Below are 57671 nucleotides of genomic sequence, written 5' to 3'. Positions count from 1 at the left end.
TTGGCCTGCTTCGGTTGGTGTCACGCTGCGCGTTGTGCGGTTTAGAAGGCGGACGCCTAACTGGGTTTCCAAGCGGCGGATTGCATCGCTTAGAGATGAGGCGGATACGCTGCGGAGATAGGCGGCTTGCCGGAAGCCGCGGGAATGGGCCACGGCGAGGAAGGCGTGGAGGTCGGAGAGGTCGGGGGTGGGCATTGTGCTGTTTGGCGCACAGTGGGGGCGCATTTTGGGGGATTATTGCATGGGGGCGTGGCTTGCGTGATGTGGTTTATGTGGTGCTCTCTTGTTGTTGTTTCGTGCGTGCAATGGGCTTCGCTTGTTTGTGCTTTTATTGCAGTAGCCGCCTCCCCGGCGGGGGGGTAACTTTCTTTGCTGCTGCAAAGAAAGTCACCAAAGAAAGCAGCTTTTTACCCCATGCACGATGGCTGGAGAGGGTTGGTCTGGATTAACGACGCAGTGGCCGCAATAGGACTTTTCACGCATAACAAGTCGCTTAGGCAACCTGGCGATTGCGCGCTTGAATCTTCTTAGTTCTGTGGTCCGCATTCATTCCTTCGGCCATGCGCTGCGCGCGCCGAGAACGTAAGAACGGAATCCCGCAGCCTATTAGCGCCCAGCCACATCACGCTTCCCCGCAAGATTGCTATTCGGTCCTACCTTGGTTAGTGCTCCGACTAACAGATAACTTGCGTTTGTGTGCACGCTTTGCCCAGAAGCGCTAACCAAGGTAGGGCCAAATAACGACACAGCGGTGAGGCGTGCTGTGGCTGGGCGCTGATACGCTGCGGGATTCCGTTCTAAAGCTCTCGGCGCGCGAAGCGCATGGCCGAAGGAATGAATGCGGACCACTAAGACCAAAGGATTCGATCGCGAAATCGCGAGGTTGCCCACGCGCTTAACGAAACGTGGGACGTCCTAACGCGGCCACTGTATCGTTAATCCAGACCAACACTTTCCAGCCAGCGTGCATGGGGTAAAAAGCTGCTTTCTTTGGTGACTTTCTTTGCAGCAGCAAAGAAAGTTACCCCCCCGCCGGGGAGGCGGCTACTGCAATAAAAGCCCAAACAAGAGCAGCCTTTTGCACGACAGAACAACAGAATCAACTCAGCAACGCAAGTAATACAAACACTACATCTTATTCAATAGCCACCTCCCCGGCCAAGGGGAAACTTTCTTCGCTGCCGCCGCCAATCGATCCTACGTTAGTTAGTGCTCCGACTGAACCTCCCGCCTCCCCGCCAAAACCCACCCATTAAACCCCGCCCCCACAAACATCAACACACTCGTCATCAGAAACACCGATCTCATGCCCACATGCGCCGCGATAAACCCACCCGCCAGCGGCCCGGTAACCTGCCCGATGTACTGCGCCGAAGTCGCATACCCAAGGATGTACCCCGCCGCATGATCCGGCACGTTGTGTCTCACCACGCTAGTGATCGCAGGCAGTAACCCGCCCAACGCCAGCCCCATCAAAAACCGCAACACGACCAACTGCGTCCCCGATGTCACGAACGCCTGCGGAATCAACAGCACGCCGCACAACGCAAGACATACCACGATCACCTTCAGATGCCCGACACGATCCGCCAGCCGCCCCACACGCGGCGCCGCGAGCACGCTGCCCAACGCCGCCGCCGACATCACCACGCCCGCCACCAGCGTCACATGCTTCGGATCGTGCACGAGCTGCGAGACATACACGGTGATGATCGGCTCGATCGACATATTCGCGAACATGAGCAGCATCGCGCTGGCGAGCATGCCGATGACAGGCGCGAGCGAAGGCACATCACTCCAGCCGCCGCTTTTTCGTCGCGCGTGATGCGGCGGGCGTCGCTCCTCCTTGACGAACAGCGTCGTCATGATGAACGAGCAGAAGATCAACCCGCCCGCCAGAAAAAACGTCGAACGAATGCCGATCAGACCGGGCAGCAAGCCGCCGACGAGCGGTCCGACGAGGTTGCCCGCCATCATGCCCGCCGCGTGCGTGCCGAGCGCCCACGCGGTGCGATGCTTCGGCGTCTGCGTGGCGATCATCACGATGGCGCCGCTCGCATAGCCGCCGACGAGTCCCGCAAGAAAGCGAATGGCGACGAGCTGCCAGACGGTCTGCACGAGGCCGAGCAACGACATGGTGATCGCCATGCCGAGGCTCGCGCGAATCAATATGGGCTTGCGGCCGAAACGGTCCGCCATGCGGCCCCACAGCGGCGCGACGAGGCCCGCTGCAAGAAACGTCGCGCCGAATGCGACGCCGGACCATTGCACGGCAGCGCTCACCGATGTCGCGCCGAGTTCCTGCACGTAGAGCGGAAGGAAGGGCAGGAGCAACGTCATCGCTACGACGGTGGTGAACGAGCCGAATACGCACACGTAGAGATTGCGTTGCCAGTGGACGGAGCCTTCGTCGGATGCGGGCATGTAAAAAGGGAGAGGAGCGTGAATTAAGCGTCTGCATGACTGTCGCAGAAAATCGCGCATCGCGCTCGGGGTTTTCAAAACGCCACGGCACGCAAACTGCGTCGCGCGTACGATCGACCTCACTTAGAGCGGAGAAAAAACCGGTGAAGATCGCGACCTTCAACATCAACGGGATTCGTTCGCGGATCGATGCCTTGCTCACATGGCTCGAACGCGAAGCGCCGGATATCGTCTGCTTGCAGGAACTCAAGGCAACGGATGCGCAGTTTCCCGCCGATGCCATCGAACAAGCCGGTTATGGCGCGCTCTGGCAAGGTCAGGCGTCGTGGAACGGCGTGGCGATTCTCGCGAAGGACACGCAGCCGGTGCTGAGCCGTCGCGGCCTGCCCGGCGGCGAGAAAGATACGCACAGCCGCTATATCGAAGCGGCGGTGAATGGTTTGCTGATCGGCTGTCTCTATCTACCCAACGGCAATCCGCAGCCGGGACCGAAGTTCGACTACAAGCTCGAATGGTTCGAGCGCTTCAACGCGCACGCGGCACGTTTGCTCGAAAGCGGTCATCCCGTCGTGCTCGCGGGCGACTTCAACGTCATACCGACCGATGACGACATCTACAACACACGCTCATGGCTCAAGGACGCGTTGCTTCAGCCCGAAAGCCGCGCAGCGTACGCCAAGCTGCTCGAACAAGGCTGGACCGATTCATTGCGCAAGAAGCATCCGAAAGAGCGCATCTATACGTTCTGGGATTATTTTCGGCAGCACTGGCAGACGAATTCGGGCCTGCGCATCGATCATATTTTGCTGAGTCCCGATCTCGCGCCGAAGTTGAAGGACGCGGGCGTCGACACATGGGTGCGCGGCGAGCCGCATGCAAGCGATCACGCGCCGACTTGGATCACGCTCAAGACCACGCGCACGCGAAAGAAATCTGCGTGAGCGCTGCATGCGCCCACGCAGCAACACATCACGCGGGACGCTTCGTTGCATTGCGCGCGGTCTTCGCTACTTCGCCGCTCGCATCGAGCACCACGCCGGTCGTTTCGCGCGCGGCTTCGCTCGTGGTATCCGCGAGATCCGTGACGAGCGCACCCGACGATTGCGCGGCTTCCTGCACATCGTTTGCGGCGGTGTTCATGATGTCCTTGAACTTGATGCCGTTGTTCTCGTACTGACTGCGCACTTCGCCGATCACATCCGCCTCCGTGGACGTGATGATCGACAGAAAATGCTGGCTATACGATGCCGCCTTCTGCGGAAACTGCGCGAGCATCACGGATTGCCAGCCGAGCACATCGCCCGCGCTCGACTCATCGCCAGCGGATAGCAACGCGTTGCTTTCCTCGACCATCTTTTTCATGGTCTGCACGTTGAGTTCGGCAAGCGCCTGCCAACTGCTGGCCATGCGCGAACTGATGTTAAGCATGGCCTGAAGATTCGCGCGCGCGAGCGTGGGCATCTGATAGGCGAGCTGGTTCGGATACTGGAACATGTCGAGTCCTTTTTTGAAGGGGTTTCAATGCGATAGTAAAGAAGGGTGACGCGAACGATTAGCGCACCACGAGATGACAGCGGCGTGCATGCACGATGACAAATCGGCGATACCCGCTAATTGGCAAGCCACGATGAATGCAGCACGTCGCATTCCACCCGCGATGCTTTATTCAGGCACGGTCGGGCGTTTTTTCGCGGAGCGCGGCGAGAAAGGACATGACGTGATGGCGGCCGCCCATCGTCCATGCGTCGAGATGGTCTGCGTCTTCGATCAGCGCGAGATGCTTGTCGCCTTTCGCGACATCGAAAAGATGCTGGAAATGCAGGGGTGGAATCACGCCGTCGTTCGTTCCGCCATAGATGAGGATGCGCGCATCGACGGCGGCGATCTTCGAGAGATTGTCGTAACGGTCACGCGCCAGCGTTCTCACCGGAAATAGCGGAAAGCGTTTCGCCGCGACTTCCACGATGCTCGTGAACGGAGCTTCGAGAATGAGCGCATTGATGCGGGCTTCGATGGCGAGTTGCGTCGCCACGCCCGAGCCTAGCGAATAACCGTGCAGTACGATGCATCGCGCATGATCGGCAATGAAGGCATGCGCGGCGCGTGCATCGGCATAAAGACCCGCTTCGGTCGGCTTGCCCGGATTGCCCGCGTATCCGCGATATTCCGCGAGCAGCACGCCATAACCCGCTTCGATCATGTCCAGCGAGATATGCGCGCGCTGCATGATGTCTTCGCCGTTGCCGTGAAAGAGGATGACGGTGGGCGCATCGTCATCGCGTGGCGCGCGGTATCGCGCCATCAGATCGAGACCGTCCTGCGTGCGAATGGTGATGCGTTCCGTCTGCGCATCCAATGACGGATTCACGAGCGATTGAATCTGTTCGAGCGGATAGACGAGCCGCCCTTGCAGCCAATAAAGCGCGGCAAGCGCGATTGCATAGATCAGCGCCAGCGCCGCGACAACGATAAGAACCAGTTCGCTCATGCGCCCATATTAAGGGGCTTCGCGCGTGACGGCATCCGCTTCGCCTTGCCTTAAGCTCAAAGGCATTTCAGCCGCAAGCTCACGTTCCACTTCCTCACCCGAACGACCGCGATTGAACAACGCATTGAGCAGAATCGAAAACGCCGCCGCCAGCGTGATGCCGCTATGCGTGAGCGGCCCGGCCCACTTCGGCATGTGCTCGAAGAACGTCGGCGCGACGAGCGGTATCACGCCCACGCCCAGACTGATCGCGATGATGAGCAAGTTGTTCTTGTTCTCGTAATCGACCTTGCTGAGTATCTTCACGCCGGTCGCCGCGACCATGCCGAACATGGCGATGCCCGCACCGCCCAGCACCACGACCGGAATCGACGCAATGAGGTTGGAGAGCTTCGGCAACAGCCCGAGCAAGATCAGGATGACACCCGACACCGCGACCACCCAGCGGCTCTTGACGCCCGTGATACCCACCAGCCCGATGTTCTGCGAAAACGACGAATGCGGAAACGTATTGAAGATGCCGCCGATCAGCGTGCCGAGCCCGTCCGTGCGCAGTCCGCGCGTGGCGGCTTCACGGTCGACGGGACGTCCCGCGAGATCGCCGAGCGCCAGAAACATGCCGAGCGATTCCACCATGATGACGACCATCACGAGGCACAGCGAAAGAATCGCCGCGATATTGAACACCGGCATGCCGAACGCGAACGGATGCACCGGCGCGAAATAGTCCGCGCGCCCGATGCCCGAGAAATCCACCATGCCCAGCACCAGCGTGATGACAAAGCCCAGCGCCATGCCGAGCAGCACCGAGATATTCGCGAGAAAGCCGCGCAGATACTTGTTGATGAGCAAGATCGCCAGCAGCACGATGCACGCAATCGCGATGTTCCTCGGTTCACCGAAATTCGGTGCGCCGCGTCCGCCGCCCGCCCAGTTGATCGCAACCGGAAACAGCGTCATGCCGATGGTCAGAATGATCGTGCCCGTGACGATGGGCGGAAAGAAGCGCATCAGCCGTCCGAAGAATGGCGCGATCAGAATGGCGAACACGCCCGCGGCAATCGTCGCGCCGAAGATCGTGGTGATGCCCGCGCCCGAGGCGGCCATCGCGGCCATCGGCCCGACCGGCGCGAAACTCACGCCCATGATGACCGGCAGCCGAATGCCGAACTTCCACACGCCGATGCACTGCACCAGCGTGACCAGTCCGCACGCGAACAGATCGGAGCTGATGAGAAACGCCACCTGTTCCTTCGGCAGCTTGAGCGCCGCGCCCATGATGAGCGGCACGGCGATCGCGCCCGCGTACATCACCAGGACGTGCTGGATGCCGACCGCGAGCATCGGGCCGGCAGGCAGGACTTCATCGACGGGATGAATCGTTTGGGCCATGTTCGCTCCGGCAACCGATGCGTGTTTTGTGCTCTGAGTATTGCATTGGTGCGCGCCGAAAAAATATTCGCGTGGCTATGGCGGGGATGCAATGTAACTCTAGGGAATGACGGCCAAACACCCGTCCGCAGCGGACGAAGCCGCGAACGCGCGTGCGCCCGGCCTTACACTCCAAGACGCGCGCTCGTCGTCGGCTCAGGCCCACGTCGCACGCGCGCGGAGCGTGGTCCGAACCGGAGTCAGTCCCGATGAACCTGCTGTTCGTTGACGACAACCGTGCCTGCGTCGAAACGCTCGTCGATATCGCGGCGAGCCTCGGCCACACCACGGCCATCGCGCATGACGGGGCGGCTTGCCTCGCGATCGCATCGGATACGCCGTTCGACCGCATCTTTCTCGACATCTCGCTGCCGGATGCCGATGGCCGCGAAATCTGCGCGAAACTGCGCCACGCCGGACCGAACCGCGAGGCGCGCATCATCGCGATGACGGGTCATACGGATCTCGTCGAACAAAGCGGCGAGAGCGCCTTCGACGGTTATCTGCTCAAACCCATCAGCCTCCAGGCGCTCGAACTTTTCCTTCTTACGCGCTGAATTCGGCCCGGATTTTTGACCGATCTTTGTCCACGCCTTTCTGGACGATCGGCAGCATTTGCCGATTGCTTCGACCGAACTCGATGCGAGCCCCGATCCCTTCTGCGACAAGGCCGTCCCGACTGTTGAAATTTGTGACGGCGTGCTAAAGTCCGTTCGCCTTTGCGCAAAGCGCAACCTATGTGGCAATCGTTGCTGCGGCGCGGAATACCGCCATCGCGGGGATGATCCGGACAAACACTATTCGTAGAAGGGATCACGGCATGGAATCGGTCGGCGGAGCGCGGCTCGCACAATTGTTCAACAGCAATCAGGCAGAGTTGCTCGCGGAGTGGATCGTGCAGCAGCACGCCATCGCATCGCGGCGCGGACTGGTGGGCGAAGCCGAGTTGCGCAATCAGTTCGCGCAGTTCGTGTCGTTGCTGGTCGGCGCGCTCGGGGCATCCGAGAAGGTCGATTTCAAGAGCGGCGCGTGGCAGGAAGTGCGCGCGTTTCTCGCGGATGTCTCCTCGCAGCGCGCGCGTCAGGGTTTCTCGCCGGTCGAGACCGCCATGTTCGTGTTCTCGCTCAAGCAGCCGCTGTTCACGCGTCTGCGCGAAAGCCTCAAGAACGATCCGGCCACGCTCGCCGATCTCACCTGGCTCATCAGCACACTGTTCGACGAACTCGGCCTGTACACCACCGAAGTGTTCCAGGCGAGCCGTGAGCAAGTGATCGTGCGTCAGCAACAGGAATTGCTCGAACTGTCCACGCCTGTCGTGCAACTGTGGGACGGCATTCTCGCGCTGCCGCTGATCGGCACGCTGGATTCGGCGCGCACGCAGGTCGTGATGGAAAACCTGCTGCAGAAGATCGTGGAGACGGGCGCGGCCATCGCGATCATCGACATTACGGGCGTGCCGACGGTCGATACGCTCGTGGCGCAACATCTGCTCAAGACGGTCGCGGCGGCGCGGCTGATGGGCGCGGATTGCATCATCAGCGGCATTCGTCCGCAGATCGCGCAGACCATCGTGCATCTGGGCGTGAATCTCTCCAACGTCATCACCAAGGCGACGCTGGCGTCGGCCTTCATCGTCGCGTTGCAGCGCACTGGCAAATCGCTGCTGGGCGCGGGCGGACACGATCCGCGCGGATCGCGGCCGCGCGAGGCGAACGGCTCGCTGCAACCCGAATAAAGCCACCACACGCACAACACGCAAGGGACGGCGAAGGCGATGGAACGCATTCCGATTCTCAGGATGGGCAAGACCTTGCTCGTCACCATTCAGGTGGACATGCACGACCGGCTCGCGATCGCGCTGCAGGACGATCTGACCAGCCGCATCGTGAAGGACGGCGCGCATGGCGTGCTGATCGACATTTCCTCGCTCGACGTGGTGGATTCGTTCATCGGCCGGATGATCGGTAACACGGCGGCGATGGCGCGCGTGCTGGATGCGGAAACGGTCGTGGTCGGCATGCAGCCGTCGGTTGCGATCACGCTGGTCGAACTGGGTCTGACGCTCACGGGCGTGCGCACGGCGCTGGATGTCGAAAAGGGCATGGCCTTGCTCGCGGACGGCGGCCGCGCCTGACGGTCACGCGCGAACGAATCCATGAACACTTTCGATCACGCCGCTTCCTCGAACGCCCCGGCCAGCACGTCCACGCCGGACACGCTGCCGATTCGCTCGGACGAACAGATCGTGCGGCTGCGGCAGTTCGTGCGTGAGAAAGCGGTCGCGCAGGGTCTGTCGCTCATCGATCAGACCAAGTTCGTGACGGCGGCCAGCGAGCTGGCACGGAACACGCTCATCTACGGCGGCGGCGGCGACGTGCATTGCACCTACGTCGAGCGCAACGGACGCCGTGGCCTCAAACTGGAATTCATCGACAACGGGCCGGGGATTGCCGATATCGCTCGCGCGTTGTCGGACGGCTTCACCTCGGGCAACGGTCTGGGCCTGGGTCTGGGTGGCGCGAAACGTCTGTGCGACGAGTTCGAGATACGCTCCGCGCCCGGCGAGGGCACGCACGTTTCGATCACCAAATGGAAACCGTTCTGAAAGAATCGATGGCCGCGCAACAGCGCTTCGAAGTCGTCGAGGCGACCCAGATCGCGTTTGCGCGGCGTGCGGCGGGCGAACTCGCGCGCGGTTTGGGTTTCGATGAAACGGTGGCGGGCAAGCTCGCGATCATCCTGACCGAACTGGGCACCAATCTACTCAAACATGCGCAGCGCGGCGAACTGCTGATCCGGCCGCTCGTCGATGCCACCGCGACCGGCTCGGCGCGTTATGGCATCGAAGTGCTGAGCATCGACAGCGGGCCGGGCATCGACAATCTGCATCGCTGTTTCGAGGATGGCTACACGACCGCGGGCAGTCCCGGTAACGGCATGGGCGCGATCGAGCGTCTCTCCGACGAACTCGATCTCTGGAGCGCGCCGGGCGCGGGCACCGTTCTGCGCGCAGTCTGTTGGAACAAGCCCGCGCCATTCGATAAGCCACCGCGCATCGTTTATGGCGTGGTGAATCTGCCGCTGCAAACCGAAACCGTTTCCGGCGATGCCTGGTCCTGCCACACCGGCGCGGACGATTTCACCGTGCTCGTCGCCGATGGCCTCGGCCACGGTCCGCAAGCCAATGTCGCCGCGATCGAAGCCGCCAGGATTCTGCCGACGAACGGCGATGCGCCGCTCGAACGCATCATGGAACTGGCCAACGAGGCGTTGCGGGCCACGCGCGGCGCGGCGGTCGGCATCGCGCGCATGCCGGTTTCGCCTGCATCTGATGGAAAGGTCACCTTTGCCGGCATCGGCAATATTTCGGCGAGCGTGTGGACGGATGAGTCGCACCGGCATCTGGTGTCGCACAGCGGCATCGTCGGGCAGACGGCGGCGCGCCGCACGCAAATTTTCGATGTGCCGTGTGCGCCGGGCGCGCTCATCGTGCTGCATTCGGACGGGCTCGGCTCGCGCTGGGATCTCGCGCGTTATCCCGGCTTGCCGATGCGTCATCCCGCGTTGATCGCCGCCGTCCTGTACCGCGATTTCACGCGCGGCCGTGACGACGTGACCGTGTTCGTCGCACGCGCGCCGTGGGGCAGCGCATGAAGCGCCTTTACGCGATGCTCGTCGAAGGCGAACACGATGTCGTCGCGGTTTGCGTGAAGGCGCGCGAGGCGAGCGCGGCGCTCGGGTTTTCCGCGCAGGATCAGACGCGCATCGCCACCTGCGTGCTCGAAGCGGCGCGGGCGGTGGTCGCGACCGGGGCGCATGCGCGCGCCGAACTTTATATCGCGGACAGCAATCGCCCGTGGTGCTTCGTGGTGCGCTTTCTCGCCGACAAAGAGGCAGGCGACAAACTCCGCGCTTTGCAAAATGACACCGAACAGGCCACGCTCGGCCTGCTCGCCGCGCAACGATTGATGGACCGCTGCGAGATCGTGGGCGATGCCGGTGGCGAGACCAGCATCGTGCTCGGCAAGACGCTGCCGGACAGCGCGACATTCGACCTCGGCACCGTGACCACCGCACTCGCGCGTTCTGCCGACGAAGGCTCGTTCTCCGAACTAAAGCGCCAGAACCGCGAACTGATCGGCGTGCTCGCCGACTTGCGCGAACGGCAGGAAGAACTCACGCGCCTCACGCGCGAACTCGAAGATACGAATCGCGGCGTGGTCGCGCTGTACGCGGAACTCGACGCGCGCGCCGACCATCTGCGTCGCGCGGACGAATCGAAATCGCGCTTTCTGTCGAACATGAGCCACGAGTTCCGCACGCCGCTTTCGTCCATTCGCGCGTTGTCGAAACTGCTGCTCGAACGGATCGATGGCGAACTGACCGAAGAACAGGAAAAGCAGGTGCGCTTCATCCGCAAGGCGGCGGAAGACCTGTCGGAAACCGTGGACGATCTGCTCGATCTCGCGAAGATCGAAGCGGGCAAGATCGAAGTGCGCGCGGCGGATTTCGAAGTCGGCGTGCTGTTTTCCGCGCTGCGCGGCATGCTGCGGCCGTTGTCGTCGAGCAATGCGGTCGAACTCGTTTTCGATGCCTGCGAGGGCATTCCCGTCATTCGCACCGACGAGGCGAAGGTCGCGCAGATTCTGCGTAATTTCGTCTCGAACGCGCTCAAGTTCACCGAGCGCGGCGAAGTGCGCGTGAGCGCGAGTTTCGACCATGCACGCGGCCTCGTCACGTTCTCGGTGACGGATACGGGTATCGGTATCGCGCCGGAACATCAGCAAGTCGTGTTCGAGGAATTTGGGCAAGTGGAGAACCGCTTGCAGCGCTTCGTGAAGGGCACGGGGCTCGGGCTGCCGCTGTGCCGCAAGCTCTGCAAGTTGCTCGGCGGCGATGTCTCGCTGACAAGCGAAGTCGGGCGCGGTTCGACCTTTAGCGCGACGATTCCCGCGCGTTACGGCGAGGACGCGGGCGCGCATACGCACATCAGCGACGACGCGCGCCCCGCTGTGCTGCTGGTCGCGAGCAGTCCCGTCGAACGGCTCGATTGCGAGGCGGCGTTGCGGCACGGGCCGTATCGCGCGGTGTCGGCGGCGTCGCTGGACGAAGCGGGGCGCGCGCTCAATCACACGTCGCTCGCCGCATTATTGCTGGCCGCGCGGCCCGTGCCTTCCGAGGCGTGGATCTGGCTTGCGGCGCTGCGTGCGCAGGCGGCGGCGCGCAGCATTCCGATCATCGTGATCGGCGAGACGGAAGACCGCGACGAGGCGGCTTCGCTCGGCGCGGCGGCGTTCATCGCGAGACCGGTGACAGGCGGCGAACTGACGAGCGTGCTCAACATGGTGGCGGGCGCGGGTTCTGCTGCATCGTCCGTTTCATCATTGGCTCCGGACGAAGGATATCGACCATGACAAGCGACTGGAGCAGCGTGCTGATCCTCAACGTCGACGACAACGACGGCGCGCGCTACGCGAAGACTCGCATCCTGTCGCGCGCGGGGTTCAATGTGATCGAAGCGGCCACCGGTACCGATGCGCTCGAACGCGTGCGCGCCGAAGCGCCCGATCTCGTGCTGCTGGATGTGAAGCTGCCGGACATCAACGGACTCGAAGTGTGCCGGCAGATCAAGGCATCGGCGCAGACGTCGGGCACATTGGTGTTGCAGACATCGGCGGCGGCGGTGCATAGCCTCGATCGCATTCGCGGGCTGGAAGGCGGCGCGGACAGCTATCTGACCGAGCCAGTCGAGCCTGCCGAACTCATCGCGCATGTGCGGGCATTGTTGCGCGTGCGGCTGGCCGAAAGCGCGCTGCGCGACAGCGAGGAGCGCTTCCGGCAACTCGCCGACAATATCGACGATGTGTTCTGGATGCTCGATCCCGCGTCTGGCCAGACGCCTTACGTCAGCCCCGCCTACGCGCGTCTTTGGGATGCGAGCGGCCGAGCGCCCGAGTCGAATGCCGATCACTGGTCAGGCGGCGGCGAGATTCATCCGCTCGACCGCGAATCGGTTGCGGATGCTTATCGAAAGCTCGTGAGCGAAGGCGTGGCGTACAGCATCGAATTCCGTTTGATGCGCGCGCATGGCGGGCCGCGCTGGATGGTGGAGCGTGCCTTTCCCGTGCGCGATGTCGCGGGACGGCCTGATCGCATCGCGGGCATCGTCAACGATATTTCCGAGCGCAAGGCCGCCGAAATGCTGCTGCGCGAAGCCGATCGCCGCAAGGACGAATTCCTCGCGATGCTCGCGCACGAGTTGCGCAATCCGCTCGCGCCGATTCGCAATGCGGTGGAATTGCTCGACCCGCATCGCGCATCGTCGGGCGAACACTTTTCGACCGTGCGCGCGATCATCGACCGGCAAGTGCGGCATCTGAGCCGCCTGGTGGACGATCTGCTCGATGTCGCGCGCATCACGCAGGGCAAGATCACGCTGCGGCAGGAGACAGTGAATCTGGCCGTGGCGATCGAGGCGGCGATAGAGACGACGCAACCGCTGATCGACCGTCGCCGTCATACGCTGGTGACGAAGCTGGACGATCAGCCTTTGCATATCGTCGGCGACAGCATTCGCATTGCGCAGGTGTTTGGGAATCTGCTCTCCAATGCCGCGAAATACAGCGCGGACGAAGGGTTGATCGAGATCGAGACTTCGCAACTCGGCGATGAAGTGCGCATTGTCGTGCGGGATCGCGGCATGGGCATCGCGCCGGAAATACTGCCGCATATCTTCGATTTGTTCGTGCAGTCGGAGACGTCGCTGGAGCGTTCGGAGGGCGGATTGGGGATTGGCTTGCCGCTGGCGCGCACGTTGGTTGAGTTGCAGGGCGGGCGTATCGAGGCGTATTCCGAAGGGGCGCACACGGGGAGTGAGTTCGTCGTGTGGCTGCCGCTTGCGCAGACACCGCCCGCTGTGGCGCAACCTGTTTCGGACGTCGCATCTGTGTCGGAGACGGGCGGCAAACGCGTCTTGCTCGTCGATGACAGCGTGGATGCCGCCACCGCCATGTCGATGCTGCTCGAAGCCGATGGTTTCGAAGTGCGCACCGCGCATGATGGCGTGGAAGCGCTTGCCTTGTCGGATGCCTTTGCGCCGGAAATCGTGCTGCTCGATATTGGTTTGCCGGGGATGGATGGGTATCGTCTGGCGCATGAGTTGCGCTTGCGTCCTGCGACGGCGAATGCGTTGCTGATCGCGGTGACGGGGTATGGGCAGGCGCATGATCGACAGCGCTCGAAGGATGCGGGGTTTGATCACCATTTGGTGAAACCGGTGGCGTTCGAGGAGATTCAGAAGGCGGTGAAGGGGAGGTTTGAGGAGATTTAGTTTCGTGATTTGGAGTCGCCGTTGGCGGGTTGGATTTTGTTGCTCTGTCTTGTGTGCAAAAGGCTTCTTCTGTTTGTGTTGTTTATTCAGTAGCCGCCTCCCCGGCGGGGGGTAACTTTCTTTGCTGCTGCAAAGAAAGTCACCAAAGAAAGCAGCTTTTTACCCCATGCACGATGGCTGGAGAGGGTTGGTCTGGATTAACCGATACAGTGGCCGCAATAGGCCTTGCCACGCATAACGAGTCGCTTAGGCAACCTCGCGATTTCGCGCTCGCATAATCAACGCCTAGTGGACCGCATTCATTCAATCGGCCATGCGCTGCGCGCGCCGAGAACGTAAGAACGGAATCCCGCAGCGTATCGGCGCCGAGCCAACTCACGCCACATCGCACCTCTCCCATTAGGCCCTACCTTGGTAAGCGCTTCTGCGCAAAGCACGCACACCAACGCAAGTCACCTTTTAGTCGGAGCACTAACCAAGGTAGGACCGAATAGCAATCTTGCGGGGACGTGTGAGGTGGCTGGGCGCTTATAGGCTGCGGGATTCCGTTCTCAAGCTCTCGGCGCGCGCAGCGCATGGCCGAAAGTATGAATGCGGTCCACTGAGCGTTGATTACTCAAGCGCGCAATCGCGAGGTTGCCTAAGCGGCAGTTATGCGTGGATAGTCCTATTGCGGCCACTGCATCGTTAAACCAGACCAACCCTGTCCAGCCAGCGAGCATGGGAGTAAAAGCTGCTTTCTTTGGTGACTTTCTTTGCAGCAGCAAAGAAAGTTACCCCCCGCCGGGGAGGCGGCTACTGAATAAACAGCACAAACAAGAGCAGCCCCCTTGCATGAAAGAACAACAAAAAACACCCAGCCAAAATCCCCACATCAAAAACCCAACCCGACGGCATTGGCAAAAACTCGCGTTATCCCCTAGCCCTCCCTCATTGACTCCCCACCCCCACTCCCCGAAACTTGACGCTCCAGTGTGATCACACATCACACGCCCGGAGCGCCGAATGCCGTCACATTCATCCGCAGCGTTGGTCACGCTTGAACTCGTCTCGCGCGAAACCATGGCCTCGCGCGTCTACGCGCAATTGCGCGAAGCCATCATGACGGGCCGCTTCGCACCGGGCCAGTTATTGAGTCTGCGCGGTGTAGCAGAAGCAGTTGGTTCTTCCACCATGCCGGTCCGCGCCGCGCTCACGCGTTTGCAGGCCGAAGGCGCATTGATCGACGGGCCGGGACGCGCGCTGATGGTCCCGCCGATGACGCTCGACTTGCTCGACGAACTGCGCGACGTACGCATCGCACTCGAAGGCGCGGTCGCCCGACGCGCCGCATCGCGCATGACACCAATGCATCTCGCCACGCTGCACACGCTCTGCGACACGATGAACAAGCAAGCCGAAGCGGGTGACGTCGCCAACTTCCTGCAAAGCAATTTCGATTTCCACATCGCCATCTACGCGCACGGCGCAAGCGAACTCACCCTCGCGACGATTCAAAGCCTGTGGGTGCGCATCGGTCCGTTCTTCAATTTCGTCGCGCCGGATCTCGCGCACATGCGACGTTCGATGACCGCGCATCGTCATATCGTCGAAGCACTGTCGCGCGGCGATGGCGAAGGCGCGCGCGCAGGCATCGCAGAAGATATCGACGATGCCGCGGCGTTTCTGCGCGAACGCCTTCAAACAGAAAAAGATAGGAGACAAGAATGACGGTTCTTCAGATGTTGAAGCCGCACGCCGGTTTGCGCGTGCTCATAACAGGCGGCGCGTCGGGCATCGGGCTGGTGATCGCGCGGGCCTTCATCGATGCGGGCGCGCGCGTGCATGTGTGCGATGCCAGCCCCGAGGCCACCGACGCACTCACGCAATCCGAAGCCAGCGCGGAACTCAATCCCATCACCACGACGCTCGCGGATGTAGCCGACCGTCAGGCCGTCGAACGTGTCTTTGCCGATGCGCAGGACAACCTCGGCGGTCTGGACGTACTCCTGAATAACGCGGGCATCGCAGGACCGACCGGCGGCATCGAGGAACTCGACGAAGACGCGTGGCAGCAAACCGTCGATGTCAATCTCAACGCGCATTTCTACTTCGCGCGGCGCGCGGTGCCGTTGTTGCGCGAGGCGCGCGGCGGTGGCGCGATCATCGCGTTGTCGTCGGTCGCGGGGCGGCTCGGCTATGCGTTTCGAACGCCTTATGCCGCGACGAAATGGGCGGTCATCGGCATGGTGAAAAGTCTTGCAATAGAACTCGGGCCGTCGAATATCCGCGTCAATGCCATTCAACCGGGACTCGTCAAAGGTCCGCGTATCGAGCGCGTGATCGCGGCGCGCGCGCAGCAGTTGAATCTCTCTTACGACGAGATGGAGAAGCAGTATCTCGCGAAGGTCTCGCTGCGACGCATGGTGACGCCCGAGGAAATCGCGGCGACCGCGCTATTTTTATGTTCGCCGGGAGGCAGCGGCATTTCCGGGCAGGCCATTTCCGTGTGCGGCAACGTGGAAACACTTTGAACCCATCGAAAAACAGCGAGGCTTTTTCCTATGGCAACCAAACGCAAGGTCATCATCACGTGTGCGCCGACGGGCGCGATCCACACGCCGTCCATGTCGCCGCATCTGCCGGTCACGCCGCAGCAAATCGGCGATGCCGCGCTCGCTGCCGCCGAAGCCGGCGCGGCCATCATTCACCTTCATGCACGCGATGCGAACGACGGTCATCCCACGCAAGACCCCGCCGTGTTTCAGGCGTTTCTACCGCGTATCAAAGCCAATACCGATGCCGTGATTAATCTCACGACCGGCGGCAGTCCGCACATGACAGTGGCCGAACGGCTGAAGCCCGCGCTGCATTTCAAGCCGGAAGTGGCATCCCTCAACATGGGTTCGATGAATTTCGGCTTGTATCCCATGCTCGAACGCTTCAAGGACCTGAAGCACGACTGGGAACGAAAGCATCTGGAAAATAGCCGCGATCTCGTGTTCAAGAACACGTTCGCGGATATCGAATACATCCTGACGTCATGCGGCGCAAACGGCACGCGTTTCGAATTCGAATGCTACGACATCTCGCATCTCTACAATCTCGCGCATTTCGTGGATCGTGGACTGGCGAAGCCGCCGTTCTTCGTGCAGAGCGTGTTCGGATTGCTTGGCGGTATCGGCGCGCATCCCGAAGATCTTGCGCATATGCGGCGCACGGCGGACCGGCTGTTTGGCAAGGATTACGTATGGTCCATTCTCGGTGCGGGACGCAACCAGATTCCGCTCGCATCGATCGGCGCGGCGCAAGGCTCGAACGTGCGCGTGGGGCTGGAAGATTCGCTATGGATCGAGCCCGGCAAGCTCGCGGAATCGAGCGCGGATCAGGTGCGGAAAATTCGTCAGGTCATCGAAGGATTGTCGCTCGATATCGCCACGCCCGCCGAAGCGCGCGACATGCTCAAGCTGAAAGGCGCGAGCGACACCCACTTCTAAGCCCAAGGATCGTTCGATGCAAACAAACGCTGTCGCCGTGATCGGCTCGGGGCGCATTGGCCGCGCGTGGTCGATCGTTTTCGCCCGCCGTGGCTTTACCGTGAATCTGCACGATGCCGCGCCCGCCATGTTGGAAGGCGCGCTGCCGGAAATACGCGAGAGCCTGCGCGATCTCGAATCGTTCGGTCTGCTGGATGAATCGATCGATGCCATCGTGGCACGCATCAGGACGCATGCCACGCTGGAACACACCGTCGCGGATGTCTCGCTCGTGCAGGAAAACGTCGCGGAAGTGGTGGATGTGAAGCGCGCGCTGTTCGCGGAACTGGACCGGCTGACGGACCCGGACGCGTTGCTCGCGAGTTCGACCTCGGGTCTGCCGGCATCGACGTTCACGGACGGCTTGAAGGGGCGCGCGCGATGTCTGGTCGCGCATCCGGTGAATCCGCCTTCGCTCGTGCCGCTCGTGGAATTGTGCGGCGCGCCGTGGACCGCACCCGAGACGCTCGAACGCGCACGCGCCATTTACGAAGCAGCGGCGATGAAACCGGTCACGGTGAACCGCGAAATTTCAGGCTTCCTGCTCAACCGCCTGCAAGGCGCGGTGCTCGACGAAGCGTTGAGTCTCTACGAGCAAGGCTACGCGAGCGCCGCCGATCTCGATACCGTGATGCGCGACGGGCTTGGCCTGCGTTGGTCCTTCATGGGTCCGTTCGAAACCATCGACCTGAACGCGCCCGGCGGCGTGGCGGATTACGCAGCGCGTTACAGCGGCACGTATCGCACGATCACTGCGGGACGCCAGCCGTTCGACTGGCCGAAGGACACGCTCGACAAGCTCGATGCCGAGCGCCGCGCCGTGCTGCCGCGCGAACAGATCGAAACGCGCAGCCGCTGGCGCGACCGCCGCTTGATGGCGCTGCTCGCGCATCGCCGTGACGATGCGGGCAAGCCTTGAATATAGAAAGCCGCTTACTTCGCCGCCACAAACACCGACGACAAATCACGCGCATCGCCCTGCGCAACGGCGATCTTCCCCTGCTCGATCAGCACCGAAAAGCGCCACTTGCAGAACAGATCGCTGCGGCGCGACTGACTCATCGCGGCGCCCAGCACATCGGCGCTTGCAAGCTGCACCGGTTGAGAAGACACGAGCGCGAGATAAGCGGCATCGTGATGATCGATCGGATAGGACTTGAGCACGCCGTTGTCCCACACGCGCACGGCGTCGCCTTGCTGTGCGAGCGCGGTCCATTCGGCGGCGAGCTGTGCGCGCAAGTCGGTGTTGGCCTGCACGCGCTTCGCGACAACTTCCTGTACCTGCGCTTTCACCAAACCACGCAAGCTCACATCGACTTCACTGACCGGCAACGCAGCATCCCGCAGCCACCAATGCGCGCGACGCCGCAACGCCTGTTCGGTATCCGCCTGCTCGGCCCAGATCACCATTTCCGATGCGTTCTGCGAAAGCGACGCCAGCCGCTGGTTCATGTCGCGCAGTTCGCCGTACCAGTCCATCGCATCGTATTCCTGCGCATCGAAACCGCCGCTTGCGAACAGCGCCTTCATGAAGCGCACGCGTGCATCGGGCTTGCCGGTATCGACATCGGCGAGCGGGCCGATGGCGGCATCGTCGAGGATGTCGATCACGGGCGCGTCCAGCGCCGCACGCAACAGGCTCGCCGCCGTGCCGCCCTGGCAGAGGTGATGGATGGTCTTCATTAACGTTCTCCCTTCATCGACAGTCACAGTCACGAATCGCTTGCTCGCCCCATGGAGAAGCGGACGCAGACTATAGCGGAAATCGCATCTCGAAATTAGAAGGGGCGCCATCCGGACATGGGACCAAAGTCCAATACCGGGCGGCCTCGCGCGCGCCTAGATTCAAGGAGGAAGCATCGGCCGATGCGCACGCCCGCGCGTCGCGACGCTGCCCGGAACCCAAGCGCGATGAGCGAGATGACGCCCCAAGTGGCCGTTGCCGACGACGACGAATCGGTGTGCCGGGCACTGGCGCGGCTGCTGCGTTCGGCGGGCATGGGCGCGCGCACGTTCGGCACGGGCGATGCCCTGCTCGCGGCGCTCGCGGACGCATGGCGGCCCGACTGCATCGTGCTCGACGTGCAGATGCCGGGCATCAACGGGCTCGACGTTCAGAAGCGGCTCGCGGGGACCGGCGTTCCCATCGTATTCGTCACCGCGCACGACGATCCCGGCGTGCGCGAACAAGCGCTCGCCGCGGGCGCGTGCGCCTATCTGCACAAGCCGTTCGACGACGAGGTGTTCATTGGCGCGGTGCGGGCGGCGATCGGCATCGACGGATGAAAGAGCAATGAGAGCACAAACGGGATGGCAAACACGAGGGCATTTCGAAGATGGACTTGCATCGACATGAAGGCCAGTACGCGCGCGCAGTCGTGGCGCTGATGGCGGCGCTGTCGCTCGACGCGGGCGCGCAGCAGATTTTTTATCCGGCGCATGGGCAGAGCCAGACGCAGCAGGGCAACGATATCGCGCAGTGTCAGCAGTGGGCGAAACAGAACACGGGCATCGATCCGATGATGCTCGCGCAGCAGGCCAATCAGCCACCGCCGCAACAGGCGCAGGGCGGACGCGTGCGCGGTGGCGCGGGCGGCGCGGCGGCGGGCGCGGCGATGGGCGCAATTGCAGGCGATGCCGGCAAGGGCGCGGCGATGGGCGCGGTCGGCGGCGCGATGGTCGGCGGGGCGCGGCAGCGTCAGCAGAACCGCGCGAACGCGCAGCAGCAACAGGCCAATCAGCAACAAGGCTCGCAGCAGATGGCGACCTTCAACAAAGCGGTCGGCGCGTGCATGTCGGGACGCGGCTACACGGTGCAGTAGAAGCGAATAAACGACGACGCGCGCGGGCCGGGGAGCAACCGCGCGCTGCAACATTCGTTCAGCTTCCCAGCGGAGAGCACTCATGCCGAACGCATCGTCGCGGATGACACTTGCCTCGCGCCCCGCGCTGTCCTCGCTCATGCGAAGGCGGCGCGTCGGCCTGTCGTGCGCGGCATTCGTGCTGATGCTCGCCGCGTGCAACAAGCCCGCGACACCGCCCGCGCCGCAAGCGCCCGAAGTCACGGTGATGACCGTGCAGGCGACCAGCACGCCCGTCACGTTCGAATATGTCGCGCAGACGCAAAGCTCGCGTGAAGTCGAAATTCGCGCGCGCGTGGAAGGCTTTCTGGACAAGCGCCTTTACACCGAAGGCGAGCCGGTGCGCGAAGGGCAGACCATGTTCCAGATGGATCGCAAGCCTTTCGAGGCATCGTTGCAGACGGCCGAAGGGCAGCTTGCGCAACAGCAAGCACGGCTCACGGTGACGAAGGCAAACCTTGCGCGCGTGCGTCCGCTCGAAGCGGCCAACGCGGTCAGCAAGAAAGATCTCGACGATGCCATCGGCAACGAGAAGCAGGCGGAAGCGGCTGTCATCGCGGCGCAAGGTCAGGTGACGAACGCGAAGCTCAATCTCGGCTATACGACCATCAAAAGCCCGCTCACGGGCTTGTCGAGCTATGCGCGCATGCAGGAAGGCAGCTACCTTTCCGCAGGCAATTCGAGCCTGCTGACGTATGTCTCGCAGCTCGATCCGATCTGGGTCAACTTCAGTCTCTCCGAGAACGAGATGCTGAGCTATCGCGATCAGATCGCCAAGGGTTTATTGCAGTTGCCGCAGGACAAGCGCTATGTGGTGGAAGTGATTCTCGCCGATGGCAGCGTGTTCCCGAATCGCGGCGTCGTGGATTTCATGGACCCGTCGTACAGCAAGGATACGGGCACGTTTCTCGTGCGCTCGGTGATTCCCAACAAGCAAGGCACGCTCAGGCCCGGTCAGTTCGTGCGTGCGCGCGTGCATGGCCTGTCGCGTCCCAATGCGATCTTGGTGCCGCAACGCGCCGTGTTGCAGGGCGCCAAGAGTCATTTCGTATGGCTGATCGATCAGGACGGCAAGACGCCGCATCAGCAAGTAGTGGAAGTGGGCGACTGGCTGGGTGACAACTGGTTCATCTCCGATGGCTTGCGCGCGGGGGATCGCATCATCGTGGATGGCGCGCAACGCGTGGCCGCCGGTGCGCCAGTGAAAGTAACGGGCGATGCGAAAAGCACGGCTCCCGCGAGCGGCACGGAAGTCATCGTCAAACCCGCCGAACAGGCGAAGTCCGCAAGCGAACCGAAGTGAGCCCACGGTGAGGGATCAGCGAACATGAAATTCTCGCACTTCTTCATCGACCGGCCGATCTTCGCGATGGTGGTGTCCATCGTCATCACGCTGGCCGGGTCGCTGGCGATGCTCGCGTTGCCCATCGCGCAGTATCCGGATATCACGCCGCCGCAGATCACGGTGAGCGCGAGCTATCCGGGCGCAAGTGCGGACGTGGTCGCCAACAATGTGTCCGCGCCGATCGAGCAGCAGGTCAACGGTTCGGACAACATGATCTACATGAACTCGTCGAGTTCATCCACCGGGCAGATGACGCTCAATGTGTACTTCAATATCGGCACCAATCCGGCGCTGGCTCAGGTGGATGTGCAGAACCGCGTGAATCTCGCGCTGCCGCAGTTGCCGCAATCGGTGCAGGCGCAAGGCGTGCAGGTGCAGAAGAAATCGTCGTCGTTCATGATGGTCATTGCGATCTATTCGCCGACCAATCGCTACGATCCGACCTATATCGCCAACTACGCCAACGTCTATGTGCTCGATGCATTGAAGCGCATTCCCGGTGCGAATCAGGCGAGCATCTTCGGCTTTCCCGATTACGCCATGCGTATCTGGCTCAAGCCTGAGCGCATGGCGCAACTCGGCGTGACGGCTACTGACGTGCAGAGTGCCGTTGCCAATCAGAATCAGCAGTTCGCGGTGGGGAGTATCGGCACATCGCCTACGGGGTCGCCTGTGCAGCAGTCGTTTGCTGTCACGACTACAGGACGGCTTGCGACGCCTGCGGAATTCGAGAACATCATCATTCGTGCGCAAAGCGGCGCGGCGGCTACCGTGCGCCTCAAGGATGTCGCGCGTGTGGAACTCGGGCAGAAGGATTATTCGATCCGCAGCCGCTTTCAGGGCAAGCCTGCAACCGTGCTCGCGGTTTATCAGCAGCCGGGCGCGAATGCGCTCGACGTGTCGAAGCAAGTGCGCGCGACGCTCGAAGAAATGAAGAAGACGTTTCCCGAAGGTATCGACTATCGTATTTCGATGGATACGACGGAGTTCACACGCGCCTCCATCGCCGATGTGATTCATACGTTCTTCGAAGCACTCGTGCTGGTGGTGATCGTGGTGTATCTGTTCCTGCAAAGCCTGCGCGCGACGTTGATTCCGGTGCTCGCGGTGCCGGTGTCGATCATCGGCACGTTCATCGGCATGCAGTTGCTCGGCTTCTCGATCAACATGCTGACGTTGTTCGGCATGGTGCTCGCGATCGGTATCGTGGTGGACGATGCGATTGTCGTGATCGAGAACGTCGAGCGCAATATGAGCGAATTCAAGCTGCCGCCGAAAGAGGCCGCCAAGCGCGCGATGGATGAAGTGTCGGGGCCGGTCGTGGCTATCGTGCTGGTGTTGTGCGCGGTGTTCGTGCCGGTGGCGTTTCTGTCGGGCATCACGGGCGAGTTGTACAAGCAGTTTGCCATCACGATTGCGATATCCGTGGTGTTCTCGGGCATCGTCGCGCTGACGCTATCGCCTGCGCTCGCCGCGCTATTGCTCAAGGATGAGCACGACAAAAAGAAGCCGCGCTTCTTCGCGTGGTTCGACCGAAAATTCGCGCAGATGACAGACGGGTACACGCGCGCGGTGCAGGTCGTCATCAAGCGATCGCTGATCGCGGCGCTGTTGTTCGTCGGCATGATCGCGGTGTCGGCGTGGATGGTCAAATCCATTCCGACGAGCTTTCTTCCACCGGAAGATCAGGGCTATTTGCTGGGCGCGGTCATCATGCCGGATGCGGCGAGCCTCGACCGCACGGGTCAGGTGTCGGACCGCGTGACCGAATACTTCATGAAGCAGCCTGCGGTGGATAGCATCACCACGGTCGATGGCTTCAGCCTGCTCGACAGTCAGACGAAGAACAACGCGGGTACGTTCTTCGTGGGCTTCAAGAGTTTCGACGAGCGCTATACGTCCGCGAATATTCGCACGCAGAATGCGCGCGCGGTGCTGCTCGGCGCGTATAAAAATCTATCGACGATTCAGGAGGGCATCGTGCTGCCCGTGAATCCGCCATCGATACCGGGCCTCGGCACCACCGGCGGTCTGGAAATGTGGATTCAAAACAAGGGCGATGGCACGAGCCAGCAGCTTGCGGCTATCGTGCAGGACTTCATGAAGAAGGCGAAGGCGCGGCCCGAGCTGTCGAACGTGACGTCAACGTTTAACGCAGCTTCACAGCAGCTTCAGGTCGACGTGGATCGCACGAAAGCGGAAACACTCGGCGTGCCCGTGCAGGACGTTTATAGCGCGATGCAGACCATGTTCGGCTCGCTCTATGTATCGCAATTCAATAAAGACAGCCGCCTGTGGCAAGTCATTTTGCAAGCGGAATCGACTGAACGAAGACGGCCCGACGATCTGAACCGCATCTTCGTGCGCGGCGGCTCCGGGGAGATGATGCCGCTCAATTCCGTGGTGACGTACAAGTACGTGACTGGCCCCGATCTCATCACGCGCTTCAACAACTTTCCTGCGGTCAAGATCACCGCGAACGCCGCGCCCGGGTACAGCACGGGCCAGGCGATGGACACGCTAAAAGAAGTCGGCGCAAGCGTGTTGCCGACCAGTTACGGCATTGCATGGAGCGGTGAAGCATTCGAAGCGCAGAGTTCCGGCAGTTCTTCCGCGATGGTGTTCGCGTTCGGCATCGTCATGGTGTTCCTCATTCTCGCGGCGCAGTACGAGAAGTGGTCGCTGCCTATCGGCGTGTTGCTCGCGGTGCCGTTCGCGTTGTTCGGCGCGCTCGTCGCCATCTGGTTGCGTGGACTTGACAACAACATCTACTTTCAGATCGGCTTGACGATGCTCGTCGCGCTCGCGGCAAAGAACGCCATTCTCATCTTCGAGTTCGCCGTGCTTAATCGTCAATCCGGCGAGAGCGTGTACGACTCCGCGATGACCGCTGCCAAGGAACGTCTGCGTCCTATCGTGATGACCTCGCTTGCGTTCATTCTGGGCTGCGTGCCGCTCGCCATCGCGACGGGCGCATCGGCAAACAGCCGGCATTCGATCGGCACTGGTGTGATCGGCGGGATGCTTGCGGCGACGCTCATCGCCGTGTTCTTTATTCCGATGTTCTTCTATGTGATCGAATCGTTCAGCGAACGCTTTGGTTCGGAGAAGAAAGAGAAGGCGGCCACGCCTGTGCAACAGGGGGAGCATTGATATGCGCGCTCCTTTTCCTTTATGCCTTGTGTCGCTTCTTGCTTTGAGCGGCTGTTTGCTGGGGCCGAACTACGAACGGCCCAAAGTAGACATTCCCACGGACTTTCGCTTTACTCAGCCGCAGGAAGCGAAAGACATTGCCGATACGGCATGGTGGGAGCAATTCAACGACCCCGCGCTCAACACATTGATTGATACGGCGTTGAGCGAGAACAAGGACGTGAAAGTGGCGGCGGCGCGCGTCGATCAATTCCTCGGGCAATTTCAAACCACGCGCTCGCAGTTGTTTCCGCAAATCGGCGCGGGCGCGAATGTCACGCGTCAGCGCGTGCCGACAGGCTCGCTCACCTTGCCGCCGGGTGTCGGGCCCGTCTTCGATCAGTATCAGCTCGCGCTGAATGCATCGTGGGAGATCGATGTGTTCGGACGCTTGCGGCGCGAGACGGAAAGCGCGCGCGCGAACCTGCTTGCAAGCGAAGAAGGACGTCGCGCGACGATATTGGCGCTGGTGTCGTCGGTGGCATCGACATATGTGAGTCTTGTCTCGCTCGACAGGCAGATGGCGATTGCGCGACAAACCGTGAGAAGCCGCGATGAATCGGTGAAGGTCTTCAAACTGCGCTTCACGTATGGCGAAGTTTCGCAGATGGAACTTGCGCAGGCGCAGTCCGAATACGAAGCCGCGCTCGCCACTGTGCCGCAACTCGAACAACAGATTGCGACGCAGGAAAACGCGCTTTCCGTGTTGCTGGGACATAACCCCGAAGCGGTCACACGCGACCGCGAACTCGACGATCTCGCGACGCCGCCGATACCGGCGGGCTTGCCATCGGAACTGCTTGCGCGAAGGCCCGATGTGCGTCAGGCGGAACAGGATTTGATCGCGGCGAATGCGCAGATTGGCGCGGCGCGCGCGTTATATTTTCCGTCGATCTCGCTCACGGGTTTGCTGGGCACGGAAAGCTCGCAGTTCTCCCAACTATTCAAGGGACCGTCGCGTGCGTGGTCGTTCGCAGGTGCCTTGACGCAACCCATCTTCACGGCGGGCGGCATCAGCGGACAGGTGAAGGCGGCGGAAGCGGGGCAACAGCAAGCGCTCTTTACCTACGAGAAGGCGATTCAGTCCGCATTCCAGGACGTGGACGATGCGCTCATCACGCTGCAAAAGACCCGCGAAGCACGCGACGTGCAAGGCCGTCAGGTCGATGCACTCGCCACCTATGCTCACCTCGCACGCTTGCGCTACGAAGGCGGTTATTCCAGCTATCTCGAAGTGCTCGATGCAGAGCGCAGTCTCTTTCAATCGCAATTGAGCTACACGCAGACGCAAGCCGCCGCGCTCACCTCGATCATTTCGCTATACAAAGCGATGGGCGGCGGCTGGGTCAACGAGGCGGAGCATCGCACGGCGGTTACCTATGGCGACAACGGCGCACCGCTCGCTGCCGGTCACGACGAACCCGCGAAGGCCGCTTCACCATGAACGCACAACCGGGCATGCGGTTGATCGCGTGCCATGAATGTGATCTGCTTCAGCGCGAAACCGTGTTGCGACGCGGCGGCACGGCACGTTGCGCTCGCTGTGGCGCGTTGCTCTATCGCGACCGTCCCGATGGCCTGCAACGCGCGTTGGCCTGCACCTTGAGCGCATTGATGATGTTTGGCGTTGCGAATGCGTTTCCCATCGTGGGACTGGATGTGCAGGGCACGCTCGTCGAGACGACCTTGCTCGGTGCGGTGCGCGTGCTCTATGTCGATGGCATGTGGCCGCTTGCAGGTTTGGTGTTCGCGACATCGTTCCTCATGCCGCTCGCCGAGATGTGCGCGATGGCGTATCTGCTGCTTCCTTTGTCGCTGCGCCGCACGCCGCGCGCGGGAACCGCCGCGTTTCGCGCGCTGCATGCAGTGCGGCCCTGGGGCATGACGGAAGTGCTGATACTCGGCTTTCTCGTGGCCTTGGTAAAGCTCGCGGCCATTGCAAGCGTGGTGCCCGGTTTATCGTTGTTTGCGTTCGGCGCGGTGATGCTGTTGATCTCGGGCGCGTCGGCATCGTTCGATCCGCGCGATGTCTGGGCGCGCATGGGCATGCGTGCGGACGCCATCGGCATCGATGTTTCGCCGAACGCGAAAACCGCTGCAAATGCAGGGCTTTTCGTGTGTCACGATTGCGCGCTCGTGTCCCGCGCGGCCTTGCATGCGCATGAAGGAAGATGCCCGCGTTGCGGCGCGATTCTGCATTTTCGCAAGCCCGATTCCATCGCGCGGACATGGGCGCTATTGATATCGGCGATGGTCCTTTATATCCCCGCGAACGTATTGCCGGTGATGAACACCAGTTCCCTGTTCGGAGCCGAGAAGGACACGATCATGAGCGGCGTCGCTTATCTGTGGACGTCTGGTTCGTGGCCGCTCGCGGTGCTTGTGTTTATTGCCAGCATTGCGGTGCCGATGCTCAAGATCATCGCGCTCGTGTTGCTCGTGACGACCACGCAGCGACGTTCGCGCTGGATGCAGGCGCGGCGTGCGCGCATCTATCGCATCGTCGAATTCGTGGGACGCTGGTCGATGCTCGATATCTATGTCATCACCGTGCTCGTCGCGCTCGTGCAGTTCAACGCGCTCGCCACCATTCGCGCAGGCGCGGCGTCCATCGCATTCGGCGCGGTCGTGGTGTTGACGATGCTCGCGGCCATGGCATTCGATCCGCGTCTGATCTGGGACGCCACCGAGAACGATCATGGCTGATCTGCCTCCGCCCGAGCGCGAGTTTCCCGAAGCGTTGCCTGCGCGTCGTTCGCGTGGAGGACTCTCGCTGATCTGGCTCGTTCCGCTCATTGCGGTGCTGATCGGTGGATGGCTCGCGGTGAAGGCGATTCTCGATAAGGGTCCGCAAATCACCATCAGTTTCAAGACAGGCGAAGGACTCGAAGCCGGTAAAACGAAGATCAAGTACAAGGATGTGGAGATCGGCACGGTCAAGCGCGTGGTGTTGTCGCCGGATCACAAACGCGTGATTGCCTCGGCGGAGTTATCGAAGGATGCGAAGGACATGCTGGAGGACGACACGCGTTTCTGGGTCGTGCGGCCGCGTATTTCAGGCGGCACGGTGTCGGGACTCGGCACGCTGATCGCGGGCTCTTATATCGGCATGGACGTGGGCGTGAAGAAGGAAAAGCGGCATGACTTCGTCGGGCTTGAGTCGCCGCCCGTCATCACGGCCGATGTGCCGGGGCGCGAATTCGTGCTCAAGAGCGAGACCATGGGTTCGCTCGATGTCGGCACGCCAATTTACTTTCGCCGTTTGCAGGTGGGGCAGATCACGTCATACGAACTCGATAGCGATGGCATGGGCGTGACGATGCATATCTTCGTCAATGCGCCTTACGATAAGTACGTGCAGAAAGACACACGTTTCTGGCAGGCCAGCGGCGTGAACGTGAAGCTCGATTCGACGGGCGTTACCATGGATACCGAATCGCTCGTGGCGATCATGGTCGGTGGACTTGCGTTCGAGACACCACCGCCGGATTCGAGTGTGCGTAATGCATCGACCGCAGACGATAACGCGGAAGCGCCTGCGCGCGAGACCTTCCAGCTTTTCCAGACCCGTACCGATGCGATGAAACGGCATGACCGTATCGTCGATTCTTATGTATTTAATTTCAAGGAGTCGGTGCGCGGTCTGTCGGTCGGCGCGGAAGTCGATTTTCGCGGCATCGTGTTGGGCGAAGTCACTGCAATCTATACACGCTACGATCCGGCCACGCGTGAGTTCAGCATTCCCGTGCGCGTGAATCTCTATCCCGAACGATTTACCATGCGTGCGCAAAGCAACGACCAACGTGGTCCGCTGGTGACGGACCGCCGCAAGCTGCTCGACTGGATGGTGGCGCATGGGTTCCGTGGTCAATTGCGCACCGGTAGCGTGCTCACCGGGCAGCGTTATCTCGCCGTGGATTTCTTCAAGGATACGCCGAAGGCCACCGTTGATTGGGATGCCGAAATACCGGAGATTCCCACCGCGCCCGGCGGGCTGCAATCGTTGCAGGACTCGATTCAGTCCTTGATCGCTAAGTTGAACAAGATACCGATAGAGGGTATCGGCAAGAATCTGCAGGAGACGCTGAGGCAAGCGAACGCGTTGGTCACGACGCTCGATAAGACCATCGCGCCGCAGGCCGGACAGACGCTCGCTGCCGCACGCGATGCCCTTAACGCCGCTAACAAGATGATGCAGGACGGCTCGCCCTTGCAGGCCAACGCGAATGAAACACTGAAAGAACTGGCGCGCACGGCCGCGGCGTTCCGCAATCTCGCGGACTATCTGGAGCAGCATCCGGAAGCGATCCTGCGTGGCAAGCCGGAGGATAAGCCGTGACGTGTATCCGTTTATTGATGATGGCCGTAATCTTATTCACGCTCGCTGCGTGCGGCGGTTCTCCCCGGCCTTCGTTTTATACGTTGAGCGAAGATGTGTCGCTTGAACGTGCAGCGAATACAGTGCCATTGCGCGTTACGGTCGGACCCGTAACCGTGCCCGAACTCGTCGACAAGCCCCAGATCGTCACACGTCGCTCCGTGAATGAAGTCACGGTGAACGAAGCGGCGCGCTGGGGCGAGCCGCTCAAGGAGAATATCGCGCGCACGCTGGCGGCGGATCTTTCACGCGTGCTGGGCGCGGATAGCGTGTCCGTGTTTCCGCAAGGCGCGGATGCGAAGGCGTATCAGGTTCGCATCGACGTGATGCGTTTCGATTCGACGCTTGGCGATTCGGTCACGCTCGATGCGCAATGGACCGTGCGTGCGCCGGACGATGCATCGCGTTTCGATGGTCACACGATCGCCCATGAAAGCACGCAAGGCGATGGCTTCAAGGAGATTGCCGCCGCGCATAGCCGCGCGCTGGCGCAAATGAGCCGGCAGATTGCGGCAGCGATCCTTGCGATGCGTCGGTCATAAGAAGCCGCCTTCGGGCGCTTCGTGCGGAATCGTCCAGCCGAAAAATACTTGCGCTTCCTTTAGCTTTCCGTCGCGAATGCTAAGGAGTTCGGTATTGCGGAACGAACGGCCGTCGTTCATGCGCAGGTCATAGGTCACGAACACGCGCTCGCCTTCCGCCATCATCGCGACGAACGCAACGCTTTGCATTTCCTGCGATCCGGGCCAGCAGCGTGAGAAATAAGTGGCGCGGTCGAGCGCGTTGTCGCGTGGGCTCGTGAAGCGAAAATCGTCGGCGATCAGCGCTTCTATCGCCGGGCGGTCTTTGCGTACGTAGGCTTCATAGACCTGCTTCGCAATTGATCGTGGGTCGGTCATTTCATTTCTCCCTGTCTCTAGTCCTTTCATTGACGACGTTCGATGCACGCGTCAATCGACATCGTGAACGCCAAGCGAACTATCGTGTTTTGTTTCAGAATGTAAGCCCTGCGTTTGAGCGGCGCGCTTCAATGCGTGCGATTCAATAATAAAAGGAGACGCTTGCATGAAAGGGCTTTACATCATCGGTTGCTTTATCGGGGCTTCGGTCATTGCCAATGTCGCTTGTGCCGAACGCGCACCCGACGAGACCATCGCCGTCGCCGGGCTGTCGCAACCTTCCGATATCCTGATCGACCGCTGGGGCGTGCCGCATATCTTCGCAGCGAACGAAAGCGATGGCTTCTTCGTGCAAGGCTTCAATGCAGCGCGCGACCGCTTGTTCCAGATCGATTTGTGGCGGCGTCGCGGACTGGGGCAACTTGCCGAAGCGTTCGGGCCTGCTTATATCGAACAGGACAAGGCCACGCGTCTCTTTCTTTATCGCGGCGACATGACCAGCGAATGGAAGCGCTACGGACCCGATGCGAAGCCGGCGGCCACGCGTTTTGCGCAAGGCGTGAATGCTTATATCGATTGGCTTGCGGCGCATCCGGAGAGGATGCCTTACGAATTTAGAAAGATCGGTTACTGGCCCGCGAAATGGAATGCGGACGATGTCGTGCGCATTCGCAGTCATGGGCTCACGCGCAATCTCACGAGCGAGGTGGCGCGCGCACGCGTGGCCTGCAAGAGCACGCTCGATGCGGATTCAGTGCGCTTCGGTCTTCAGCCGCCCTGGAAACCGGCCATGCCCGCGGGCCTCGATCCTTGCCTGCCCGATGACGTGCTCAAGGTCTTCACGCTCGCCACGCAATCGGTGCACGTGACCAAGGATTCGCTCGAGAGCGCGGATGCATCGACTACGTTGATCGCGGCTGCGGACAATCCAGAAGAAGTCACCGAAGGCAGCAACAACTGGGTCATCGCGCCGTCGAAATCGGCGACGGGGCGCGCGATCATGGCGAACGATCCGCATCGCGCGTATGCAGCGCCGAGCCTTCGATACATTCAGCAGATCAGTACGCCGACGCTCGATATCATCGGTGGCGGTGAGCCTTCCGCGCCGGGCATTTCCATCGGGCATAACGGATCGATCGCTTATGGACTCACGATCTTTAACATCGATCAGGAAGATCTTTATGTTTATGAATTGAATCCGAAGAATGCGCGGGAATATCGCTATAAGGGCAAGTGGGAACCCATGCGCGTCGTGCGCGAAACCATTAATGTTCGCAATGCGCAACCGGTTACGGCCGACCTGCTTTTTACGCGGCATGGGCCGGTGATCTATAGCGAAGAAGGCAAGCATCGCGCGTTTGCAGTGCGCTCGGCGTGGCTCGCGCCCGGTATGTCGCCTTACTTCGATTCCATGCGTTACATGCACGCGAAAAGCTATTCGCAATTCAAGGCGGCATTGGCGACGTGGGGCGCGCCGACCGTCAATCAAGTCTATGCGGATACCGAAGGAAATATCGGTTGGGTTCCTGCCGGGCTCACTCCCATTCGTCCCAACTGGGATGGCCTCATGCCGGTGCCGGGCGATGGTCGTTATGAATGGGCCGGTTTCTGGCCGCGCGATGCATTGCCTTCCATTCATGATCCGGCGCAGGGCTATATCACGACATCCAATGAGATGAACCTGCCTGCGGACTATCCTTATCGCGCGCGCAAGATTGGTTTCGAATGGACCAATGGCTCGCGGCATCAACGTATCGATGAAGTGTTGAAGTCGCTGCCCAAGGTATCGATCGAAGATTCAGAGCGTTTGCAAAACGACGATGTTTCTATTCCTGCGCGCAGGCTCGTTGCATTGCTCGCGCCTCTATCCAGCGACGATGCCGACACACGCGCGGCGCTTGCGTTACTCAAGGGATGGGACGCGCACACGGGCGCGGATTCGTCGCAAGCCGCTTTGGAGGAAGTATGGCTGTCGCGTCATCTCGGGAAGACTTTCAAGAGCGCGGTGTTGTCCAAGGACGCGGCTGCTGCGTTCGGCGCGCCGGATACAGCGGTGATGCTCGATTCGCTCGAACATCCCGAAACGCGCTTTGGCGCCGATGCTTCAGATAAGCGCGATGCCGTGCTGCTGTCGAGCCTGCATGACGCTTACGAGGAGATGGTGCGCCTTCAAGGCGATGATCCCGCGCAATGGAAATGGGGCAATCTGCAAACCAATCTCAATGCCCATCCTTTAGCCGATGTCGTCGATGCGGACATGCGCGCGAAACTCAATGTCGGTCCGATCGGAAAGGGCGGCAGTGCCTATACGCCGAATCAATCGACCTATCGTGCCAGTGATTTTCGCGAGACCAACGGACCGTCGTTTCGCGTGATCGTCGATGTCGGTAACTGGGACGATTCGCGCGCGGTGAATCTGCCCGGCGAGTCAGGCGACCCTGACAGTCCGCATTACCGCGACCTGACACAAATGTGGCTGAACGGTCGTTACTTTCCGTTGCTCTATACGCGTGCGGCGGTTGAGGATGCCACCGAGAAGCGCGTACGTCTGGTGCCCGCGCCAAGATGAGCGCAAGCGGGAATAGATCGAGAGGCGGCGTGGTTAACCACTCGTAGCCTCAACGCTCGAAAGCCGGTTGAGGACTTGAGCGGATGCTTCGGCATCTGCCGGGTTCTCGTGTACATCGGGCGGGTCGATCGAACGAAACAGGGAGCGCGCCCCGTGTTCGATGAGGTTCGTGGATCGCTTGTGATCCAGGTCAACCAGTCATCTTTCTCGGAGTGTCATCATCATGAAGATCATCGCCAAGGTTCTTGTTTCGCTTGTCGTGGTTAGTGCGCCGGCCTTTGCATTCGCTCAAGCTCAAAGCGCGCCTTTGACGCGTGCTCAGGTCAAGGCAGAACTCTCGCAACTCGAACAAGCGGGTTATTCGGCGGCAGCGGGAGACAACGCTCACTATCCCGACGACATTCAGGCAGCGGAAGCGAAGGTCGCCGCGCAAGCCAGCACCAATGAAACGAACGAAGCTTATGGCGGCACGCACGCGGGCAAGTCGGCTTCGGGTGTCATGCAGCATGCGGCGCCTAAAGACTCGTGGTCGGGTTCGTCGAATGACTGCGTGGGACCTGCGGGCTTTTGCACACCGTTCTTTGGGAGTTGACAAAGCGGCTTGGCTAAGCGCAGTTAAATTCAAAAGACGGGCTTAAAAATAATTTGCGAAAGGGGGTTGACCGGTGGTTCATCGGCCAGTCATAATTCGCCTCCCGTTGAATGACGGTGCGCAAGAAAGCCAAGCGAAACAAGCGGCACGCAAAGCAAATTTTTAGCGCAATGCTCTTTAAAAACTAACAGCCGATAAGTGTGGGCGCTTGATGCGAGTGCGGTTTCAGTCTTTCGAGGCTGGAGCAAAAGCGAAAGTATCAAGAGTCTCACACGAAGTATAGAGGAAGGTTATTTCATCTTCGGATGGAGTCAATCATCGTCAGTACGTTGAGTGAGCGACCGGTTCTTAACGGAACCGAAAAACAGTAACAGGGTTTGAACTGAAGAGTTTGATCCTGGCTCAGATTGAACGCTGGCGGCATGCCTTACACATGCAAGTCGAACGGCAGCACGGGGGCAACCCTGGTGGCGAGTGGCGAACGGGTGAGTAATACATCGGAACGTGTCCTGTAGTGGGGGATAGCCCGGCGAAAGCCGGATTAATACCGCATACGATCTACGGAAGAAAGCGGGGGATCGCAAGACCTCGCGCTAGAGGGGCGGCCGATGGCAGATTAGCTAGTTGGTGGGGTAAAGGCCTACCAAGGCGACGATCTGTAGCTGGTCTGAGAGGACGACCAGCCACACTGGGACTGAGACACGGCCCAGACTCCTACGGGAGGCAGCAGTGGGGAATTTTGGACAATGGGGGCAACCCTGATCCAGCAATGCCGCGTGTGTGAAGAAGGCCTTCGGGTTGTAAAGCACTTTTGTCCGGAAAGAAAACCTACCTGTTAATACCGGGTGGGGATGACGGTACCGGAAGAATAAGCACCGGCTAACTACGTGCCAGCAGCCGCGGTAATACGTAGGGTGCGAGCGTTAATCGGAATTACTGGGCGTAAAGCGTGCGCAGGCGGTCTGTTAAGACCGATGTGAAATCCCCGGGCTTAACCTGGGAACTGCATTGGTGACTGGCAGGCTTTGAGTGTGGCAGAGGGGGGTAGAATTCCACGTGTAGCAGTGAAATGCGTAGAGATGTGGAGGAATACCGATGGCGAAGGCAGCCCCCTGGGCCAACACTGACGCTCATGCACGAAAGCGTGGGGAGCAAACAGGATTAGATACCCTGGTAGTCCACGCCCTAAACGATGTCAACTAGTTGTTGGGGATTCATTTCCTTAGTAACGTAGCTAACGCGTGAAGTTGACCGCCTGGGGAGTACGGTCGCAAGATTAAAACTCAAAGGAATTGACGGGGACCCGCACAAGCGGTGGATGATGTGGATTAATTCGATGCAACGCGAAAAACCTTACCTACCCTTGACATGGTCGGAAGTCCGCTGAGAGGTGGATGTGCTCGAAAGAGAACCGGCGCACAGGTGCTGCATGGCTGTCGTCAGCTCGTGTCGTGAGATGTTGGGTTAAGTCCCGCAACGAGCGCAACCCTTGTCCTTAGTTGCTACGCAAGAGCACTCTAGGGAGACTGCCGGTGACAAACCGGAGGAAGGTGGGGATGACGTCAAGTCCTCATGGCCCTTATGGGTAGGGCTTCACACGTCATACAATGGTCGGAACAGAGGGTTGCCAAGCCGCGAGGCGGAGCCAATCCCAGAAAACCGATCGTAGTCCGGATCGCAGTCTGCAACTCGACTGCGTGAAGCTGGAATCGCTAGTAATCGCGGATCAGCATGCCGCGGTGAATACGTTCCCGGGTCTTGTACACACCGCCCGTCACACCATGGGAGTGGGTTTTACCAGAAGTGGCTAGTCTAACCGCAAGGAGGACGGTCACCACGGTAGGATTCATGACTGGGGTGAAGTCGTAACAAGGTAGCCGTATCGGAAGGTGCGGCTGGATCACCTCCTTTCTCGAGCTTCGCACGAAGGTACTGGGTGTTCGCACACAGTACCGTGCATTCAAGCGCTCACGCTTATCGGCTGTTGTAGAAGACAGGCTAAGGGTCTGTAGCTCAGTCGGTTAGAGCACCGTCTTGATAAGGCGGGGGTCGTTGGTTCGAATCCAACCAGACCCACCACGAGTCGGGATGTATGACAGGGGGGATTAGCTCAGCTGGGAGAGCACCTGCTTTGCAAGCAGGGGGTCGTCGGTTCGATCCCGTCATCCTCCACCACGCATGACCTTTGAGTCTTCAATGCACAGCGTTCGACCCCGAGCGCTGTGCATTGGCGACTGTAGCCAGTTGATGTCGCGGGCAGTGAAGTAGCTTGTCGGCTAAACGTTCTTTAACAATCTGGAAGAAGTAGTAGAGAGATGCACTGAAAGCACTTAGAGATGGGTGTGAGTAGGGGCATCAGGGTAGTGATTGTATCGAGTATGAAAAGTGATCTTAAATGATGACTTGGAATACGGCACAACGCGAATACTCAGCCTATAGCGGGACGTGACAAGCGCAAGCAGACACACTCGTTATAGGGTCAAGCGAACAAGTGCATGTGGTGGATGCCTTGGCGATCACAGGCGATGAAGGACGCGGTAGCCTGCGAAAAGCGGAGGGGAGCTGGCAAACGAGCTTTGATCCTCCGATATCCGAATGGGGAAACCCGGCCCGTATGGGTCATCCTAAGCTGAATACATAGGCTTAGCGAAGCGAACGCGGTGAACTGAAACATCTAAGTAACCGCAGGAAAAGAAATCAACCGAGATTCCCAGAGTAGTGGCGAGCGAAATGGGATCAGCCTGTACCTTTTATCTGTATTGTTAGTCGAAGGCGCTGGAAAGCGCGGCCATAGCAGGTGATAGCCCTGTAGACGAAAACAGTATGGAAGAACTAGGGGTACGACAAGTAGGGCGGGACACGTGAAATCCTGTCTGAAGATGGGGGGACCATCCTCCAAGGCTAAATACTCGTGATCGACCGATAGTGAACCAGTACCGTGAGGGAAAGGCGAAAAGAACCCCGGGAGGGGAGTGAAATAGATCCTGAAACCGCATGCATACAAACAGTCGGAGCCTGGAAACGGGTGACGGCGTACCTTTTGTATAATGGGTCAGCGACTTACGTTCAGTAGCGAGCTTAACTGATTAAGGCAGGCGTAGCGAAAGCGAGTCCGAACAGGGCGATCAGTTGCTGGGCGTAGACCCGAAACCAAGTGATCTATCCATGGCCAGGTTGAAGGTGCGGTAACACGTACTGGAGGACCGAACCCACTAACGTTGAAAAGTTAGGGGATGAGCTGTGGATAGGGGTGAAAGGCTAAACAAACTTGGAAATAGCTGGTTCTCTCCGAAAACTATTTAGGTAGTGCCTCGTGTATCACCTTCGGGGGTAGAGCACTGTCATGGTTGTGGGGTCCATTGCGGATTACTACGCCATAGCAAACTCCGAATACCGAAGAGTGCAATCACGGGAGACAGACATCGGGTGCTAACGTCCGGTGTCAAGAGGGAAACAACCCAGACCGCCAGCTAAGGTCCCCAAGATTGGCTAAGTGGGAAACGAAGTGGGAAGGCTAAAACAGTCAGGAGGTTGGCTTAGAAGCAGCCACCCTTTAAAGAAAGCGTAATAGCTCACTGATCGAGTCGTCCTGCGCGGAAGATGTAACGGGGCTCAAGCCAGTCACCGAAGCTGCGGATACACGTTGAAAGACACGTGTGTGGTAGGAGAGCGTTCCGTAAGCCTGCGAAGGTGCGTTGAAAAGCGTGCTGGAGGTATCGGAAGTGCGAATGCTGACATGAGTAGCGATAAAGGGGGTGAAAAGCCCCCTCGCCGTAAGCCCAAGGTTTCCTACGCAACGTTCATCGGCGTAGGGTGAGTCGGCCCCTAAGGCGAGGCAGAAATGCGTAGCTGATGGGAAGCAGGTCAATATTCCTGCACCATTGTTAGATGCGATGGGGGGACGGATCGCGGAAGGTTGTCCGGGTGTTGGACGTCCCGGTCGCTGCGTTGGAGAAGGCACTCAGGCAAATCCGGGTGCGTAATTCAAGGGCGTGGCGCGAGCTTCTTCGGAAGCGAAGCAATTGGAAGTGGTTCCAAGAAAAGCCTCTAAGCTTCAGTCTAACGATGACCGTACCGCAAACCGACACAGGTGGGCGAGATGAGTATTCTAAGGCGCTTGAGAGAACTCGGGAGAAGGAACTCGGCAAATTGGTACCGTAACTTCGGGATAAGGTACGCCTCTGTAGCTTGACTGGCCTGCGCCAGGAGGGTGAAGAGGTTGCAATAAACTGGTGGCTGCGACTGTTTAATAAAAACACAGCACTCTGCAAACACGAAAGTGGACGTATAGGGTGTGACGCCTGCCCGGTGCCGGAAGATTAAATGATGGGGTGCAAGCTCTTGATTGAAGTCCCGGTAAACGGCGGCCGTAACTATAACGGTCCTAAGGTAGCGAAATTCCTTGTCGGGTAAGTTCCGACCTGCACGAATGGCGTAACGATGGCCACACTGTCTCCTCCCGAGACTCAGCGAAGTTGAAGTGTTTGTGATGATGCAATCTCCCCGCGGCTAGACGGAAAGACCCCATGAACCTTTACTGTAGCTTTGCATTGGACTTTGAACCGATCTGTGTAGGATAGGTGGGAGGCTATGAAGCGTGAACGCTAGTTTGCGTGGAGCCGTCCTTGAAATACCACCCTGGTTTGTTTGAGGTTCTAACCTTGGTCCGTGATCCGGATCGGGGACCGTGCATGGTAGGCAGTTTGACTGGGGCGGTCTCCTCCCAAAGTGTAACGGAGGAGTACGAAGGTACGCTAGGTACGGTCGGAAATCGTGCTGATAGTGCAATGGCATAAGCGTGCTTAACTGCGAGACCGACAAGTCGAGCAGGTGCGAAAGCAGGTCATAGTGATCCGGTGGTTCTGTATGGAAGGGCCATCGCTCAACGGATAAAAGGTACTCTGGGGATAACAGGCTGATACCGCCCAAGAGTTCATATCGACGGCGGTGTTTGGCACCTCGATGTCGGCTCATCTCATCCTGGGGCTGTAGCCGGTCCCAAGGGTATGGCTGTTCGCCATTTAAAGAGGTACGTGAGCTGGGTTTAAAACGTCGTGAGACAGTTTGGTCCCTATCTGCCGTGGGCGTTGGATATTTGAAGGGGGCTGCTCCTAGTACGAGAGGACCGGAGTGGACGAACCTCTGGTGTACCGGTTGTCACGCCAGTGGCATCGCCGGGTAGCTATGTTCGGAAGAGATAACCGCTGAAAGCATCTAAGCGGGAAACTCGCCTTAAGATGAGATATCCCCGGGGCTTCGAGCCCCTTGAAGGGTCGTTCCAGACCAGGACGTTGATAGGTCAGGTGTGTAAGTGCAGTAATGCATTGAGCTAACTGATACTAATTGCCCGTAAGGCTTGATCCTATAACCAGTGTGTTTGTGCTCCACTGGTTGAGTGACGCCTTGTGCCACAGTCACTACCCAAACACTTCTACTTCTTCCCAGATTGGTTGTTGGCCCCCCAAAGCCCGCAACAACAAGTCATGCCTGATGACCACAGCGAGTTGGTACCACCCCTTCCCATCCCGAACAGGACCGTGAAACGACTCCACGCCGATGATAGTGCGGATCTCCCGTGTGAAAGTAGGTAATCGTCAGGCTCCTCATGCCGCAATCAAAAACCCCACCTACAAAGGTGGGGTTTTTGCGTTTGGGAGAACGAAAACAACGAATGCCGATAGGATCACGAAGACCGCAATTCTGTCGGTAGAATGGCAGCGAAAGGTTGTCCCCGTCATGCCGACCATTCGGAGCGCATATGAGAACGAGCCTGTTGATCGCCGCCGTCGGCATCAGTGTGTCGATGCTGTTCGCGGCCTGCGGCAAGAAGAACGACGCGAGCGAGTCCAGTCTGGGCGATACCATTTCCGCCGACATGAAAACCAGTCGCGGCTTGCTATGCCTGAACCGCAGCGGGCGCGGCGTCTACACTTTCCCTTCGGTCTATACGGACCGCGATCTCAACGAATATTCCGCCGGCGCGCTGCGCGAACAACTCGCCGCGTTGGAAAAGGCCGGACTGATTGCCCGCGCGGCGCCGACATCGGCGAATGCGAACGCCAGGCAGAACGGCATCGCTTATGGTTTGACGGGCGAAGGGCAGAAGTACGCGGTCGAAACGGCGCGCCCCGCAGGCGACCCCAACGCCACCGCCGACGCCCGCGTTTCCATGCTGTGTTACGCGCACGTCAAGCTCGACAAAGTGGTCGGCTGGACCGAGCCCGATCCCACCGCGCATCGCTCGGACGTGACCTACACCTACAAGCTCGAAAACGTGGCTTCATGGGTCGATGACCGCGAGATCAAGCGCGCCTTCCCCGAAGTCACCGCCGCCGACCGCGAAGCCGGCGATACCAAATTGCACATGACGCTCGAACAGCGCCCGGACGGCTGGGTGAGGGTGGACTGACGCATGCCGTCGACCGCCCGTGATCCGGTGACCACGCCGCCGCGCATGTCCGATGTCGCGAAGCTGGCGGGCGTCTCGAAGATGACCGTCTCGCGCGTGCTCGCGGGCCACAGCGTGGCCACGGTGACGCGCGAGCGCGTGCAGAAGGCCATCGAAGAACTGGGTTACGTGGCGGATGCCGCGGCCGGCGCGCTGTCGTCCGGGCGCTCCGAGTTCGTCGCGGTGCTCGTGCCATCGCTCGCCAGTTCGAATTTTTCGGATACGGTGCGCGGTTTATCGGCATCGCTGGAACCGCACGGCTTGCAATTGCTGATTGGCGATACGGACTACCACCTCGATCGCGAGGAGCGGCTCGTGCGTTCCATGCTGCGTCATCAGCCGCGCTGCATCGCGCTGACGGGTTCGCGGCATACGGATGCCACGCGCACGCTCTTGCGCCGCTCGGGCATTCCGGTCGTGGAGATGTGGGATTCGCCGACCGATCCCATCGATGCGGCCGTCGGTTTTTCCAACAGCAATGCCGCGCGCGAGATGGTGCGTTATCTTGCGGAGAAAGGTCATAGCCGCATTGGTTTTCTGGGTGGCGCAAGCGAACTGGACCGGCGCGGTCTCGATCGTCTCAAAGGCTTTCGCGCGCAGATGAAAGCGCTCAATCTCGACGATTCGCGCGTGATCCGCGTGGGTGAATCACCGATCACGATGAGCCACGGCGGCCCCGCCATGAGCGCGCTGCTCGAACAATGGCCCGACACGCAGGCCGTCATGTGCGTGAGCGACATGTCCGCGTTCGGCGCGATAATGGAATGCCATCGGCGCGGCCTGTCGGTGCCTGGCGACATGGCAATTGCGGGCTTCGGCAATTTCGAAGTGTCCGCGTGCTGCGCGCCGACCATCACCACCGTTTCCGTCGATGCATACGGCATCGGACTCGGTACGGGCGAAACGCTGCTTGCCGCGCTCGAAGCACGCGAGCGCGGTACTGAAGAACCAAAGAGCAAGCGCGTGCGAGTAGGCTATTCCGTGGTGCCGCGCGAAAGCGCCTGACAAGATCGGCGTGCGGAACGTGCTACCATGCAGCGGATGTTACCGGTAACTAAAGCCGCGTCATCAACGAACGAGAGTGGCATCGGCAAATGTACATGTGCCGACGACCGCTCCTCATGGAGAGAGATGCCATGTCCCAACAGTCAAGCGAATCGACTCAGCCCGATCCGAAGCCACGCCGCCTGCGCAGTCAGGAATGGTTCGACGATCCCTCGCACGCCGACATGACGGCGCTATACGTCGAAAGATTCATGAACTACGGCCTCACGCGCGAAGAACTGCAATCGGGCCGCCCGATCATCGGTATTGCGCAGACGGGCAGCGATCTCGCGCCGTGCAATCGTCACCATATCGAGCTTGCTGCGCGCACCAAGGCCGGCATTCGCGATGCGGGCGGCATCCCGATGGAATTCCCCGTGCATCCGCTGGCGGAACAAAGCCGCCGTCCGACGGCCGCGCTCGACCGCAATCTCGCGTATCTCGGGCTCGTCGAAATCCTGCATGGTTTTCCGCTCGATGGCGTGGTCCTCACGACCGGCTGCGACAAGACCACGCCCGCTTGCCTGATGGCGGCCGCAACCGTCGACATGCCCGCCATCGTGCTCTCGGGCGGCCCCATGCTCGACGGCTGGCACGACGGCAAACGCGTCGGCTCCGGCACGGTCATCTGGCACGCGCGCAATCTGCTCGCGGCGGGCGAGATCGATTACGAAGGCTTCATGGAACTGACCACGGCATCGTCGCCGTCCATCGGGCATTGCAACACGATGGGCACGGCCTTGTCGATGAACAGTCTCGCCGAAGCGCTCGGCATGTCGCTGCCGACCTGCGCCAGCATTCCGGCTGCGTATCGCGAGCGCGGGCAGATGGCTTATGTCACGGGCAAGCGCATCGTGGACATGGTGCGTGAGGATTTGAAGCCGTCGAAGATCATGACGCGCGAGGCCTTCATCAATGCGATCGTCGTGGCATCGGCGTTGGGTGCATCGACGAATTGTCCGCCGCATTTGATCGCGATTGCGCGGCACATGGGCATCGAATTGAGTCTGGAAGACTGGCAGCGTTATGGCGAGCAGATTCCGCTTATCGTGAACTGCATGCCGGCGGGCGAGTATCTCGGTGAGAGTTTTCATCGTTCGGGTGGTGTGCCCGCAGTCATGCGTCAGCTCGATGAAGCCAGTCTGCTGCGACGCGACTGTCTCACGGTATCCGGCCGCACCGCGGGCGAGATCGCCGACGATGCACCGCCCGCGGATCGCGAAGTCATACGGACAGCCAACGATCCGCTCAAGCACGGCGCAGGCTTCATGGTGTTGTCGGGAAACTTCTTCGACAGCGCGATCATGAAGATGTCCGTGGTCGGCGAAGCCTTCACCAAAACCTATTTGAGCGAGCCGGGCGCGGAGAATACCTTCGAAGCGCGCGCTATCGTGTTCGATGGACCCGAGGACTATCACGACCGCATCAACGATCCTGCATTGGAGATCGACGAACGCTGCATCCTCGTGATTCGCGGCACGGGCACGGTGGGTTATCCGGGCAGCGCGGAAGTCGTCAACATGGGGCCGCCTGCTTCGCTCATCAAGCAAGGTATCGATTCGCTGCCTTGCATGGGCGATGGTCGTCAGAGCGGCACGTCGGCCAGTCCGTCGATTCTGAACATGTCGCCGGAAGCGGCAGTAGGCGGCGGTTTGTCACTGCTGCGCACGGGCGACAAGATTCGCGTCGATCTCAACAATCGTTCGGTGAACGTGCTGATCGATGAAGCCGAAATGGAAAGCCGCCGCTCGACCTCCGCGTTCGCCGTGCCCGCTGCGCAAACGCCGTGGCAGGAACTCTATCGGCAAACGGTCGGTCAGTTGTCCACGGGCGGTTGTCTCGAACCCGCGACGCTGTATCTGAAGGTAATCGAAACGCGGGGCAATCCGCGTCACTCGCATTGATCAGGAGAACGACAACATGACTTATGCGATCTACCCGAGTCTCGCGGATAAAAGCGTCATCGTGACGGGCGGCGGCAGCGGAATCGGTGCGGCCATCGTGGAAGCGTTCGTGAAGCAGGGCGCGCGCGTGTCCTTCATCGATGTCAACGAAGGCGACTCGCGCCAACTGGAACAGACGCTCGCGAACGAAAAGCACGCGCCCAAGTTCTACCGCTGCGATCTGCGCGATGTCGCCGCCATCGAAACGACCTTCGATGAAATCGCCGATACGGCCGGTGGCATCGACGTGCTGGTGAACAACGCGGCTAATGATGATCGTCATCATTGGGACACGGTGAGCCCGGCGTATTGGGACGAGCGCATGTCCGTGAATCTGCGGCATCAGTTCTTCTGCGCGCAGGCTGCGGCCAAACGCATGCGCACGCAGCGCAAAGGCTCGATCGTCAACATGGGTTCGATCTCGTGGCATCTCGCCATTGCGGACCTCACGATCTACATGACGGCGAAGGCGGGCATCGAAGGGCTCACGCATGGTCTTGCGCGTGAACTCGGCGAGCACGGCATACGCGTGAATACCGTCATTCCCGGTGCCGTGCGCACGCCGCGTCAGATGAAGATGTGGCAATCGCCCGATACGGAGGCCTTGCTCGTCGGGCAGCAGTGCTTGCATGAGCGTATCGAGCCGGAACATATCGCGCGCATGGTGCTGTTCCTTTCATCCGACGACGCCGCGCGTTGCACGGCACGCGAATATTTCGTCGATGCGGGCTGGTTCGGAACGTAACGCGCTACGACTGTTACGTAGCAGCGCGCGCGTCGCGTCGTCCTCGTTCGCTTGATCGCGGCGTCGGCGCAACGCGCGGCACCGTGCCCGCCTCGATGGCATGTTGCACGGTATCCGCCGCATCGTGATGGCCGCGCTCGTCGAGCCAATGCCACATCGCCGCGAGAAAAAGCCCAAGCCCCGGATGCCCGCAATGCGCGATGAAATCCGCGACGCCTTCGGCCAGCGCTTCGTCGCGTCCCGGCTGGCTCAGGGCGCTTGCCATGTGCGACGCGCTGCGTGAGACGAGCATCGCATGCAGGGCGTTGAGTGTTGGATTGAACGCGCGTGCAGCGTGGCTTCTTTGTTTTGTGGCCATGACAAACCCCGTAAGTGGTTCGGACGTGCAGCACACCCGGAACATTGCGAATGCGCCGCCGCCTTTGAATTTTTTTAGTCGCCGGGCAGGGCGATCGGGTATTGGTATGCAAAAAGCGGGCCGAGTTCGTTGCATCAGGTGCGAGCGGCGTTTCGCGTGAGTCGCACGCCATGCAACGTGTAGGAAAGGACACGCAAAGACGTTCGTTTCTACATTCCGTACAATCGGACGCTTACCTTGACGAATCGAAAAAACCGCAACCATGCGCCGTCTTCGTCGTTTGTCCACGTTGTTCACGCTCGCTTTGCTTTCGGGATGCACGCACGGCACGGTCGCGCAGAGCGAAGTGCCTGCCGCGTCCGCTGCTTCCGGGCCGCCTCAACCGCTGCATCACGCACGGCGCACGGCATCCGGTGAGTTCGAGAACAACTACGGCAATCTGCCGCGCGAGTCCTTGCTCAAGTGGCGCTGGGAACGGTTCACGCAAGGTCTGCCGAAGCCACCGGCGAACGGCTATCACTTTCCGATGGCGCATCCGGATATCGCGTGGCTCAAGGCGAATCGCAGCGTCGATACGTTGACGTGGATCGGCCACGCAAGCGCGCTGGTGCAGATCGACGGCGTGAACATTCTGTGCGATCCGGTTTTCTCCGAGCGCGCTTCGCCTTTCTCGTTCGTCGGACCGAAGCGCAAGGTGCCGCCCGGACTCACGCTCGATCAGCTTCCGCATATCGACGTGGTGCTGATCTCGCACAATCATTACGACCATCTGGATAAGCCGAGCATCGAAGCGCTCAACCGTCAGGCAGGCGGTCCGCCGCGCTTTCTGGTGCCGCTCGGCGTGAAGAAATGGATGAACGATGAAGGCATCCAGAACGTGCAGGAACTCGACTGGAGCGACCAAACGCAGGCCTCGGGACTCGATATCTGGTTCGTGCCGAGTCAGCACTGGTCCGCGCGCACGCCGTTCGATCGTGCTGAAACGTTGTGGGGTGGTTGGGTCGTGAAAACGCCCGCGAACGCGGCGCATCCTTATTCGTTTTATTTTGCGGGCGACACGGGTTATTCAGCGGACTTCCGCGACATCGGCGCGAAATTCGGCGGCTTCGATCTCGCGTTGATTCCGATTGGCGCGTATGCGCCGCGCTGGTTCATGCACGCGCAGCATGTGAATCCGGAAGAAGCCGTGCGTATCTTCGAGGACGTGCATGCGAAGAAAGCCATCGGCATTCACTGGGGCACGTTCGAACTTGCGGATGATCCGCTCGACGAACCGCCGCGTCTGCTTGCCGAAGCGGTGCGCAAGGCTGGCCTTCCGGCAGATGCCTTCACCGTGCTCGAACACGGCCAGATGATCCGGCTGGATACGCCCTGAATAGTTCGGATACCTTGGTAATCTAAACAAAAAAACGCGCGGGCTTCGAAGCCCGCGCGTCTATTAACAGCTTGTGAACTTCATCGCCTGAACACGCCGAGCAGCAACGTCGCGAGAAAGATCACGATAAAGATGAAGAACAGGATCTTGGCGATTTCCGTCGCCCCGGACGCGATGCCGCCGAAGCCGAAGAAGGCCGCGATGATCGCGATGATGAAGAAAATGACTGCGTACCGGAGCATGACGCCTCCCACGTGGATCGGTTGATGACTTGATTCGCCTGCGGACTCATGTCCTTGCCGCGCGCGTCGGCTCGTGCCGCAGGCAGGGACTAAGCAACCGCTGTGCCCAGTCATCGAGTAAGCCTATAAACAACGACGCCGCAACCCCGGCGTGCGGCATTGCGGCGTTCTGCATGCGCGTTTCCTAAACGCAGATGGACAGATTGTCGTGATTAACGGCTCTGGGTGCGATCGGAGTCATCGTCGTCGAGATCGTCATCGTCATCGACGTTACTGAGCGCATCCGGCAGGTTGTTCTCCAGTTCATCTCGTTCGATCTGATCGGCCAGATCGAGCGATTTGCGCGTGGCGGGACCGGATGGGCGGTTGGCTCCAGACATGGCGTACTCCTTGAACGGATTTCAAAGCCGCGCCGACAATCGACGCGAACCAACGAGGAAGCAATGCATATGCGCGCCGGACAAACGCACCGCATCCAGGAACGGTCATGGGTGGGGTGTCGGGTCTGGAAGGCGGCAGCGTTGAGATAAGCGTTCAGGTGAAACGCTGGCCGTCCCAATGTTGCAAGCGGGACGGCAGATTTTGCGTGCCGGCGCGAAATCTCAGTATGCACTCGTCCGGCGGGAGGGCCAAGCGAATTGGAAGAACTCGTCGGATGTTTCGATGCAGCGCGAATCAATCGGCGATGGGCCGGTCGAAGCGCGCCGCATGCTTCACGCTAAGAAGTGCGCGACGATCGGATAGAGCGAAAGCACGAGCAATACGGCCATCGTGATATTGAACACGCGCAGCCAGCGCGGATTGGCCAGAAAGCCCCGCAGCGATGTGCCGAACGCCGCCCACACGAAAATGCACGGCAGTCCGATCACCACGAAGATGAGCGCCATGAGCGCCGAGTTGAGCGAAAGGCTCGTATGCAAGTGGATGGTCGTGGCGGCGGTGAGCACCATCATCCACGCCTTGGGGTTGATGAGCTGGAACGCCGCCGCTTCATGAAAGCGCATGGGACGGCGTTCGCCCTCGCGCATCTGCACGGACGAAGACGTGCCGATCTTCCACGCGAGATAAAGCAGATAGACGATGCTCAGCGTCTCCAGCGCGGTATAGAGCCACGACCAGCGCTCGAACGCCTGCGCCAGACCCAGCCCCACGCCCAACATGAGCAACGCCACGCCGAGGCTGATGCCGAGCATGTGCGGCACGGTGCGCTTCAGTCCAAAGTTCACGCCCGAAGCGAGCAGCATGGTGTTGTTCGGGCCGGGCGTGATGCTCGTCACCATGACGAACAAAGCAGCGGCGGGCAGGGCATCGAGGAGCAGCATGGGCATGGCGCGTTCCGTGAAAATGGCGATTCGATCAATTTCGATCAGACCAAGTGTACGGATTCACGGCGGTACAGTACCGATACAATCGGTTAAAGGCTTCCCGGTACGGCGCCATGCTTCATGACTAAACCGGAAACGGATTACGCTCCGAGAACCCTTGCTGATGCCAATACGGATAAGCCGCCGGAACCTTGCTCGCGTCATCGAGTTTCTTGACTTGCTCGGGCGTGAGATTCCAGCCCACCGAGCCTAAGTTCTGACGCAACTGTTCTTCGTTACGCGCACCGATCAACACGGTCGCCACAGTCGGACGCTGCAACAGCCAGTTCAGCGCGATCTGCGGCACGGTCTTGCCGGTTTCGGCGGCGATGGCATCGAGCGCATCGACCACGCGATAGAGATATTCGTCCGGCACCGGCGGTCCCATATCGGCGGTCTTGTGCAAGCGGCTTTGTTCCGGCAACGGCTGACCGCGCCGAATCTTGCCCGTCAAACGTCCCCAGCCGAGCGGACTCCACACCACCGCGCCCACGCCCTGATCGAGCCCGAGCTGCATGAGTTCCCACTCGTAGTCGCGGCCGATCAATGAGTAGTAAGTCTGATTTGCGACGTAACGCGGGTAACCATAACGGTCCGCCACATCGAGCGATTTTTGCAGATGCCAACCCGAAAAATTCGACACGCCCGTATAACGAATCTTGCCCGCGCGCACGAGATCGTCGAGCGTTGAAAGTGTTTCTTCGACGGGCGTTTTCGCATCGAAGCCATGCAACTGGAATACGTCGATGTAGTCGGTCTGCAAGCGTTTGAGCGCCGCATTCACCGCCTCGATGAGATGAAAGCGCGATGAGCCGACTGAGTTAGGCGCATCAGGATCGAAGCGGAAGGTCGCCTTCGTCGAGATGATGGTCTTGTCGCGGCGACCCTTGAGCGCTTCGCCAAGAATGGATTCGGATGCGCCGCCGGAATAGATATCGGCGGTATCGAACATCGACACGCCCGATTCAAGACAGATATCGATGAGCCGTTTCGCCTCGCTCACATCCGTCTCGCCCCACGCCTTGAAGAAGTCGCCCTTGCCGCCGAAGGTGCCGGTGCCGAAGCTCAGAACCGGAACTTTGAAGCCCGATTTACCCAGATGTCGAAATTCCATCGCTCGTCCTTTGCCGTGTGAAGTTCATCGATGAGACTAACGCATCCGGGAATCGCACGCAGAAAGCGGCCTAACGTCCGCGTGCCGCGCGCGCACCCAGCGAATCGTAAATCGGCGGACAGCGCAGAAGCATCGGCACGGTCATGGCGGTGAAGCTGGCCGCGAGCATCGGCAGAAGAAGCGAGAAGCTCGCCGTCATCTCGGTGACGAGCACGATGCCCGTCACCGGCGCGCGCACGACGGCCGTGAAAAACGCGGCCATGCCGACCACCGCGAACGTGGCGTTGTCACCGGTCGCGCTCGCCATTTGCGGAAACCAGCCGATGCAGATTCGCCCGAACACGAGACCCGTTTGCGCACCGAGCACGAGCATCGGCGCGAACAGGCCGCCGGGCGTGCCTGCTGCATACGAAACCGGACCGAGCACGAAACGCAGCACGAAGATGCCCGTCACGCCCGCGATACTCCCCGCGCCCAACAACGCGCTTTCGGTGATGGCGTCGCCGCCGCCCGCGAGATGCGGCGCGAACCACGCGAGCACGCCCACCAATCCGCCGATGAGCGCCGCGCGCAAGACAGCGCGCGCCACGGTAGGCGGACGACCGAAGGCATCCGCGAGATCGAGTGTCCAGAGAATCGTGCGGCAATAGAGTGCGCCCAACAGACCGAGAATCACGCCGAGCACGAGATGCGCCGCCGTTATGCCGAAACCCGGAAAGGGCTGCGCGGGAAGATGGAAGTCGGGTGCATCGCCATGAAGCAGGCGAGCGGTCGCGATTGCTGCCGCCGATGCACCGAGCGCAGCCACTGCCGTGCGCGTATCGAAACGTCGCATGAGTTCTTCGAGCACGAACACCGCGCCTGCAATCGGCGCGTTGAATGCCGTGGCGAGTCCCGCGCCCGCGCCCGCCGCGAGCAACACGCGGCAATCGCGCACCTCGCGCTTCAACAACCGGCCGAGACTATGCGCGATGGTCGCGCCCATCTGCACGGTCGGTCCTTCGCGTCCGAGCGCGAGTCCCGCACCGATGGCGAGCACGCCGCCCACGAACTTGATGGGAATGAGCACGAGCGGCGCGGGCGGCAACTTGCCGTGCAGCACCGCTTCGACGTGCGGAATGCCGCTGCCACTCGCAATCGGCGAGTAACGCGCGACCATCCATGCAGCGAATCCGGCGGCGGCAGCGGCCCCGAGCACGACGAACACGATGGCATATTCATGCCCTGCGTGTCCCCACGCGACGAGCGCGTTGCGCCAGGCATCGCCTTGTTCGAGTGCAAGACGGAACATGGCGCCGAGCGCGCCGGTCGCCACGCCCACCACGATGGATGCCGCCGCGAGCGCAAGCAGGCCCGCGCGTTCGTCGTCCGCTTCTTCGTTCATGCAGCGCTCCGTGGATTGATCGAAGTCGATGAAAGCGAGCGTAACACTGTCATGCATCGTCGAAAGCCGCGCGGGCATGGCGCTTGCAAACTTACGAAGCGATTACCTTCGAGAACCCAAAAAGAACCGAAACCAATGAACGGCAAACGCGCCGACGAACCTTTCTTCGAGCCGGGACGAAACTGCGCGAGCATGCATCACGCGCATCGCTTCAGTCTCCTGATCGATGGCTCCGATTATTTTCGCGTGCTGCGCGAGGCGATTGCGCGCGCGGAACGCACCGTGTTTATTCTCGGCTGGGATATCGACAGCCGCATGAAGTTCACGCCCGATGGCAGCGACGACGGCTATCCCGAAGCGCTCGGCGATTTCCTGCATGCCATTGCCGGTGAAAAGCGCCGTTTGCGCATCTATATTCTCGCGTGGGATTTCGCCATGCTCTACGCGTTCGAACGCGAATGGCTGCCCGTGTACAAGATGGGTTGGCGCACGCATCGGCGTATCGCGTTTCAGATGGATGGCAAGCATCCGCTCGGTGGATCGCAGCATCAGAAAGTGGTCGTGATCGATGACCGGCTCGCGTTCGTCGGCGGTCTCGACCTCACGCGTTCACGCTGGGACACGCCGCGTCACGCAGCAGACGATCCCGTTCGCCGCGATGCCAACGGCACGCTCTACGCGCCCTTTCACGATGTCCATTCGATGTTCGATGGCGACGCCGCGCGCGAAATGGGCGTGCTCGCACGCGAACGCTGGAGGCGCGCGTGCGGCAGACGTCTCGCGATCCGTTCGCATCGCGCGGCTGTCGAGGGCGATGCATGGCCGCCATCGCGCCGCGTCGATCTCGATGACGTGGACATCGCCATATCGCTGACGGAGCCTGCATACGAAGATCGCGCGCCCGTGCAGCAGATTCGCGCGCAATATCTCGATGCGATTGCACGCGCGCGCCGCAGCATCTATATCGAGAATCAATACTTCACTTCAGGCGCGATAGGCGCGGCGTTGTCTGCTTCGCTCGCGCAGGAAGATGGTCCCGATCTCGCCATCGTCGTGCCGCGCAATCAAAGCGGCTGGCTACAGGAAGTGACGATGGGCGTATTGCGCGCACGCCTTCATACGCTATTGAAAAGCGCCGACACGCATGGCCGATATCGGCTCATGTCGCCGAGCGTGCCGGGCCTCGGCGCGGAGATCGTCAACGTGCACAGCAAGCTGATGATCGTGGATGACGAACTGCTGATCGTCGGCTCCTCGAACCTGAACAATCGTTCGATGGTGCTCGATACCGAATGCAACGTGTCCATCGATGCAGGCGCCAACGCACGCATCCGCCGCGCGATCGCGACCATGCGCGACACGCTGCTCGCCGAACATCTCGGCTGCGAAGTCGAAGACATCGTGCGCGAACGCGATGCGCGCGGCAGCATGAACGCCGCCATCGCCGCGCTGCAACGCGAACGCGACGAACATCGCACGTTGATCGCGCTGGACCCGGAAGTGTCGCGCGAACTCGATCAACTCATTCCGCCCGATGCGCTGATCGATCCCGAAGTGCCCATCGCCGCCGATGCGCTCGTCGATCAGTTCGTGCCGAAGGAAAAGACGCGTCCGCTCATCGGCCGTTACGCGATGCTCGGCGCGCTCGCGCTCCTGGTCGTGGTGATCGCGGCGACCTTGCACTGGACGCCGCTCGGGGATTACATCAACCTGAAGTCGTTTGCCGCTGCGACGCGAAGCATCGAAACGTTGCCGCTCGCGCCGTTGTGGATCATCGCGGGCTATGTGATGGCGGCAACCGTGTCCGTGCCGGTGACGTTGCTTATCGCCACGATGGGTCTCGTCTTCGGCGCGGTGTGGGGCGGACTGTATGCGTTCGTCGGCACGACACTGGCCGCAGCGGTGACCTTTCACCTCGGCAACTGGCTCGGACGCGATGCCGTGCGCAAGCTCGCCGGTGCGCGCGTGAACCGTCTTTCAGAGCGCGTGGCCAAGCGCGGCATCGTCGCGGTCGTCGTGTTGAGGCTGCTGCCGGTTGCGCCGTTCGCCATCGTCAATCTTGTGGCGGGCGCATCGCATATTCGCATGCGCGATTTCATGATCGGCACGATGCTCGGCATGGGACCGGGCATCTTCCTGACGGTCGCATTCGCGCATCAGTTCGTCGCTTCGTTGCGGCATCCGACGGTCAGCTCGTTCGCGGTGCTCATCGGAATCGGCGTGGTGTTGATTGGGCTGTCGGTGCTGTTGCAGCGCTTTCTCGGCGGCAAGAATGAGCAGGCCGCGCACGAAGGCGCACCGGGCGATGCCGACAAGCCGCGCGCCAGCGAGGAAGCGCAACGCGCCAGCCGTCTTCGCGAACACGCGGACTTGCCGCACGATAATCCTGCCAACGAGGTCAACGAATGACGACGCGTGAATTGCGCATCGCCACCTATAACCTGCATGGAGCCGTGGGCATCGATGGCAAGTTCGCGCCCGAGCGCATCGGCGAAGTGCTCGCCGAAATCGATGCCGATATCTTCGCGTTGCAGGAAGTGCCGCTGGGCGGTGCATCGTCGCCGGATGTGCTCGATGTATTGCAACGCATGACCAACCTTCATGCGGTCGCCGGTCCCACGCTCGACACACCCGCGCGCCGCTATGGCAACGCGGTGCTCACGCGCTATCCGGTGCGCGCGGTGCGCACGCTCGATCTTTCTTTCAGAAGCCGCGAGCCGCGCGGCGCGCTCGATGCGGATATCGACTGCGAAGGCGAAACGTGGCGCGTCATCGCGACGCATCTGGGCCTCGCCGCAAGCGAACGACGCGCGCAGGTCGAACAAGTCTTGCAGCGCTTCGACACGCCTGCGATGCCCGTCATCCTGCTTGGCGATCTGAACGAGTGGTTCGTTCATGGCCGCACGCTGCGGCGGCTTGTCACGCACTTTCATCGCGCGACTGCATTGCGCACGTTTCCGACGCGCTATCCGCTCTTTGCGCTGGATCGTATCTGGGTGCATCCGGGTGAACGGTTGATGCGTGTGGAGGTGCATCGCACGCCGCGTTCGCGTGTGGCATCGGATCACTATCCGCTGATCGCGCGTATCAGTGCGTTGCCTTCGTCGTCCCTCGTTTGATGCTTTCGATACTTGTTTTAAGGGCTATTTCTAACGATACGACTCCCGAACAAGCTCACCTGTGAACGCCACGCCACGAAAAACCCCCTGAAAAACGATATAAAAGCGCAAAAGACTCGCACGAACTCGCCTGGCGTATGTAGAATCCGGCGTGATACGAACGCTTTATTGAACATGACCAACATCATGTGCGAACGTATTCAGGTAGATACCACTGACCAACACAGGTAGGAGAAACATGCCGACTTCCGCTAAAACCGCTGCCAAGAAAGCACCGGCCAAAAAGGCCGCAGCCAAGACCCCGGTCGCCAAGAAAGCAGCATCGAAGGTTGCCGCGAAGAAAGTAGCCACCAAGACCGCCGTTGCCGCGAAGAAGACCGCGGGCGCATCGTCGCCGATCAAGGACACTTTCACCAAGGCCTCGCTTGCAGCGTACCTTGCTGAACGTGCCGCTGTGGACGTAAAGGCGGTGAAGGCCGTGATGGTCGCACTCGAGGACACCATTCTCGGTTCCATCCACAAGAAGGGCGCTGGCGAATTCACGCTGTCGGGTCTGCTGAAGATCTCGGCGCAAGCGGTGCCGGCCAAGAAGAAGCGCTTCGGCAAGGACCCGTTCACGGGCACCGAGCGTTGGTTCCCGGCCAAGCCGGCAAGCGTGCGCATCAAGGCACGTCCGCTGAAGAAGCTGAAAGACGCGGCTGCTTAAGTCACGTTTTAAACGCGAAGAGGCCGGCTTCCTTGGTTGAGGAAGCCGGCCTTTTTTGTTTTGTTGGCTTCGATTGTTGCTTGATTCAAAGCGCCAGCGCGAACTGTCCTTCTATGGCTCGCGCAGAACGACGCACGTTGACCTTGCGTTTCGTTGACGATGCGATTCCCCTGAACTCGATGCATTGCGCCATGAGTTCGAACGTAGGCCGCGCCTCGCACGCGATCCATTCGAGCTGACCGTTCGACAGACGCTTTGCAAGCAAGCCGTATACGTCGGCATCGAAAGGTCTTAAAGGCGGCGCGCAAGCGAGCAGCGCCGCGATCTCTTCACGCGTGGCGCAAGTGCCGAGATAGCACCATCGGTCGATGACATGCCATGCTTCGCGGCCCGTTTGTTTATCGCGTTCAGCAATGGCGATGGCACCATCATGCGGCCAGCGCACGAGCTTCATGCTCTCCAATGCGGTAAGCGCGCGAACAGCGTGATCCGCGAGCGTTTCCACGCCGACACACGCGCCCATGCAACGCTTCACCTGATAGCCGAAGCATCCACGCAGATGACCGGGCGCGACCTTCTCAAGCCCGAGCGTCGCGTGACACAAGCCGTGTTCATCCGCGATATGACGCAGATACGCCAGCGCCTTCGCACGCGATTGGAACACACCGAACAACGCAGGCTCACGCGAAAGATCGCGCTTGCTGGCGCGTGCGAGCGTCGGCGCATGCGCGCCCGGCAACCACTGCCATGCGCATGCACCGGACGCGCGTTTGAGCATGCGGTTATGAACCGGCTGCAAGTCCTTCACGAGTTTCGCTTCGAGCAATAACGCGCCCAGTTCGCCTACCGTCTCGCGATATTCGATCCGCTTGATGGCTTGCGAGATCGACAAATCCTTCGCAATCCGATGATCCCCCGAGAAATGCGCCGCGACGCGTTGCTTCAGATTGATGCTCTTGCCGACATACAAAGGCGCTTCATCGTCGCCATGAAAGATGTAAACGCCGGGCGTGGAAGGCAACGCATCGAGCGCATCTTCGGAAAGTGCGGGCGGCAGACTCGCGCGACGGACGAGCGTTTTGATGGCGGCATCGACGAGTGCTTGCGGATAGAGCGTGTGGATTTTCTGCCAGAACTGCCAGAGCAGATCGGCGTCCGCTAACGCGCGATGGCGGCCTTTCGGTGCGAGATCGAGCCGCGCGATCAACGCATCGAGTCCATGACGTTCGACCGATGGAAACAGCGCGCGCGACAGCCGCACCGTGCACAACGTATCCGCGCGAAACGCGAGACCCGCGCGACGGAACGCATTCTTCAGGAACCCGTAATCGAAGCGCGCATTGTGCGCGACGAAGAGCTTGCCGTGCAGCCGTTCGGCAAGCGCGGGTGCGAGCGTTTCGAAGCTCGGCTGACCCTTTAGCATCGAATCGTCGATACCGGTCAGACGTGCGATGAAAGGCGGCACCGGCACGCCCGGATCGACCAGCACGCTCCAGTATTCGATGCCCGCGCGGCTCACTTCCACCACGCCTATTTCGGTGATGCGATCGTCCACGGGATGACTGCCCGTGGTTTCCAGATCCACGAACACGATGGGACGCGCGAGGTCCGCGAGAAGGGCGTCGGCGAGTGCATCGTTTTCAAAGGCTTCTTCGGGCATCACGGATCACGAAAAACACGACGAATAAGTTGCCGAGTCTAGCGCAAAAACACGCTATTCAAGCCGTCGCATGGATATGCCGATAAACGATTAAACGTGCGAATCGAATCGCACGTTTGTGGTGAATGCGCGATATGGCATCGTTTGCATACGGTTTCTTCGATGCACCGCGTAATTTGCGTTAGTACAATATCGCTTTGCCAGTGCTTCAGGACGGATCGAAATGACTTATTGCGTGGGCTTGTGCGTGGACGAAGGCCTCGTGTTTTTGTCGGACACGCGCACCAACGCCGGCGTGGATCACGTGAGCGCCGCGCGCAAGATGGCCGTGTTCGAGCAGGCGGGCGAGCGCGTGATCGTGCTGCTCGCGGCGGGCAATCTGGCCTTGACGCAAGCGGTCACGCATCTGCTGGCGGAGCCGACCGACCCGGACGCGCCGACACTCTATAGCTGCACGACGATGGCGGAAGCCGCGCGCATCGTCGGTGAGGCGGTGCGCGAGGTGCATCGGCGCGATGCCTTGTCGCTCGCGGAATTCAGCGTGGACTTCAATTGCAGCTTCATCCTCGGCGGACAAATTCACGGCCAGCCGCCGCGTCTGTTCATGGTGTATGCGGCGGGCAATTTCATCGAATCCACGCGCGTGTCGCCGTATTTTCAGATCGGCGAATCGAAGTACGGCAAGCCGATCATCGATCGCGTCATCACGCCAGCCTCGCCGCTGGACGAAGCCGCGAAATGCGCGCTCATTTCGATGGATTCCACGCTGCGCTCCAACCTTTCGGTCGGGCTGCCGCTCGATCTTCTGGTGTACGAAAAGGATGCGCTGCGCGTCACGCGCTTCGCCACGCTGGATAACGACAGCACGTATTACCAGATGATCCACCGCACCTGGGGCGAACGTCTGCGGCAGATTTTCGGAGAGATTCCGAACCCTTCGTGGACCGATCTCGCCAATGTGCCGATTCGTCCGCGCGAGACGCGGGCGGCGGTGCCTCGGTTGGTCATCGGCGACTTGCCGGACAATACCGATGCACCCGCGCAGACGCTCGCCGAAGATATGAACCCGCAGGGCAACGCGCCCGAGCTTTAAGGCTTAGGGCGCGCAGGCGGGCGTGGCGCTCATGTTTGCGCGGATCGTCTGCATCCGGTGCGGCGAGTCCGCGAGGATTGCGTCGATGCCCAGACACGCGGCGGCGCGATAATCCTCCGCATCGCCGATACCGATTGCCACGATATGCGTGTCGCCGCGCGAGCGAAAGCATGCGATGGCATCGGGCGTCCAGAGTTTTGCATCCACTGGCGAACGCGCTTCGCCCAGCGTGAAGGTCTCCGTCAACGTCATCTTTCTTCTGTATTCGAAGGCTGTCCATGCGCCGGGCGCGGGCGGCGCGCTGCATGCGTGCGCCAGCGCAATGTCCGCAAGACGGCCGCGCGTGACATCGCGGGATTCGAACATCCGCGCTTGCGGATAGGGCGCGAAGGCTTGCTGATAGGCGGCGTCGGTGGAATAGAGCAGCACGCGTTGCCAGGCGTTTTGTTCGGTTAAAACGCGCGCGACTGCTGCGGCTTGCGGTGCGGCCGGGAGCGCCTTCATGTCGAGCATGACGGGCGTGGCGGCGGGAATGGCACGCAAGGCTTCATCGAGCGTCGGGATGCGTAATGGCTCGCTGCGATAGGGATAAGTCTTCGTGCCATTTTCATCGACACGCGCGAAATTCCAGCCCGCGTTTAGCCTTTCCAGTTCATTCAAATCGAGCGATGCAACCGCGCCGCGACCATTCGTATTCGTCGATAAATCCGCAGGACGATAAAGCACCGGCACGCCATCGCGCGTGAGTTGCACGGTGAGCCATATCGCGTCCGCATGATCGGCAAGCGCCTGGCGAATCGCGAGAAGCGTGTTCTCGGGCGAATCGGCGGTGCCGCCGCGATGCGCGACGATCATCGGCCATGAAGGCGGTTTATCGGCGCTGCATCCGGTCAAGACCAGCGCTGCGGCAAGGAGAGCGGTGAGCGTGAAGCGGCGGACTGCGGGCATCGTTCGATCCTTCTGGCATGTCGATAAACGATTCTGCCTCCTCACGATGACGCACGTTCCGCACGTCCGGTTGAAATCGACACTTTGCGACAAACACGAAGCGCGCGCCCAAAAAAAACAGCCAACGGCAAAGCCGTTGGCTGTCGAGTCGCTGCTGCTTTTGTCGTCCGGCGTGACTCGCGCCACGCCATCCGCTTGTTCTTAGAACTTGTGACGCAGACCGATGATGACGATCTCCTGATGCGAACGACCCGAGTCGAACGCGAAGTCGGCCACTGATGCCTGCGCGGACGAAACGCCCACGCCGTTTGCGTTACGTTGATCGCCGCTGGCGTGCTGGTAGGCACCGACCGCGTAGATGTCCGTACGCTTGGACAGCGAGTAGTCCGCGCCGAGCGAAGCCTGATGGTACGTCGCCGACGTGTCGCCGCTGCCGTGCGTGTACGTGTAGCCCACGCCCAGGAGCATGGCCGGCGTCAGTTGATAGTTCAGGTAGCCGTTGCCGACGTTGAACTTCTCTTGCTCCGTGAACAGCGAGCTGCCGTCGTTCTTGTACTGCGCGAAGCTGTACGATGCGCCAGCCGTGAACGGGCCGAACGTGTACTGACCCGCCGCACGTGCGATGCCGATTGCATGCGCGCTTGCGTAACCCGAGTTGATCGCCGTGTACACGAGCGAGTCAGCCGACGGGCTCGACCACGTGCCTGCACGGCCAGCCGTCGGGTTGTTCGCGTACAAGTACGACGCGGCCAAAGCCAACGGGCCGTTCGTGTACGATGCCGCGCCGCCCCAGGTCATGCCCTGGCCGGTCGTGCCTGCCAGGTTGCTGAAGCCGTAGATGCCTTCGAACTGGAAGCCAGCGAACGTCGGCGACACGTACTTCACAGCGTTGCTGACGCGCAGGCTGTTGTCGTAGTTGTCGAGGTCGCCCGGCGTTGCGAATGCCGAACCCCAGTAGTTGTCGGCCGTGAGACCCTGAACCATGTCAACCGACGGATCGTACTGACGACCCAAGGTGACCGTACCCCACTGAGCACCGCTCAAGCCCACGAACGCCTGACGACCGAATTCGCGGCCGCCTTGGTTCAGCCGGCCCGTGCCCGG

At 60.6% G+C, this 57671-nt stretch carries 47 protein-coding genes, 2 tRNA genes and 3 rRNA genes (2 of these 52 cut by a window edge); 36 read left to right on the top strand and 16 right to left on the bottom strand.

From position 1 onward, the window contains the following. Together ACZCWR_RS21820 and ACZCWR_RS21815 are read right to left on the bottom strand one after the other, a co-directional pair. Positions 1-195, bottom strand: the 5' end (the start) of a protein-coding gene (locus ACZCWR_RS21820; protein WP_487303704.1) for a LysR family transcriptional regulator. It extends 708 nt beyond the left edge of the window; 195 of the gene's 903 nt are visible here — the first part of the coding sequence; the start codon lies at positions 193-195; the stop codon falls past the left edge of the window. A gap of 1011 nt (positions 196-1206) precedes the next feature. Then, positions 1207-2424: an MFS transporter gene (locus ACZCWR_RS21815; RefSeq protein ID WP_487303703.1), complete on the bottom strand. Its 1218-nt coding sequence runs from the start codon at positions 2422-2424 to the stop codon at positions 1207-1209. Positions 2425-2567: 143 nt separating this feature from the next. Here ACZCWR_RS21815 and ACZCWR_RS21810 point away from each other — a divergent pair, with 143 nt between their 5' ends. Next, positions 2568-3365 carry an exodeoxyribonuclease III gene (locus tag ACZCWR_RS21810; RefSeq protein ID WP_487303702.1) on the top strand — a complete coding sequence of 266 codons (798 nt, stop codon included), beginning with the start codon at positions 2568-2570 and terminating at the stop codon, positions 3363-3365. Positions 3366-3393: 28 nt separating this feature from the next. Here ACZCWR_RS21810 and ACZCWR_RS21805 read toward each other — a convergent pair whose 3' ends face one another. The 3 genes from ACZCWR_RS21805 to ACZCWR_RS21795 all read right to left on the bottom strand — a co-directional run bounded on the left by ACZCWR_RS21805 (position 3394) and on the right by ACZCWR_RS21795 (position 6304). After that, the gene (locus ACZCWR_RS21805) at positions 3394-3918 is read right to left on the bottom strand and encodes a phasin family protein (RefSeq protein WP_487303701.1); all 525 of its coding nucleotides are present in this window, start codon (positions 3916-3918) and stop codon (positions 3394-3396) included. Positions 3919-4090: 172 nt separating this feature from the next. Continuing rightward, positions 4091-4912: an alpha/beta hydrolase gene (locus ACZCWR_RS21800; RefSeq protein ID WP_487303700.1), complete on the bottom strand. Its 822-nt coding sequence runs from the start codon at positions 4910-4912 to the stop codon at positions 4091-4093. Between the two features lie 9 nt (positions 4913-4921). Next, entirely contained in the window at positions 4922-6304 is a 1383-nt protein-coding gene (locus ACZCWR_RS21795) for a nucleobase:cation symporter-2 family protein (protein ID WP_487303699.1), read from the bottom strand. Between the two features lie 248 nt (positions 6305-6552). Between ACZCWR_RS21795 and ACZCWR_RS21790 the strand changes: the two genes are divergently transcribed. From ACZCWR_RS21790 to ACZCWR_RS21740, 11 genes are all read left to right on the top strand, one after another. Continuing rightward, entirely contained in the window at positions 6553-6900 is a 348-nt protein-coding gene (locus ACZCWR_RS21790) for a response regulator (RefSeq protein WP_487303698.1), read from the top strand. Positions 6901-7163: 263 nt separating this feature from the next. Beyond that, positions 7164-8078 carry an STAS domain-containing protein gene (locus ACZCWR_RS21785; protein WP_487303697.1) on the top strand — a complete coding sequence of 305 codons (915 nt, stop codon included), beginning with the start codon at positions 7164-7166 and terminating at the stop codon, positions 8076-8078. A 39-nt stretch (positions 8079-8117) separates the two neighbouring features. Continuing rightward, positions 8118-8477 carry an STAS domain-containing protein gene (locus ACZCWR_RS21780; RefSeq protein WP_487303696.1) on the top strand — a complete coding sequence of 120 codons (360 nt, stop codon included), beginning with the start codon at positions 8118-8120 and terminating at the stop codon, positions 8475-8477. A gap of 21 nt (positions 8478-8498) precedes the next feature. Further along, on the top strand, positions 8499-8948 hold the full coding sequence (locus tag ACZCWR_RS21775) for an anti-sigma regulatory factor (RefSeq protein WP_487303695.1): 450 nt from the start codon (positions 8499-8501) through the stop codon (positions 8946-8948). Next, positions 8933-9997: an ATP-binding SpoIIE family protein phosphatase gene (locus tag ACZCWR_RS21770; RefSeq protein WP_487303694.1), complete on the top strand. Its 1065-nt coding sequence runs from the start codon at positions 8933-8935 to the stop codon at positions 9995-9997. The genes ACZCWR_RS21775 and ACZCWR_RS21770 overlap by 16 nt, the downstream gene beginning before the upstream one ends. Next, complete coding sequence (locus tag ACZCWR_RS21765; protein WP_487303693.1) at positions 9994-11757, top strand: ATP-binding protein; 1764 nt, start codon at positions 9994-9996, stop codon at positions 11755-11757. Before ACZCWR_RS21770 ends, ACZCWR_RS21765 begins: the two co-directional genes overlap by 4 nt. After that, positions 11754-13673, top strand: a complete 1920-nt coding sequence (locus ACZCWR_RS21760) for a hybrid sensor histidine kinase/response regulator (protein WP_487303692.1) — start codon at positions 11754-11756, stop codon at positions 13671-13673. Before ACZCWR_RS21765 ends, ACZCWR_RS21760 begins: the two co-directional genes overlap by 4 nt. 1005 nt (positions 13674-14678) lie before the next feature. Continuing rightward, positions 14679-15383 carry a GntR family transcriptional regulator gene (locus ACZCWR_RS21755; protein ID WP_487303691.1) on the top strand — a complete coding sequence of 235 codons (705 nt, stop codon included), beginning with the start codon at positions 14679-14681 and terminating at the stop codon, positions 15381-15383. Continuing rightward, entirely contained in the window at positions 15380-16186 is an 807-nt protein-coding gene (locus tag ACZCWR_RS21750) for an SDR family oxidoreductase (RefSeq protein ID WP_487303690.1), read from the top strand. Before ACZCWR_RS21755 ends, ACZCWR_RS21750 begins: the two co-directional genes overlap by 4 nt. 30 nt (positions 16187-16216) lie before the next feature. Continuing rightward, positions 16217-17149, top strand: a complete 933-nt coding sequence (gene kce / locus ACZCWR_RS21745; RefSeq protein WP_487303689.1) for a 3,5-dioxohexanoate:acetyl-CoA acetone transferase — start codon at positions 16217-16219, stop codon at positions 17147-17149. 16 nt (positions 17150-17165) lie between these two features. Beyond that, positions 17166-18107 carry a 3-hydroxyacyl-CoA dehydrogenase gene (locus ACZCWR_RS21740; RefSeq protein WP_487303688.1) on the top strand — a complete coding sequence of 314 codons (942 nt, stop codon included), beginning with the start codon at positions 17166-17168 and terminating at the stop codon, positions 18105-18107. Between the two features lie 14 nt (positions 18108-18121). Here ACZCWR_RS21740 and ACZCWR_RS21735 read toward each other — a convergent pair whose 3' ends face one another. Then, positions 18122-18871 carry a DUF3658 domain-containing protein gene (locus tag ACZCWR_RS21735; protein ID WP_487303687.1) on the bottom strand — a complete coding sequence of 250 codons (750 nt, stop codon included), beginning with the start codon at positions 18869-18871 and terminating at the stop codon, positions 18122-18124. A gap of 228 nt (positions 18872-19099) precedes the next feature. On the opposite strand from ACZCWR_RS21735, the gene ACZCWR_RS21730 reads away from it, so the two are divergent. The 8 genes from ACZCWR_RS21730 (at position 19100) to ACZCWR_RS21695 (ending at position 29506) form a co-directional block, all read left to right on the top strand. Further along, the gene (locus tag ACZCWR_RS21730; RefSeq protein WP_487303686.1) at positions 19100-19474 is read left to right on the top strand and encodes a response regulator transcription factor; all 375 of its coding nucleotides are present in this window, start codon (positions 19100-19102) and stop codon (positions 19472-19474) included. A gap of 50 nt (positions 19475-19524) precedes the next feature. Beyond that, the gene (locus ACZCWR_RS21725; protein ID WP_487303685.1) at positions 19525-20010 is read left to right on the top strand and encodes a YMGG-like glycine zipper-containing protein; all 486 of its coding nucleotides are present in this window, start codon (positions 19525-19527) and stop codon (positions 20008-20010) included. A gap of 82 nt (positions 20011-20092) precedes the next feature. Continuing rightward, the gene (locus ACZCWR_RS21720; RefSeq protein WP_487303684.1) at positions 20093-21352 is read left to right on the top strand and encodes an efflux RND transporter periplasmic adaptor subunit; all 1260 of its coding nucleotides are present in this window, start codon (positions 20093-20095) and stop codon (positions 21350-21352) included. A 24-nt stretch (positions 21353-21376) separates the two neighbouring features. After that, positions 21377-24547 carry an efflux RND transporter permease subunit gene (locus ACZCWR_RS21715; RefSeq protein WP_487303683.1) on the top strand — a complete coding sequence of 1057 codons (3171 nt, stop codon included), beginning with the start codon at positions 21377-21379 and terminating at the stop codon, positions 24545-24547. A gap of 1 nt (position 24548) precedes the next feature. Next, the gene (locus ACZCWR_RS21710) at positions 24549-26030 is read left to right on the top strand and encodes an efflux transporter outer membrane subunit (RefSeq protein ID WP_487303682.1); all 1482 of its coding nucleotides are present in this window, start codon (positions 24549-24551) and stop codon (positions 26028-26030) included. After that, entirely contained in the window at positions 26027-27292 is a 1266-nt protein-coding gene (locus ACZCWR_RS21705; RefSeq protein ID WP_487303681.1) for a paraquat-inducible protein A, read from the top strand. The genes ACZCWR_RS21710 and ACZCWR_RS21705 overlap by 4 nt, the downstream gene beginning before the upstream one ends. After that, complete coding sequence (locus ACZCWR_RS21700) at positions 27285-28925, top strand: PqiB family protein (RefSeq protein WP_487303680.1); 1641 nt, start codon at positions 27285-27287, stop codon at positions 28923-28925. The genes ACZCWR_RS21705 and ACZCWR_RS21700 overlap by 8 nt, the downstream gene beginning before the upstream one ends. 17 nt (positions 28926-28942) lie before the next feature. Beyond that, positions 28943-29506 (top strand): PqiC family protein, encoded by a 564-nt coding sequence (locus tag ACZCWR_RS21695; RefSeq protein ID WP_487303679.1) that lies wholly within the window; start codon positions 28943-28945, stop codon positions 29504-29506. Here the strand turns inward: ACZCWR_RS21695 and ACZCWR_RS21690 are convergent. Continuing rightward, entirely contained in the window at positions 29501-29863 is a 363-nt protein-coding gene (locus ACZCWR_RS21690; protein ID WP_487303678.1) for a nuclear transport factor 2 family protein, read from the bottom strand. The two genes, ACZCWR_RS21695 and ACZCWR_RS21690, sit on opposite strands and share 6 nt — an antisense overlap. 166 nt (positions 29864-30029) lie before the next feature. On the opposite strand from ACZCWR_RS21690, the gene ACZCWR_RS21685 reads away from it, so the two are divergent. From ACZCWR_RS21685 to xylB, 11 genes are all read left to right on the top strand, one after another. Next, positions 30030-32432: a penicillin acylase family protein gene (locus ACZCWR_RS21685; RefSeq protein ID WP_487303677.1), complete on the top strand. Its 2403-nt coding sequence runs from the start codon at positions 30030-30032 to the stop codon at positions 32430-32432. A gap of 223 nt (positions 32433-32655) precedes the next feature. Then, complete coding sequence (locus tag ACZCWR_RS21680; RefSeq protein ID WP_487303676.1) at positions 32656-33024, top strand: DUF4148 domain-containing protein; 369 nt, start codon at positions 32656-32658, stop codon at positions 33022-33024. A 379-nt stretch (positions 33025-33403) separates the two neighbouring features. After that, positions 33404-34935, top strand: a 16S ribosomal RNA gene (locus tag ACZCWR_RS21675). Positions 34936-35026: 91 nt separating this feature from the next. Then, a tRNA-Ile gene (locus ACZCWR_RS21670) sits at positions 35027-35103 on the top strand. 20 nt (positions 35104-35123) lie between these two features. Next, a tRNA-Ala gene (locus tag ACZCWR_RS21665) sits at positions 35124-35199 on the top strand. 302 nt (positions 35200-35501) lie between these two features. Continuing rightward, a 23S ribosomal RNA gene (locus ACZCWR_RS21660) occupies positions 35502-38388 on the top strand. Positions 38389-38510: 122 nt separating this feature from the next. After that, positions 38511-38624 (top strand): 5S ribosomal RNA (gene rrf / locus ACZCWR_RS21655). Together the 16S, 23S and 5S rRNA genes with 2 tRNA genes alongside form the textbook arrangement of a ribosomal RNA operon. A gap of 158 nt (positions 38625-38782) precedes the next feature. After that, complete coding sequence (locus tag ACZCWR_RS21650; protein ID WP_487303675.1) at positions 38783-39433, top strand: hypothetical protein; 651 nt, start codon at positions 38783-38785, stop codon at positions 39431-39433. Positions 39434-39436: 3 nt separating this feature from the next. Further along, positions 39437-40477, top strand: coding sequence for a LacI family DNA-binding transcriptional regulator (locus ACZCWR_RS21645; RefSeq protein ID WP_487303674.1), 1041 nt, complete (start codon positions 39437-39439; stop codon positions 40475-40477). Between the two features lie 131 nt (positions 40478-40608). Beyond that, positions 40609-42420 carry an IlvD/Edd family dehydratase gene (locus tag ACZCWR_RS21640; RefSeq protein WP_487303673.1) on the top strand — a complete coding sequence of 604 codons (1812 nt, stop codon included), beginning with the start codon at positions 40609-40611 and terminating at the stop codon, positions 42418-42420. Positions 42421-42436: 16 nt separating this feature from the next. Further along, a complete protein-coding gene (xylB, locus tag ACZCWR_RS21635; protein ID WP_487303672.1) occupies positions 42437-43204 on the top strand; it encodes a D-xylose 1-dehydrogenase in 768 nt (255 codons plus the stop codon). Positions 43205-43217: 13 nt separating this feature from the next. Here the strand turns inward: xylB and ACZCWR_RS21630 are convergent, their stop codons facing one another. Further along, positions 43218-43562 (bottom strand): hypothetical protein, encoded by a 345-nt coding sequence (locus ACZCWR_RS21630; protein ID WP_487303671.1) that lies wholly within the window; start codon positions 43560-43562, stop codon positions 43218-43220. 262 nt (positions 43563-43824) lie between these two features. Between ACZCWR_RS21630 and ACZCWR_RS21625 the strand changes: the two genes are divergently transcribed. After that, a complete protein-coding gene (locus ACZCWR_RS21625; protein WP_487303670.1) occupies positions 43825-44937 on the top strand; it encodes an MBL fold metallo-hydrolase in 1113 nt (370 codons plus the stop codon). An 80-nt stretch (positions 44938-45017) separates the two neighbouring features. Here ACZCWR_RS21625 and ACZCWR_RS21620 read toward each other — a convergent pair whose 3' ends face one another. From ACZCWR_RS21620 to clcA, 5 genes are all read right to left on the bottom strand, one after another. Next, positions 45018-45179, bottom strand: coding sequence for a DUF1328 family protein (locus tag ACZCWR_RS21620; RefSeq protein WP_031363615.1), 162 nt, complete (start codon positions 45177-45179; stop codon positions 45018-45020). A 212-nt stretch (positions 45180-45391) separates the two neighbouring features. Then, positions 45392-45559, bottom strand: coding sequence for a hypothetical protein (locus ACZCWR_RS21615; protein WP_487303669.1), 168 nt, complete (start codon positions 45557-45559; stop codon positions 45392-45394). A 333-nt stretch (positions 45560-45892) separates the two neighbouring features. Next, positions 45893-46507, bottom strand: a complete 615-nt coding sequence (locus tag ACZCWR_RS21610; RefSeq protein ID WP_487303668.1) for a LysE family translocator — start codon at positions 46505-46507, stop codon at positions 45893-45895. Positions 46508-46628: 121 nt separating this feature from the next. Then, positions 46629-47657, bottom strand: coding sequence for an aldo/keto reductase (locus ACZCWR_RS21605; RefSeq protein ID WP_487303667.1), 1029 nt, complete (start codon positions 47655-47657; stop codon positions 46629-46631). A gap of 70 nt (positions 47658-47727) precedes the next feature. Next, positions 47728-49041, bottom strand: a complete 1314-nt coding sequence (gene clcA / locus ACZCWR_RS21600) for a H(+)/Cl(-) exchange transporter ClcA (RefSeq protein WP_487303666.1) — start codon at positions 49039-49041, stop codon at positions 47728-47730. A 135-nt stretch (positions 49042-49176) separates the two neighbouring features. On the opposite strand from clcA, the gene ACZCWR_RS21595 reads away from it, so the two are divergent. From ACZCWR_RS21595 to ACZCWR_RS21585, 3 genes are all read left to right on the top strand, one after another. Beyond that, the gene (locus ACZCWR_RS21595; RefSeq protein WP_487303665.1) at positions 49177-51450 is read left to right on the top strand and encodes a VTT domain-containing protein; all 2274 of its coding nucleotides are present in this window, start codon (positions 49177-49179) and stop codon (positions 51448-51450) included. Beyond that, a complete protein-coding gene (locus ACZCWR_RS21590; RefSeq protein ID WP_487303664.1) occupies positions 51447-52160 on the top strand; it encodes an endonuclease/exonuclease/phosphatase family protein in 714 nt (237 codons plus the stop codon). Before ACZCWR_RS21595 ends, ACZCWR_RS21590 begins: the two co-directional genes overlap by 4 nt. 238 nt (positions 52161-52398) lie before the next feature. Then, positions 52399-52866 (top strand): HU family DNA-binding protein, encoded by a 468-nt coding sequence (locus ACZCWR_RS21585; RefSeq protein WP_487303663.1) that lies wholly within the window; start codon positions 52399-52401, stop codon positions 52864-52866. Between the two features lie 85 nt (positions 52867-52951). Here the strand turns inward: ACZCWR_RS21585 and ACZCWR_RS21580 are convergent, their stop codons facing one another. Continuing rightward, positions 52952-54526 (bottom strand): exonuclease domain-containing protein, encoded by a 1575-nt coding sequence (locus tag ACZCWR_RS21580; RefSeq protein ID WP_487303662.1) that lies wholly within the window; start codon positions 54524-54526, stop codon positions 52952-52954. Positions 54527-54749: 223 nt separating this feature from the next. On the opposite strand from ACZCWR_RS21580, the gene ACZCWR_RS21575 reads away from it, so the two are divergent. Beyond that, positions 54750-55619 (top strand): proteasome-type protease, encoded by an 870-nt coding sequence (locus ACZCWR_RS21575; RefSeq protein ID WP_487303661.1) that lies wholly within the window; start codon positions 54750-54752, stop codon positions 55617-55619. A 3-nt stretch (positions 55620-55622) separates the two neighbouring features. On the opposite strand, the gene ACZCWR_RS21570 is transcribed toward ACZCWR_RS21575, so the two are convergent. Both ACZCWR_RS21570 and ACZCWR_RS21565 read right to left on the bottom strand, forming a co-directional pair. Further along, on the bottom strand, positions 55623-56567 hold the full coding sequence (locus ACZCWR_RS21570; protein WP_487303660.1) for a glycerophosphodiester phosphodiesterase family protein: 945 nt from the start codon (positions 56565-56567) through the stop codon (positions 55623-55625). A gap of 201 nt (positions 56568-56768) precedes the next feature. Beyond that, positions 56769-57671 carry the 3' portion of a porin gene (locus ACZCWR_RS21565; protein WP_487303659.1) on the bottom strand. Its footprint extends 255 nt past the window's final position, so the window shows 903 of its 1158 coding nt (coding positions 256-1158); its start codon lies beyond the right edge, outside the window; the stop codon is at positions 56769-56771.

The organism is Caballeronia sp. A2-2 (assembly GCF_057612605.2).
This window is presented reverse-complemented; position numbering and strand designations above follow the sequence as displayed.

Bases quoted from the DNA above. Each gene is read 5' to 3' on its own strand.
- ACZCWR_RS21690 (WP_487303678.1), bottom strand. From the start codon at position 29,863: ATGACCGACCCACGATCAATTGCGAAGCAGGTCTATGAAGCCTACGTA.
- ACZCWR_RS21785 (WP_487303697.1), top strand. From the start codon at position 7,164: ATGGAATCGGTCGGCGGAGCGCGGCTCGCACAATTGTTCAACAGCAAT.
- ACZCWR_RS21755 (WP_487303691.1), top strand. From the start codon at position 14,679: ATGCCGTCACATTCATCCGCAGCGTTGGTCACGCTTGAACTCGTCTCG.
- ACZCWR_RS21640 (WP_487303673.1), top strand. From the start codon at position 40,609: ATGTCCCAACAGTCAAGCGAATCGACTCAGCCCGATCCGAAGCCACGC.
- ACZCWR_RS21805 (WP_487303701.1), bottom strand. From the start codon at position 3,918: ATGTTCCAGTATCCGAACCAGCTCGCCTATCAGATGCCCACGCTCGCG.
- ACZCWR_RS21605 (WP_487303667.1), bottom strand. From the start codon at position 47,657: ATGGAATTTCGACATCTGGGTAAATCGGGCTTCAAAGTTCCGGTTCTG.
- ACZCWR_RS21625 (WP_487303670.1), top strand. From the start codon at position 43,825: ATGCGCCGTCTTCGTCGTTTGTCCACGTTGTTCACGCTCGCTTTGCTT.
- kce (WP_487303689.1), top strand. From the start codon at position 16,217: ATGGCAACCAAACGCAAGGTCATCATCACGTGTGCGCCGACGGGCGCG.
- ACZCWR_RS21800 (WP_487303700.1), bottom strand. From the start codon at position 4,912: ATGAGCGAACTGGTTCTTATCGTTGTCGCGGCGCTGGCGCTGATCTAT.
- ACZCWR_RS21570 (WP_487303660.1), bottom strand. From the start codon at position 56,567: ATGCCCGCAGTCCGCCGCTTCACGCTCACCGCTCTCCTTGCCGCAGCG.
- ACZCWR_RS21710 (WP_487303682.1), top strand. From the start codon at position 24,549: ATGCGCGCTCCTTTTCCTTTATGCCTTGTGTCGCTTCTTGCTTTGAGC.
- ACZCWR_RS21795 (WP_487303699.1), bottom strand. From the start codon at position 6,304: ATGGCCCAAACGATTCATCCCGTCGATGAAGTCCTGCCTGCCGGCCCG.
- ACZCWR_RS21590 (WP_487303664.1), top strand. From the start codon at position 51,447: ATGACGACGCGTGAATTGCGCATCGCCACCTATAACCTGCATGGAGCC.
- ACZCWR_RS21750 (WP_487303690.1), top strand. From the start codon at position 15,380: ATGACGGTTCTTCAGATGTTGAAGCCGCACGCCGGTTTGCGCGTGCTC.
- ACZCWR_RS21650 (WP_487303675.1), top strand. From the start codon at position 38,783: ATGAGAACGAGCCTGTTGATCGCCGCCGTCGGCATCAGTGTGTCGATG.
- ACZCWR_RS21700 (WP_487303680.1), top strand. From the start codon at position 27,285: ATGGCTGATCTGCCTCCGCCCGAGCGCGAGTTTCCCGAAGCGTTGCCT.
- ACZCWR_RS21720 (WP_487303684.1), top strand. From the start codon at position 20,093: ATGCCGAACGCATCGTCGCGGATGACACTTGCCTCGCGCCCCGCGCTG.
- ACZCWR_RS21630 (WP_487303671.1), bottom strand. From the start codon at position 43,562: ATGGCCACAAAACAAAGAAGCCACGCTGCACGCGCGTTCAATCCAACA.
- ACZCWR_RS21680 (WP_487303676.1), top strand. From the start codon at position 32,656: ATGAAGATCATCGCCAAGGTTCTTGTTTCGCTTGTCGTGGTTAGTGCG.
- ACZCWR_RS21715 (WP_487303683.1), top strand. From the start codon at position 21,377: ATGAAATTCTCGCACTTCTTCATCGACCGGCCGATCTTCGCGATGGTG.
- ACZCWR_RS21685 (WP_487303677.1), top strand. From the start codon at position 30,030: ATGAAAGGGCTTTACATCATCGGTTGCTTTATCGGGGCTTCGGTCATT.
- ACZCWR_RS21790 (WP_487303698.1), top strand. From the start codon at position 6,553: ATGAACCTGCTGTTCGTTGACGACAACCGTGCCTGCGTCGAAACGCTC.
- ACZCWR_RS21740 (WP_487303688.1), top strand. From the start codon at position 17,166: ATGCAAACAAACGCTGTCGCCGTGATCGGCTCGGGGCGCATTGGCCGC.
- ACZCWR_RS21575 (WP_487303661.1), top strand. From the start codon at position 54,750: ATGACTTATTGCGTGGGCTTGTGCGTGGACGAAGGCCTCGTGTTTTTG.
- xylB (WP_487303672.1), top strand. From the start codon at position 42,437: ATGACTTATGCGATCTACCCGAGTCTCGCGGATAAAAGCGTCATCGTG.
- ACZCWR_RS21695 (WP_487303679.1), top strand. From the start codon at position 28,943: ATGATGGCCGTAATCTTATTCACGCTCGCTGCGTGCGGCGGTTCTCCC.
- clcA (WP_487303666.1), bottom strand. From the start codon at position 49,041: ATGAACGAAGAAGCGGACGACGAACGCGCGGGCCTGCTTGCGCTCGCG.
- ACZCWR_RS21705 (WP_487303681.1), top strand. From the start codon at position 26,027: ATGAACGCACAACCGGGCATGCGGTTGATCGCGTGCCATGAATGTGAT.
- ACZCWR_RS21610 (WP_487303668.1), bottom strand. From the start codon at position 46,507: ATGCCCATGCTGCTCCTCGATGCCCTGCCCGCCGCTGCTTTGTTCGTC.
- ACZCWR_RS21620 (WP_031363615.1), bottom strand. From the start codon at position 45,179: ATGCTCCGGTACGCAGTCATTTTCTTCATCATCGCGATCATCGCGGCC.
- ACZCWR_RS21735 (WP_487303687.1), bottom strand. From the start codon at position 18,871: ATGAAGACCATCCATCACCTCTGCCAGGGCGGCACGGCGGCGAGCCTG.
- ACZCWR_RS21765 (WP_487303693.1), top strand. From the start codon at position 9,994: ATGAAGCGCCTTTACGCGATGCTCGTCGAAGGCGAACACGATGTCGTC.
- ACZCWR_RS21615 (WP_487303669.1), bottom strand. From the start codon at position 45,559: ATGTCTGGAGCCAACCGCCCATCCGGTCCCGCCACGCGCAAATCGCTC.
- ACZCWR_RS21645 (WP_487303674.1), top strand. From the start codon at position 39,437: ATGCCGTCGACCGCCCGTGATCCGGTGACCACGCCGCCGCGCATGTCC.
- ACZCWR_RS21595 (WP_487303665.1), top strand. From the start codon at position 49,177: ATGAACGGCAAACGCGCCGACGAACCTTTCTTCGAGCCGGGACGAAAC.
- ACZCWR_RS21580 (WP_487303662.1), bottom strand. From the start codon at position 54,526: ATGCCCGAAGAAGCCTTTGAAAACGATGCACTCGCCGACGCCCTTCTC.
- ACZCWR_RS21725 (WP_487303685.1), top strand. From the start codon at position 19,525: ATGGACTTGCATCGACATGAAGGCCAGTACGCGCGCGCAGTCGTGGCG.
- ACZCWR_RS21780 (WP_487303696.1), top strand. From the start codon at position 8,118: ATGGAACGCATTCCGATTCTCAGGATGGGCAAGACCTTGCTCGTCACC.
- ACZCWR_RS21760 (WP_487303692.1), top strand. From the start codon at position 11,754: ATGACAAGCGACTGGAGCAGCGTGCTGATCCTCAACGTCGACGACAAC.
- ACZCWR_RS21770 (WP_487303694.1), top strand. From the start codon at position 8,933: ATGGAAACCGTTCTGAAAGAATCGATGGCCGCGCAACAGCGCTTCGAA.
- ACZCWR_RS21585 (WP_487303663.1), top strand. From the start codon at position 52,399: ATGCCGACTTCCGCTAAAACCGCTGCCAAGAAAGCACCGGCCAAAAAG.
- ACZCWR_RS21775 (WP_487303695.1), top strand. From the start codon at position 8,499: ATGAACACTTTCGATCACGCCGCTTCCTCGAACGCCCCGGCCAGCACG.
- ACZCWR_RS21815 (WP_487303703.1), bottom strand. From the start codon at position 2,424: ATGCCCGCATCCGACGAAGGCTCCGTCCACTGGCAACGCAATCTCTAC.
- ACZCWR_RS21730 (WP_487303686.1), top strand. From the start codon at position 19,100: ATGAGCGAGATGACGCCCCAAGTGGCCGTTGCCGACGACGACGAATCG.